The sequence below is a fragment of the Rhodococcus sp. BUPNP1 genome, from assembly GCF_002215235.1.
GTDB lineage: Bacteria > Actinomycetota > Actinomycetes > Mycobacteriales > Mycobacteriaceae > Rhodococcus.
Genome location: NZ_NERM01000004.1, coordinates 230686 through 288356 on the forward strand (window position 1 = coordinate 230686; position 57671 = coordinate 288356).

The window sequence follows — 57671 nt, forward strand, 5'->3', positions numbered from 1 at the left end:
CGTCGACGTCGAAACCTGCGTCGTCCACCGGAGACAGGCAACGCGAGTCGCCGATGGTGTGGTCGACATCCGAGATCGCGGCGCAGGACCGGCAGACGAGGTGGTGATGGCTGTCGCCGACACGCACCTCGTACCGCGCGTGGAAACCTGCGGGCTGGATTCGTCGGAGCAGACCGTGTGCCGAGAGAGCGTGGAGGATGTCGTACACGGTGTGCCGGCCGATGCCGGGAACGACGGCGCCGACCGCTTCGAAGATGCGATCGGCATCGGCGTGCGGGTGCTCGTGCGCCGCATCGAGCACCGCCAGACGCTGTCGGGTCACGCGAAGACCGGCTGCGCGTAACCCCTCGGAGAAATCCCGCGTCGTGGGCACGTGCCCACTATGGACCACTTTTCTGGAATCGGTCGTGATTTCGCCGGATTCGATGACGAACGAACGCATCTCGCGCGCCGAACCGGGGCTTGCTACTGCTGCAGCAGCGGCGAACCCCGTTTCGGCGCGCGAGGATGCCGGAACGGAAAGGGTGCGGACAAGGCGAGAGGCCGCCCGTCCCGGAAGGGACGGACGGCCTCTCGAAGAGTGCTTACCGGACTCGACTCAGCAGTCGAAGTACAGCTGGAACTCGTAGGGGTGCGGACGCAGGTTGACCGGAGCGATCTCCTGCTCGCGCTTGAGCGAGATCCAGGTCTCGATGAGGTCGGTGGTGAAGACGCCGCCCTCGGTGAGGTACTCGTGGTCGCGCTCGAGGTTGTCGATCACGGCCGACAGGCTGGTGGGAGCCTGCGGGATGTTCTTGGCCTCCTCCGGCGGGAGCTCGTAGAGGTCCTTGTCGACCGGAGCGAGCGGCTCGATCTTGTTCTTGATGCCGTCGAGGCCGGCCATCATCTGCGCCGCGAAGTTCAGGTAGGGGTTACCCGAAGAGTCGGGAGCGCGGAACTCGAGGCGCTTGGCCTTCGGGTTGTTGCCCGTGATCGGGATACGCACGGCGGCCGAACGGTTGCGCTGGCTGTACACGAGGTTGATCGGAGCCTCGTAGCCCGGCACCAGGCGGTGGTACGAGTTGATCGTCGGGTTCGTGAAGGCGAGCAGCGACGGCGCGTGGTGCAGGATGCCGCCGATGTACCAGCGGGCGAGGTCGGACAGACCCGCGTAGCCGGACTCGTCGTGGAACAGCGGCTTGCCGTCCTTCCACAGCGACTGGTGCACGTGCATGCCCGAGCCGTTGTCGCCGAAGAGCGGCTTCGGCATGAAGGTGGCGGTCTTGCCGGCCTTCCACGCCGTGTTCTTGACGATGTACTTGAACAGCTGCAGGTCGTCGGCCGCGGAGAGCAGCGTGTTGAACTTGTAGTTGATCTCGGCCTGGCCGCCGGTGCCCACCTCGTGGTGGCCGCGCTCGAGCTCGAAGCCGGCGAGCTGCAGGTTGGTGGAGATCTCGTCGCGCAGGTCGACGTAGTGGTCGTACGGAGCGACGGGGAAGTAGCCACCCTTCGGGCGGACCTTGTAACCACGGTTCGGGGTGCCGTCGGCGTTGTACTCGGCGCCGGTGTTCCACGAGCCGGAGATCGAGTCGAGCTCGTAGAACGCGCCGTTCATCTTCGAGTCGTAGGAGACGGAGTCGAAGATGTAGAACTCGGCCTCGGCACCGAAGAAGGCGGTGTCGGCGATGCCGGTGCTGACCAGGTACTCCTCGGCCTTACGCGCGACGTTGCGGGGGTCGCGGCTGTAGGACTCGCGGGTGAACGGATCGTGGACGAAGAAGCTGACGTTCAGGGTCTTGGCGGCACGGAAGGGGTCGATGCGGGCGGTCGTCACATCGGGGAGCAGGAGCATGTCCGACTCGTGGATGGACTGGAAACCCCGCACGGAGGATCCGTCGAATGCCAGGCCGTCCTCGAAGACGTCCTCGTTGAACGCCTTCGCCGGGATCGAGAAGTGCTGTTCGATGCCGGGCAGGTCCGTGAAGCGGATATCGACGTACTCGACGTTCTCTTCCGCGATGTACTTGATGACCTCTTCGGCCGTGGTGAACGCCACGCTTGTGCTCCTTCAGTCGGTGCGCGCCATGGGTGCTGGGCGCCTGCGTCGGATCAGACGTTATGGATCTGGTGTTGCCCGTCCATCAAGCCTATGTTTCGCGGGTGTTACACATGCTTTCGTCCTGCTGTGAGGTCGAAAAGGTGGTATAAGTCACCACTGCCAACACGGGTCGACGCCGGTCCGCCCATAAGAGCTTATCCTGGTGCCATGGCACGCATGACGGGCAGTTGGCTTTCCGGGCCTGCTGCGGCGCTTCCCAAAGGTCTCCAGCAGGAGCAGGACTATCCCGGGCAGCTGCTCGGCCTCCCCGAACACGGCCCCGGCTCCATGGTGCCCACCGTCCGCCGGGTCCTCGCCCTCGCGGTCGACTGGTTCATGTCCATGGCGATCGCCGCCGGCCTCGTCGGCGGCAACCCGCTCGAGAGTCCGTTGCTGTCGTCGTACACCCTCATCATCTGGTTCGTGGTGGGCGTGGGATGCGTGAGCCTGTTCTCGTTCACCCCCGGCCAGTTCGTCGCCGGGCTGCAGGTCGTGCGGGTGGACGCCCCCGTGCGGGTCGGCATCGTGCGCGCGCTCGCACGTCAGGTGCTGCTGGTGTTCATCGCGCCGGCGCTCGTCACCGACATCGACGGTCGCGGTCTCCAGGATCGCGCCACGGGCACCGCGGTAGTTCGTTCGCGCTGATCGCGCGGGCGTCCGTTCGAACCGACCCTCCGGAAACTCTCCGCATACACCGAAGGCCGCCTTCGTCCCCGGGACGAGAGGCGGCCTTCGGTGTAGTTCGGCAGATCAGCGGCGACGCATGGTGCGCTGCACGCTGCGCATCTTCGCGCCGGCGGGAAGCGGGCCCTTGGGCATGGCCGGCCCGGACTTCTTCGTGCTCAGCGCCGACAGACGACCCTCGATGGTGTCCATCCGCTTGGTGTCGATGTTGCGGGGCAGCTTGTTCAGACGCTTCTGCAGCTGGGAGAGCTGGATCTGGCCCTCCTCGTTGCCGACGACGAACTCGTAGATCGGGGTGTCGCCGACGAGACGCGCGACCCGCTTCTTCTCCTGGGCCATCAGGCCCTTCACGCGACCGGGATTGCCCTCACCGACGAGGATGATGCCGGGACGTCCGATGACGCGGTGCACGGCGTCGAGCTGGGTGGTGCCCGCGACAGCCTGACTCACGCGCCACGCGCCCTGCAGGTTGTCGAGCGCCCACGCGGCCGCACCGGCCTGGCCGTCGGCCTTCGCATACACGCTCTTCTGCACGCGGCGTCCGAAGATGATGAAGGCCAGCAGGACGCCGACGAGGATGCCGACCGGCAGCAGGAACCACTGGATACCGAAGATCAGACCGACGAGGAAGAACACCACGATCGAACCGACGAGGGCACCGATCATCCACGGCAGGAGTGCCTTGTCCTCCTTGCGCTGGATCTGGAACGCCTGCCACAGCTGGGTTCGACGCTCCTTCGACGCCTGCTTGCGTGCGGCCTTCGCCGCAGCCTTCGCTTCCTTGTCGGTCTTGCTGCCCTTCGCCATGTACTCAAGGATACGGCCCCGGTGATGGCACGTTTACCACCACCGGTGCCGCCTGAGGACCTGCCGCGACGCGCGGCGCGAGGTCAGTTGCCGAAGCGTGCGAGAACGGCACCGGCTTCCTGGGACGCCGTGCCCTCCTCGGCGAGATGCGCCTGGTCGGCGGGAAGTTCGCGGCCGTGATGGGCCATCGCCTGCGCGTACAGGCGACCGGCGCGGTACGACGAACGCACCAGCGGCCCGGCCATCACACCGGCGAACCCGATCTCGCGGGCGGTCTCGGAGTGATCGACGAACTCCTGCGGCTTGACCCAGCGCTCGACCGGATGGTGGAGCGGGGAGGGCCGCAGGTACTGGGTGATCGTGATGATGTCGCAGCCGGCGTCGTGCAGGTCGTGCAGCGCTTCGGTGACCTCCTCGGGGGTCTCGCCCATGCCGAGGATGAGGTTGGACTTGGTGACCAGTCCGAAATCGCGGGCCTGCCGGATCACGTCGAGCGACCGTTCGTAGCGGAAGGCCGGACGGATGCGCTTGAAGATCCGCGGCACGGTCTCGACGTTGTGCGCGAGCACCTCGGGGCGCGACTCGAAGACCTCCTGCAGCAGATCGGGCTTGCCGTTGAAGTCGGGGATCAGGTTCTCGACGCCGGTGCCCGGGTTGAGCGCATGGATCTGCTTCACCGTCTCGGCGTACAGCCACGCACCGCCGTCGGGCAGATCGTCGCGGGCGACGCCGGTGATCGTGGAGTAACGCAGACCCATCGAGCGGACCGACTCGGCGACACGGCGCGGCTCGTCGCGATCGAGCGCCGTGGGCTTACCGGTGTCGATCTGGCAGAAGTCGCAGCGACGGGTGCACTGCTCGCCGCCGATGAGGAATGTCGCCTCGCGGTCTTCCCAGCACTCGTAGATGTTGGGACAACCGGCTTCCTCGCAGACCGTGTGCAGACCTTCGCGTCGCACCAGGCCTTTGAGGTCGGTGTACTCCGGGCCCATCTTCGCCCGGGTCTTGATCCAGTTGGGTTTGCGTTCGATCGGCGTCTGCGCGTTTCGGGTCTCGATCCGCAGCAGCTTGCGTCCTTCTGGGGCCACAGTCACGCACTCGATCGTACGCCGCCGGTCCCGCCCGGACCCGGCGGGTGCGACCGCCCCTCAGAACCGGTGCGTCGTGAATTCCGGGGTGGTGGTGGGAATTCCGGACGTGCCGACCGCCTGCTCGAAGGTGACACGCTCGATGTCGCACTCGGTCACGGGGATTCGACCGTCGAGAGCAGCGATGACGGCCTCGGTGACGGCCGGGATCACATCGTCGACGGTGACCTCCCGGCCGAGTTCGCCGGTGAGCGACGCGACTCCGGCGTCGCGGATGCCGCACGGGACGATCGAGTCGAAGGCGTCGAGAGCCGAATTGCAGTTGAGTGCGAAGCCGTGCATGGCGACACCTCGCTGCACCCGGATGCCGATGGCGGCGATCTTGCGTTCGGGGAGCCAATGCCCGTCGCGTAGCTCGGCGGGGAGCCAGACGCCGGAGCGTCCCTCCACCCGGCCGCAGGTCAGGCCCATGTCCGTGCAGACGCGGATCAGACCCTGTTCGATGCGACGCACGTAGCCGACCACGTCGATCGGCTCGGCGAGCTTGACGATGGGGTAGCCCACGAGCTGTCCGGGGCCGTGCCAGGTGATCTTGCCGCCGCGGTCGACGTCGATGACGGGCGTGCCGTCGGTGGGGCGGTCGCCGTCCTCGGTGCGGCGCCCGGCCGTGTAGACCGGCGGGTGTTCGAGCAACAGCAGGGTGTCGGCGCCGATGCCGTCGGCGCGCTCGTTGGCGAGTTCGCGCTGTCTCTCCCAGGCCTCGAGATAACCGATGGTTCCGAGACGTGCGACGGCGACGGGAGCCGAATCGGAACGGGCGGAAGACGAGGGATCACTCATGTTCCTGAACTCTACGCCGCACCGCAGGGGGAGGGCACCCGCTGTGGCGCGGACGCCGACGGGGGCATCACCGCAGTGGTGATGCCCCCGTCGGAGGTCGTCCGGACGGACAGTCCGGATCCGGAAACCTACAGTCCCAGATCGGCCTCGAACGCGCCCTCCTCGAGACGATGCTTGATCGTCTTGAGGAAGCGGCCCGCGTCGGCACCGTCGATCAGCCGGTGATCGTAGGTGAGCGGCAGGTAGCACATCGAGCGGACGCCGATGGACTCGTTGCCGGTCTCGTCGATCACCACGACCGGACGCTTGACGATCGCGCCGGTTCCGAGCATCGCGGCCTGCGGCGGCACGAGGATCGGGGTGTCGAACAACGCGCCCTGGCTACCGATGTTGGTGATGGTGAAGGTGCCACCTGCCAGCTCGTCGGGCTTGAGACCACCCTTGCGGGCACGCTCGGCGATGTCGGCGATCGCGCGGGCGAGCTCGGCCAGCGACAGGTCGCCGGCGTTGTGGATCACCGGGGAGAGCAGGCCCTGCTCGGTGTCCACCGCGATGCCGAGGTGCTCGGCCGCGTGGTAGGTGATCTCCTTCTTGCCGTCGTCGAAGGAGGCGTTGACGTTCGGGTGCGCGCGCAGCGCCTCGACGACGGCCTTCGCGAAGAACGGCAGGAAGGTGAGGTTGACGCCCTCGCGCTCGGAGAACGTCTTCTTCGCCTGGGCCCGCAGCTGGGCGATCTTGGTGACGTCGACCTCGAAGGTCTGGGTGAGCTGCGCGGTGGTCTGCAGCGACTCGAGGGTCTTCTTCGCCGTGATCTGGCGGATGCGGTTGACCTTCTGGGTCGTTCCGCGCAGCTTGGCGAGCTCGGGACGCACACCCGGAGCCGGACCGGCCGGAGCGGCGGGCTTCTGCTGCTCGCCACCGGCGGCCTTGCCACCCTCGGCGGCAGCGAGGACGTCCTGCTTGCGGATGCGGCCACCGACACCGGTGCCCTTCACCGTCGACAGGTCGACACCGTGCTGCGAGGCGAGCTTGCGCACGAGCGGGGTGACGTACGGGGTCGCACCGCTCGGGGTGGACTCCTCCTGAGGCGCGGGCTTCGGCGTCGTCGCCGCGGTCCCGACCGGCTTCGGTGCGGGAGCCGGGGTGGCCTGCTCCACCTTCGGGGCCTGCTGCTGGGCGGCGGGCTTCTGCGCCGGAGCCTCCTGCTTGGGAGCTTCCTGCTTCGGAGCCTCCTGCTTCGGCGCGGGCTTCTCCTCGGCCGGAGCGGACTGCTGGGCCGGGGCCTCGCTGCCGATGACGGCGAGCTGTCCGCCGACCTCGACGGTCTCGTCCTCCTGCGCGGAGATCTCGGTGAGGATGCCGGCGACGGGGGATGGGATCTCGGTGTCGACCTTGTCGGTGGAGACCTCGAGGAGCGGCTCGTCCACGGCGACCTCGTCACCGACGGCCTTGAGCCACCGGGTGACGGTGCCTTCGGTGACCGACTCGCCCAGTGCCGGCATGGTGACCGGGGTGCCCTCGCCGCTACCACCCGAGGATGCGGGCTGTGCGGGCTCGGACGGCGCCGGAGCGGCCTCCTCGGACGGCTCGGTGGTGGGCTCGGTTGCCGGCGCCTCTTCGGCGGGCGCGGACTGCTCGGCGGGGGCGCCACCGCCGATGACGGCGAGCTGTCCGCCGACCTCGACGGTCTCGTCCTCCTGCGCGGAGATCTCGGTGAGGATGCCGGCGACCGGGGAGGGGATCTCGGTGTCGACCTTGTCGGTGGAGACCTCGAGGAGCGGCTCGTCCACGGCGACCTCGTCGCCGACGGCCTTGAGCCAGCGGGTGACGGTGCCTTCGGTGACCGACTCGCCCAGTGCCGGCATGGTGACCGGGGTGCCTTCGCCGCTGCCACCCGAGGATGCGGGCTGCGCGGGAGCGGACTCCGCTGCGGGCTCCTCCGCGGGAGCCTCCTCGGCCGGCGCCTCTTCGGCGGCGGGTGCGGAATCTCCGCCGGCTTCCTCACCGGCGTCACCGATCACGGCCAGTTCGCCACCGATCTCGACCGTGTCGTCCTCCTGGGCGACGATCTTGACCAGCACGCCGGCTGCAGGCGACGGGATCTCGGTGTCGACCTTGTCCGTGGAGACTTCGAGCAGGGGCTCGTCGACTTCGACCGTGTCTCCTTCCTGCTTGAGCCATCGCGTGACAGTTCCCTCGGTGACGCTCTCACCAAGCGCTGGCATCTGGACGGAGAAGGCCATGTCTGTTGACTCCTCGACGGTTGTGTTCGTGTGTGTTGAGTTGTACCGACTCGTGGTCGCCGACCATTGTGTGGTCGTTGACCATTGTGCGCGGGGCGGGAACCCCGTGCCTGCTGGTTCACGTGTTCGGTCGGGCCGATACCGGCGGGGCATGGCCCCTCCCATCCTTGCACCTATCTTTCGGTGATGTTCGGGGAGGGGCGGATCACCTCACACCGTGGGTTCCGCTGTTGCCGATCACACCGGTCCTCTCCCTTGCCCGGGCGGGCCCGTAGGCGAGAGGACCGGTGCGGGAGATCATCCGTTGGCGGCGACGTCCTCGATCACGGCGAGCATCGTGCGCACGGGCACGCCGGTGCCGCCCTTGCCGACGTAACCGAACGGTCCGCCGGTGTTGAAGGCCGGGCCGGCGACGTCGATGTGCGCCCACTGCACACCCTCGGCGACGAACTCCTTCAGGAAGATGCCGGCCGTGAGCATGCCGCCCCACCGGTGCGGGGAGACGTTCGCGAGGTCGGCGACGCGGGACTCGAGATCACCGCGCAGTTCCTTCGGGAAGGGCATCGCCCAGCCGTTCTCGCCGACCTCCTGGGACAGCGCGGCCACGCGGTCGCGGAACTCGTCGTGACCCATGACGCCCGGCGTCCGGGTGCCGAGGGCGACCATCTGCGCGCCGGTGAGGGTCGCGGTGTCGATGAGGTAGTCGGGATCGTCCTCGCACGCACGCACGATGGCGTCGGCGAGGATCAGGCGACCCTCGGCGTCGGTGTTGATGACCTCGACGGTGGTGCCGCCGTACTGGGTCAGCACGTCGCCCGGACGCTGCGCGGTCGACGACGGCATGTTCTCGGCCATCGGCACGGTCGCGGTGACGTCGGCGGCGACACCGAGCTTCGCGGCGAGCACGACGGTCGCGACGACCGCGGCGGCGCCGGCCATGTCGGAGGTCATCGCCTCCATGCCGGCGGCGGGCTTGATGGAGATGCCGCCGGTGTCGAAGGTGATGCCCTTGCCCACGAGCGCGACCTTCGGGGCCTTGCGCTTCTTCGACGAGTAGGACAGACGGACGAGGCGCGGGGGACGCGACGAGCCCTTGCCGACGCCGACGATGCCGCCGAAGCCCTTCTTCTCGAGCGCCTTCTCGTCGAGGATCTCGACCTTCAGGCCGGCGGCCTCACCGAGTGCCTTCGCGCGCTCGGCGAACTCGGCCGGGAACAGGTGGCTCGGCGGGGTGTTCACGAACTCGCGGGCCGTCGCGACGGCCTCGGCGATCGCGACGGAGCGGGTGAGCGCCGCTTTCGCCGCGCGGTCGCGGGTCGACGGCACGAGCAGCTCCACCCGCGCGACCGGCCGTGCGTCCTCCTTGGGGGCGGACTTCTCCGACCGGAACTCGGTGTAGGTGTAGGCGCCGAGCGCGAAGCCCTCCGCCGCGGCCCCGAGGTCGACGGCGGACAGTGTGGTCGCGACCGTCTCCACACCCGTCAGTGTGCGTGCCGCGGTCCCGGCGGAGCGGCGGACCTGCTCGGCGTCGATCTTGTCGGCGTCGCCGAGACCGACGGCGAGCACGCTCGCCACGGGCAGGGAGGCAGGGGCCGGCACGCGGGTGAGTTCCTCGCCGCGGCCCTTCGCGCCCACGGCGACCAGGGAGTCGAGCAGTTCGCCGAGTACCGCCTCGTCGATCGGGGCGTCGCCCGCGAGGATCTCCGGGGTGCCGTCGGACGAGGTCACGCCGATCACCAGGACATCGGCTCGTTTGGAAACCGAACCGGCGAGAACGAGTTCGGGAAGATCGGGAGTGGGTGCACTCACAGGGCATCTCCTTGGAGCTTGGTCGGGAACGAGCGAGTCGTTCTCTTGCGGCGTCGTTCGGTGCGAGGGGAATCGCCTCGATGCCATCGACCCTAATGACAACGACGCCCGGCGTCGCTGTCGGACACGGTGGCGGTGGGATAGCGTCGTACGCCATGAGCGACGAGGAACTGAAGCAGGGCCCCATCCACACCGTGCACGTCGAACTCGGTGCGACCTTCGCTCCGTTCGGCGGCTGGGAGATGCCGGTCTCCTACGCCGGGACGGTCGCCGAGCACACGGCCGTGCGCGAGAACGTGGGACTGTTCGACGTCAGCCACCTGGGCAAGGCGCTCGTCGCCGGACCGGGTGCGGCCGAGTTCCTCGACACCACGCTCAGCAACGACCTCACCCGTATCGGTCCCGGCAAGGCGCAGTACACGCTGTGCTGCACCGAGAACGGCGGTGTCGTCGACGACCTGATCGTCTACCACGTCTCCGACGACGAACTCTTCCTCGTTCCGAACGCGGCCAACACCGCGGCGGTCGTCGAGGCGCTGTCCGCCGCGGCGCCGGCGGACGTCACAGTGACGAACCAGCATCGCGACCACGCGGTGTTCGCCGTCCAGGGTCCGAAGTCCGTCGAGGTCCTCGAGGCGCTCGGCCTGCCCACCGACATCGCCTACATGGGCTTCGCCGACGCCGAGTACGAGGGTGCTCCGGTGCGCGTGTGCCGTAGCGGGTACACCGGTGAACGCGGCTACGAGGTGCTGCCGCGCTGGGACGACGCCGAACGCGTCTTCCGTGCCCTGCTCGACGCCGTCCGCGCCCAGGGTGGTCAGGCCGCCGGTCTCGGCGCCCGCGACACCCTGCGCACCGAGATGGGCTACGCGCTGCACGGGCACGAGCTCTCGGTCGACATCTCCCCGCTCGAGGCGCGGGTCGGCTGGGCCGTGGGCTGGAAGAAGCCGCAGTTCTGGGGTCGCGACGCCCTGCTCCGCGAGAAGGAGACGGGCCCGGCGCGGAAACTGTGGGGCCTGCGGGCACTCGACCGCGGCGTCCTGCGTCAGGATCTGACCGTGCGTCGCGACGGCGACGAGGTCGGGCGGACCACCTCGGGCACCTTCTCTCCGACCCTCAAGATCGGTATCGCCCTCGCGCTGCTCGACACCTCCGCCGGACTCGAACCGGGCGACGAAGTGACCGTGGATGTGCGCGGACGATCGCTGCGTGCCGAAGTGGTGGCTCCGCCGTTCGTCGAGGACCACACCAGATAATGGTTTTGCGGGCGGTTGTACCATTGTCCTCCATGACAGGTGTCCTCGAATTCGCCCGCGTCCAGCATCCTTCACCGAGCTCTGCGGAGCGGCGACAGGAGATTCTGTCGAATCCCGGATTCGGGCAGCACTTCACCGATCACATGGTGTCGATCACCTACACCGACGGAATCGGCTGGCACGACGCGAAAGTCGAGCCGTACGCGCCGATCCCGCTCGACCCGGCCGCGATGGTCCTGCACTACGGGCAGGCGATCTTCGAGGGTCTCAAGGCCTACCGCCAGGCCGACGGCAGCATCGCGTCGTTCCGCGTGAACGCCAATGCCGCGCGCATGAACCGGTCCGCGGAGCGGCTCGCGATGCCGTACCTGCCGCCGGAGCTGTTCGTGAAGGCGATCACCGAGTTGGTCGAGGTCGACGACGAGTGGGTTCCCGCCGCCGGCGGTGAGGATTCTCTCTACCTGCGTCCGTTCGCGTTCGCGACCGAGCCGGCTCTCGGCGTGCGGCCCGCGAAGGAGTACAAGTTCCTCGTCATCGCGTCCCCGGCGGGTGCCTACTTCCCGCGCGGCGTGAAGCCCGTCAACGTGTGGCTCTCCCGCGAGTACGTGCGCGCCTCCCCGGGCGGCACCGGTGCCGCGAAGTTCGCCGGCAACTACGCGGCCTCGCTCGTCGCGCAGGCGCACGCTGCCGAGCAGGGCTGCGATCAGGTGGTCTGGCTCGACGCGATCGAGCGCAAGTACGTCGAGGAGATGGGCGGCATGAACCTGTACTTCGTGTACGGGTCCGGTGCCGATGCGCGCCTCGTCACGCCGGAACTGTCCGGCTCGCTGCTCCCCGGCATCACCCGCGACTCGCTGCTCACCCTCGCCAAGGACTCCGGTCTCGCGGTCGAGGAGCGTCGCATCAGCACCGACGAGTGGCGTGAGAAGGCCGGCAGCGGTGAGATCACCGAGGTGTTCGCGTGCGGTACCGCCGCGGTCATCACGCCGGTCGGCAGCGTCAAGGACAAGGACGGCGAGTTCACCATCGCCGACGGCGAGCCCGGCCCCATCACGATGGCCCTGCGCGACACCCTGACGGGCATCCAGCGCGGTACCTTCGCCGACACCCACGGATGGATGACGACGCTGCGCAAGTGACGTAGCCACGAACGACGCGAGGGGTGCTGCCGGATTCCGGCGGCACCCCTCGTCGTTTCGGGGGGAGCGCGATCTATTCGGGGGGAGCGCGATCTAGAGGAGGCTCGCCGCTGCGACTGCGACGGCGGCGACCGTGCCCTCGGTGACCGCGCCGAGCACGTCGCCGTTCGTGCCGCCGAACCGCGCGGCGCAGTGACGGGCGAAGAGCACCGCGACGACCAGCACCACCGTGACGACGAGCGGTCCCGCCCAGAGCGGACCGGGCAGGCACACGAGCGACAGTGCCACCGCGGCCACCGTCCACACCGCGATCGGCACGACGCCCTGTGTGCCTGCCACGAGCGAGCCGAAGCCGCTGCCGGGCGCGGCCGGGACACCGCGCCGGCACGCGAGGACCACGGCCACACGTCCCGAGAAGACTGCGAACGCGACCGCCCACCACGCGTCGGTGTCGGCGAGCGCGCCGAACGAGGCGGCCTGCAGACCGAGGACGACGACGAGCGCCGCGACACCGAAGGGACCGGCGCCGCCGCTGTGCATCACCTCGCGCGCCCGCTCGGGCGGGCCGTAGCAACCGAGACCGTCGGCGGTGTCGCTCAGCCCGTCGACGTGCATTCCCCGGGTGCCGACCGCCAACACCCCGACACACACCAGGCCCGTCACCAGTGGTGGCGTCTCGACGGCGGAACCGACCAGGCAGACGGCCGTGGCCGCGGCGGCGAGTACGGCACCGGCGATCGGCGCCGCGGAGATCGCACGTCCGGCGACCGTCCGGTCGATCTCCGACGGGCCTCGCGCGGGCAGCACCGTCAACCATGACAGGGCCAGCGCGACCCCGCCGAGCCAGGCGCGGATCATCAGTCGGCGGTCGCCGGGGTGCTCTCGTCGCGGGTGCTCACGCCCGCTTCGGAGAAGGTGGCCATCTGCGCGAGGATCGCGACCGCACCCTGCAGCACCGGCAGCGCCGTCACGGCTCCCGAGCCTTCGCCGAGGCGCATACCGAGGTCGACGATCGGCTCGAGCCGGAGGTGGCGCAACGCGATGGTGTGGGCGGGTTCGGCCGACCGGTGACCGGATATCCACCAGCGGGCCGCGCCGGGTGCGAGTTCCTCGGCGACCATCGCGGCGGCGGTGACGACGACCCCGTCGAGGATCACCGGCGTCCGGCGGACCGCGGCCTGTGCGAGGAAGCCCGCCATCGCCGCGAAGTCCGCGCCACCGGCGGTGCGCAGCAACGCGACGGGATTGCGCACGTGGGGCCGTGCCCGCCACATGGCGTCGCGGATCGCGGTGACCTTGCGCATCCACCCCGCGTCGTCGACGCCGGTGCCGCGGCCGACCGCGGCCACGGGTTCGGTGGAGGTGAGGGTGGCGATGAGAACGGTTGCAGGAGTGGTGTTCCCGATCCCCATATCGCCCGCGACGAGCAGATCCACGCCTTCGTCGACCTCGCGGTCGGCGAGCGCACGGCCGGCCGCGATCGCGCGGACCGTCTCGTCGTGCGTCAGTGCGTCCTCGCGGTCGATGCTGCCGCTCGAACGCCGGATCTTGAACTCGGACACCTCGGGGGAGGTGTCGCTCTCGACGGCCATGTCGACGACTCGCACGCTCGCTCCCGCGGCGGCGGCGAGCACGTTCACGGCGGCGCCTCCCGCGGACAGGTTCGCGACCATCTGCGCGGTGACCTCCGGCGGGTAGGCCGAGACCCCGTTGCGCGCGACGCCGTGATCGCCTGCGAAGACCACGACCCGCGGCCGGCGGAAGGCATGGGGTGGGACCTCGCCCTGGCAGGCGGCGACCCAGCACCCGAGTTCCTCGAGCCGTCCGAGTGAACCGGCGGGCTTCGTCAGATCCCGCTGGCGTTCCTCGGCGGCGACGCGTGCTTCGAGATCGGGTAGGTCGACGCGCGGGAACTCGACGTCGGCGGGGGAATCGGAACCGCTGGTCACAGGTCACCTCTCGGACGGATCTTCACGCGAGAACGCTATCAATCGCCCGGTCTGGCAGAAATCCGACGTTGTGCGTCATTGCTGCCACTGTCGGGCAAACGAGTTCGGTCGGAGGATCGAAGCATGATCGAACTCACAGTCACCGTCGTGGTTCTGTCCACCCTGGTCGTCGGTCTCGAGGTGCTCCGCCGGCGGACCGCTCCCGCGCCGGCCTGGGTCCGGCGCGCACCCTGGCGGTTCCACTGGGAACGCCCCGCACGGACGACTCGGCCGCGGCACCGCATGTCGCAGGACATGCAGGCCGCGGCCGAGATCCGGCGGCTACCGCCGGTCGTGTGCGGTGCGCCTCACAACTGAGGTCGCTGGAAGGTCAGACGGCGTCGCCCGGGCCGACCCGGGGGAGCGGGGCACGCAGCTTCTTGATCTGGGAGGCGCGCACGAAGGCGTACCAGCCGAGCCCGAAGCCGCCGTCCGTCGAATCCGGGAAGCGCTCACGCGCCTTCTTGTTGACCATGCGCCCGAGGTAGATGCCCTCGATGATCATCAGGAACATCATCACGAACATCGCGAGCGTGACGTACTGCTGCACCACCGGTCCGAGGAACATCGACATGATGAGCACGAGCGCGAGCGGCATGAACAGACCGACGAGATTGCGCCGGCTGTCGACGATGTCGCGCACATAGGCGCGCACCGGGCCGCGGTCGCGGGGGAGCAGGTACTTCTCCTCACCCGCGAGCATCCGGTTGCGGCGCTCGGACGCGTCGGCGCGACGCTGCGCGGCGGCCGCCTTGCGTTCCTCCTTGCTCTGCGACTTGCGCGCGGCCTTGCGGCGCTCGCGTGCTTCCTTCGCAGTCAGGGGAGCAGGAGCGACGGGACCGCGACGACGGTTCTCGGCGTCGCGCCGCTTCGGCGTCGGACGCCCCTTACCGGTCGTCGTCTTCGCGGACGCGGAATCGTCGGGAGTCGCGGCCGGGGAGTCCTCGGTCGCAGGAACCTGGTGATCGGCGGAGTCGTCGGAACCACCGCGGCGTAGCAACTTCACACCACCAGGCTATGGGATAGTGGAGAGAAGCGGGAAATTCCGCACGCCATACCACGCTCGGCGCAACTCGTCCACGAGGAATAGATTCCGGCGCGGTACCGTTGAACCATCGGGTTTCGACACGAACGACAGGGAGCGCCCATGACTGTGCAGCAAGAGACCGATACTCACGGCGTCATCCTGACCGAGGCCGCCGCTGCGAAGGCGAAGGCACTGCTCGATCAGGAGGGCCGTGACGACCTCGCACTGCGTATCGCCGTGCAGCCCGGAGGCTGTGCCGGTCTGCGGTACCAGCTGTTCTTCGACGACCGCACGCTGGACGGAGACCTCACGAAGGAATTCGCCGGTGTGACGCTCGCCGTCGACCGGATGAGCGCGCCGTACGTCGAGGGTGCGTCGATCGACTTCGTCGACACCATCGAGAAGCAGGGCTTCACCATCGACAACCCGAATGCCACGGGGTCGTGCGCCTGCGGCGACTCGTTCAACTGAGCTGAGGACGCACTTCGGAACCCCGGCGCTTCACGGCGCCGGGGTTCCGTCGTTTCCGCGGTAGTACCGTGGGACCGCTACGGCTCTCCGTGTGAGCAGCCACACCATCGACATCCGCGGAAAGGCTCAGCCACGTGACCATCGCCGTGACCGGCTCCATCGCCACCGACCACCTCATGCGCTTCCCCGGCCGGTTCGCCGAGCAGCTGCTCGCCGACCAGCTCGCGCACATCTCCTTGAGCTTCCTCGTCGACGACCTCGTCGTCCGGCGCGGCGGAGTGGGCGGCAACATCGCCTTCGCGATGGGTGTCCTGGGCGGAACGCCGGTACTCGTCGGCGCCGTCGGTGCCGACTTCACCGAGTACCGCACGTGGCTCGAGGACCACGGCGTCGACTGCTCGTCGGTGCGGATCTCCCAGACCGCCCACACCGCCCGCTTCGTGTGCACCACCGACCTGGACATGGCGCAGATCGCCTCGTTCTACCCCGGTGCGATGTCCGAGGCCCGCGAGATCTCCATCGGCGACGTGGTGAACAAGCACGGCGTCGACCTCGTGCTCGTGGGCGCCAACGACCCCGACGCGATGATCCGGCACACCGAGGAGTGCCGCCGGCTCGGCGTCCCGTTCGTCGCCGATCCGTCCCAGCAGCTCGCCCGCCTGGACGGACAGCAGACCGAGCAGCTCATCGACGGCGCCGAATACCTGTTCACCAACGAGTACGAGTGGGGTCTGCTGCTGCAGAAGACCGGTCTCAGCGAGGACGAGGTGCAGGCGAAGGTCGGCATGCGCATCACCACCCTCGGCGGCGACGGCGCGAAGATCGTCGACCGCGACGGCAACCAGGTGCAGGTCGGTGTGGTTCCCGAGCGCGCCAAGGTCGACCCCACCGGTGTGGGCGACGCCTTCCGCGCCGGCTTCCTGCTCGGCCACCGCTCCGGTCTGAGCATCGAACGGGCCGCGCAGCTGGGCTCGCTGGTCGCGGTGCACGTCCTCGAGACCACCGGCACCCAGGAATGGACCTTCGACCGCACCGATGCCCTCAAGCGTCTCGCCGACGCCTACGGCACCGCGGCAGCCGACGAGATCGGCGCGGTCCTCGGCGCCTGATCGCCGGCCCCGGAACGACGAACGGCCGCCAGCACCCGGTAGGGGAGCTCGCGGCCGTGTCTCGTCGTGACCGTCAGATCTCGACCGGGTAGGCCGGCTCCTGGATCTGCGGCACGATGCGCTTCTCCACGAAGATGCCGTGCCAGATCATGAAGCACAGCACCGTCCACAAGCGGCGGCTGTGATCGATCGGGCCGGTGCGGTGCTCGTCGAGCATCTTCGCCACCGCGGCCTTGTCGAGCAGGTGGTCGGTCTGCGACTCGGCGATCACCTCGTGCGCCCAGTCGAACAGCTCCGTGCCGGCCAGCCAGTGCCGCAACGGCACCGGGAAGCCCAGCTTCGCGCGGTGCAGCACGTGCGGCGGGACGATGCCCTCCAACGCCTGCCGCAGCGCGTACTTGGTCGTCTGTTTGGTGATCTTCTGCTCCAGCGGAACCTGCGACGCCACCCGGAACACCTCGGAGTCCAGGAACGGCACGCGCAGCTCGAGCGAGTTCGCCATCGTCATCTTGTCGGCCTTGACGAGGATGTCGCCGCGCAGCCACGTGAACAGGTCGAGATGTTGCATCCGCGCCACCGGATCCCAGCCCGCCGACTGCGCGTAGATCGGCGCGGTGACGTCCTGATGCGTCCACTCCGGACGGAAGTCGCGCAGCACCGAGCGCAGCTGCGCGTCGTTGAAGCTGCGGGCGTTGCCGTAGTAGCGCTCCTCGAGCGTCATCGAGCCACGGTGCAGCAGGCTCTTGCCGCGCGTGCCCTCCGGGATCCGCTCCGACAGCTTTCCGGCGGCCCGCCGCAGCGCCGGCGGCAGGAACTCGAACGGACGCAGCGACAGCGGCTCGCGGTAGATCGTGTAACCGCCGAACAGCTCGTCGGCACCCTCACCGGACAGCACGACCTTGACGTGCTTGCGCGCCTCGCGGGCGATGAACCACAGCGGCACGAGCGCCGGATCGGCCACCGGATCGTCGAGATACCAGATGATCTCCGGGATGGCCGCGGCGAACTCACTGGGGGAGACCACCCGCACCACGTGCCGGGCGCCGATCGCGGCGGCCGACTCCGCGGCGACGTCGACCTCGGAGTAGCCCTCCCGCTCGAAACCGGCGGTGAAGGTGATGAGCTTCGGGTTGTGGCGCATCGCCAGCGCGGCGATGGCCGTGGAGTCGATGCCACCCGAGAGGAACGACCCGACGGTCACGTCGGCGCGCATGTGCTTGGCCACCGAGTCCTCGAGGGCCTCGGCGATCTCGCGGTAACGATCCTGCTCGCGGCCGGCCGCGAACGGCCGGACCGGGAAGGTGGGGTGGAAGTAGCGCGTGATCTCGGGCTCGGCGCCGGGCGTGATGCGCGCGTAGCAGCCCGATTCGAGGCGGCGGATCCGCCGGTGCAGCGTCTCGGGCTCGGGAACGTACTGCAGCACCGTGTAGTGCTCGATCGCACGGGGATCGAGCTCGGTGTCGATGCCGATCACGTCGGCGAGCTCGAGCAGGCTCTTCTTCTCGCTGCCGAAGGCCGTACCGCCGGTACCGGTCGCGAGGAACAGCGGCTTGATGCCGAACGGGTCGCGGGCGACGAACAGCTCGCGGGTGTGCGTGTCCCAGATCGCGAAGGCGAACATGCCCCGCAGGCGCTGGACGGCGCGCACGCCCCAGTGGTGGTAGGCCGCGACGATCGCCTCGCTGTCGCCCTCGGTCGCGAAGGAGGTGCCGAAGGTCTCGGCGAGTTCCTTGCGCAGTTCGAGATAGTTGTAGATCTCACCGTTGAAGGTCAGCGCGTAGCGGTCGGGCTGCTCCGGCGGACCCCAGCGCAGCGGCTGATGCGAGTGCGCGATGTCGATGATCGACAACCGGTTGAATCCGAAGACGAGGTCGGCGTCGTGCCAGGTGCCGTGCTCGTCGGGGCCGCGATGGCGCAGGCAGTGCATCGCGGAGTCCACCTTCGCGACGGCGTCGTCGCTGGTGCCGTCAGTGGTCAGAAACCCGAGCAATCCGCACACGCGTGGGTTACCTCATTCCGGTCGGGGGTGTCGCGAAGAACCCCGGTGGGTGCCCAGCGCGGGACACCGCACCGCGCATGACACCGGGAACTACCACTCGGGGTCCGGCGTTGGTTCTACCGAAGTATGCCGCAGACGGTCGACACCGGGCAGCCGCGCCCGGGCGCCACCGATGATCACTCGTCCGACAGGAGAAAACCGACGTCACGAGCCGGGTCTTCCGGTCGAAACGCCCAGTCCGACACTTTCTTCGTGCCCCGGCGATGGATAGCGCCCGGGTTTGGTCTACGCTGCGTAGTAATTGGGCCGGCCCTCCGGGTGTGCCCTAGTGGAATTGCGGCGATCAGGAAGGCGTGAACGTGGCGCAAGGTCGGATCCTTCGGCGGTTCGGGCTCGCAGCATCACTCGGCATTGCAGCCTTGGTGCTGACCGGGTGCTCGAGCGAAGAAATCCTTCGTTTCGGCTGGCCGGAGGGCATCACTCCTCAGGCCGAGCGTATGCGTGAACTGTGGACGTGGTCGGTTGTCGCCGCCCTCGTCATGGGAATTCTCGTGTGGGGACTCACCTTCTGGGTGATCATCGCCTACCGGCGTCGGAAGGACGATCCGGAGTTCCCGCGTCAGACGGCGTACAACGTGCCGCTCGAGCTGGCTTACACCGCGGCGCCGTTCGTCGCCGTCTGTGTTCTCTTCTACTTCACGGTCGTGGTCCAGAACTACGTCCTGGAGAAGGAGGACAACCCGAACGTCGTCGTCGACGTGACGGCATTCCAGTGGAACTGGAAGTTCGGTTACCGGACCATCGATCTGCAGGACGGCACCGCGCGGTACGACGGCACCGACGAGGTCGCCCAGGACGCGGTCGCACTGCAGCCGTACGAGCCGGGCACCGACGGCGAGCACTCGAACGACGAGGGCGGACATGGTGAGGCTCCGGGCCCCATCCACGGCAAGCCCACGGAGGACCTGTCCTACCTCCACTACGACAAGATCGAGACGATCGGCACCAGCGAAGAGATTCCGGTGCTCGTGCTGCCCACCGGTAAGCGCATCGAGTTCCAGCTCGCGTCGTCCGACGTCATCCACGCCTTCTGGGTGCCGGAGTTCCTGTTCAAGCGTGACGTGAACCCGAACCCGTACGAGAACAACTCCGATCCGGTCTTCCAGATCTCCGAGATCGAGCGTGAGGGCGCGTTCGTCGGCCGCTGCGCCGAGATGTGCGGCACCTACCACGCGATGATGAACTTCGAGGTCCGCGCGGTCAGCCCGGAGGACTTCGCCCGGTACATCGAGCTCCGCAAGCCGGTCGAGGACGGCGGCGAAGGCCTGTCGAACGCTCGTGCGCTCGAAGCCATCGGCCAGAGCCCGATCGCGACCTCGACGACTCCGTTCAAGACCGACCGCACGGACCGGGCGGCGACCGTCGCCGCCGGCGAGTGACGGCCACCCCCTCCGACAAGGACAAGTGCTGATATGAAGATCGAAGCCAAGCTCTTCGAGGTCGTGACGGTGTTCTTCGTGCTCGTCGCCATCGTGTACGGCGTGTTCACCGGGCTCTCGGACAAGGGCATCGAATGGGCCGGCCTCACGGCCATCGTCCTCTCCGCCGGGCTGACCCTGATCGTCGGAACGTACTTCCGCTTCGTCGCTCGTCGTCTCGACACCCGTCCCGAGGACTACGAGGACGCCGAGGTCAGCGACGGCGCGGGCGATCTCGGTTTCTTCAGTGCGGGTAGCTACTGGCCGATCCTGCTCGCCGGTGCAGCCGCTTTCGCCGCCATCGCGCTGGCGTTCTACCAGCCCTGGATGATCGTCCTCGCGGTCGCACTCATCCTGGCTGCAGCCGCCGGCCTCGTGTTCGAGTACCACATCGGACCCGAGAAGCACTGAGCCGACACTCTCGACGCACACGGGCGCCGCACCTTCAGGTGCGGCGCCCGTGTCGTTTCCGGTGTCGTCCTCAGGGTGTCGTTCTCGGGGTTTCGTTCTTCAGGGAGCCCGGCGGGTGGTGAGGACGACCCTCGCGGTCGCCGCGACCGTGCGATCCGGGTCGTCGCTCAGCGCCGCGAGAGCGTCGTCGGCGGCCGGTCCGGGGATCTCCGCGAGGGCCTGCGTGAGACGCAGCCGGACACCGGCATCGCCCGCGCCGCCGAGTGCGAGCTGCAGCGACCGCACGATCTTCACGGACGACAGCGGCCGATCCGCGAGCACGCCCAGAACCTCGGCGGCCTCGACGTCCGACCGGCCCTCCACGATCATCTCCATGAGCACGGGTACCGCGGCGTCCACCCCGCGCGCCCCGAGCGTCAGAGCCGCCGTGGAGCGCGCCTTGGCATCGGCGTCGCCGAGAGCCTCCTCCAGGAGCGTCGTCGATTCGGGCACACGGAGTTCCGCGAGCGTCGTGATCGCCCGTCGCCGCACCGGCACCTCGTCGGAACGCAGGCCCTCCGCGAGTGCCGGCAGCGCAGCGTCGACCGCACCCACCGATCGGGCGAGCGACCAACGCAGAGCGCCGGCGACGAACGGATCCTCCTCCGACAGCGCCGCCCGGACCAGCGCTGCGACCGGCAGCGTCGTGTCCTCGTCCTGGGACAGGATCGCCTGCTGGCGCCGCGAGCCGGAATCGGATTCGAACGCGCGCAGCAAGGCGACGAGGCGCAGGACGTCGTCCCAATCCGTGGGTGAGGCCGAGTCGACGCCCTCCAGGCGAGCGAGGAGCTCGGTCTCGGCGGCGATCCGTTCGCGCGTGTGCGCGATCAGCTCCTGCACCAGCTCCGCCGGCGCGAAATCCGGCTCCCGCAACGCTCGTCCGACCTCGTCGAGAGACAGACCGAGACTCCGGAGACTCTCCACGTGGAAGAGCCTCCGGAGGTCGTCCGCGGTGTACTCGCGGTAGCCGCCCGAGGTGCGGCCCGTCGGCGTCACGAGCCCCAGGCGGTCGTAGTGCCGCAGCATGCGGGTGCTGACACCGGACCGCCGCGAGATCTCACCGATCAGCATCGGCTCACTCCCGGACCGCGTCCGCGCCGAGTGCGGCGACGCGTTTCGCCGACTCCACCGAGAGGACGAACGCGCTGTCGGGGTCGACGCGGATCCGTTCGGTGGCCTCCGCGTGGGCGCGGACGCGCGGATCGGGACTGCTCGTCGCCGCGCGCAGGACCGGCACCGCGGCCTCGTCGAGCGCCGCGAGAGCGTGACCGAGGCTCAGTTGCAGGTCGTGGTCGCCGCGACCCAGTTCGGCGCCCAGAGCGGCAGCGAGGCCGCTTTCCGAGCCCGGTGGCACGAGAGCGATCGCCGCGCGCCACGCGCTGCGTGCCACCTCGTCGTGCTCGTCGTGGAGCATCGCCGCGACCTTCGGCCACGCGACGGGATCGCCGATCTTCGACAACGTGTGCAGGGCCTGGCTGCGTGCCTGCGCGACGTCCGAGGCGAGTTCGGCGAGCAGACGCGGCACGGTCGTCTCGGCCGGTAGGCGGCACAGTGCCCAGGTCAGCATGTCGCGGACGAAGAAGTCCGGCTCCACCGCGCACCGGTCGACGAGAGCGGTCACCGTTCCGGGATCGGCTGCGGTACCCGACTCGAGTGCGGCGCGCAGACGCACGGAGGCGTCGGCGGCGGAGAGGGCCTCGACGAGGCGGGTGGACGGGTCGTGATGTGTGCGCATGGAAGGCACCTCCTTCACGACCCATTCGAGCGCTTGTCACAGTGTCAAGGTCAAGACGTACGCCCCGGACGATATCCGGTGGGGGAGGGGACGACCCCCGAACGACGAACGGGGCCCCGGACCGTGATGGTCCGGGGCCCCGTTACGAGCCGCTGGTGCGGATCAGTGCTGCGACTTGTCGGGCAGCTGGGCTGCGCCGTCTCCGTTGCCGTGGACGCGCTCCTGGTACTCGCGGAGCGTGTTCCGCAGCTCGAGCTGGGCCTCGTGGTGGGCGGCCTCGAGCGCGGCGGCCTCGTCGGCCGGGTCCGGGCTCCACCAGCTGCCGGAGCCGGGCTTGCCGGCGGTGCCGAGCTTGTTCATCCGCTTCGGAACCGGGGCGGCCTGGTACTCCAGCGGGATCGGATGGCCGTGCTCGTCCACCGGGCCGAGCGGCTGGTGGATCTCGATGTACTCGCCGGTCGGCAGGCGACGGACGATGCCCGTCTCGATGCCGTGCTCGAGCACCTGGCGGTCGCTGCGCTGCAGACCCAGGCAGAACCGGTACGCGATGTAGTAGGCGAGCGGCGGGAGCAGGACGAGACCGATGCGGCCCATCCAGGTCGTCGCGTTGATCGAGATGTCGAACTTGTACGCGATGATGTCGTTGACACACATGATCGTGGCGACGGCGTAGAACGCCAGGGCCATGAACCCGAGACCGGTGCGGACCGGCACGTCGCGCGGACGCTGCAGCAGGTTGTGGTGCGCGTCGTCCTTGGTGAACTTCTTCTCGATCCACGGGTAGACCGTGAGCACGACGAACACCAGGCCCATGATCAGCGCGATCCAGAACGGCTGCGGGATCGTGTACCGGCCGAACGGGTACAGCTCCCAGGCCGGCCAGATACGGGCCATGCCGTCCGTCCACATCATGTAGATGTCGGGCTGCGAGCCGGCGGACACCTGAGACGGGTTGTACGGACCGATGTTCCAGACCGGGTTGATCTGCAGCAGACCGGACATCAGGGCGAGCACCGCGAAGGTCATCGCGAAGAACGCACCGGACTTGACGGCGAAGACCGGGAGGATACGAACGCCGACGACGTTCTGCTCCGTGCGGCCGGGGCCGGGGAACTGCGTGTGCTTCTGGTACCAGACCAGCGCGAGGTGCGCGGCGATCAGGGCCAGGATGATGCCCGGGACGAGCAGCACGTGCAGCACGTAGAAGCGCGGGATGATCAGGTCACCCGGGAAGTCGCCACCGAAGATCGCCCAGTGCATCCACGAACCGATGATCGGGATCGAGAGGGTGATGCCCGAGAACGCGGCGCGGAGGCCGGTGCCCGAGAGCAGATCGTCGGGGAGCGAGTAACCGAAGAAGCCTTCGAACATCGCCAGGATGAGCAGCAGCGAGCCGATCACCCAGTTGGCCTCGCGCGGACGCCGGAACGCACCGGTGAAGAACACGCGCAGCAGGTGGACGACGATCGACGCGGCGAACATCAGTGCTGCCCAGTGGTGGATCTGTCGCACGAACAGACCACCGCGGACCTCGAAGGAGAGGTTCAGGGTCGTCTCGTAGGCGCGGGACATACCCACGCCGCGCAGCGGCGTGTAGACGCCGTCGTAGACGACGTGCGCCATCGACGGATCGAAGAACAGGGTGAGGAAGACACCCGAGATCAACAGGATGACGAAGCTGTAGAGCGCGATCTCACCCAGGAGGAAGGACCAGTGGGTGGGGAACACCTTGTTGATCTGGCGACGGATACCGGCGGACAGGTGGTAGCGAGAATCGAGGTTCTCGCCGATCTGTGCGGCGCGGGTTGGGGTTGCAGTACTCACGATCGACGCTCCCAGAATGCCGGGCCGAGTGCCTCGATGAAGTCACCGTTGGCGACCAGGAAGCCCTCTTCGTTCACTGTAATCGGAAGCTGCGGCAGTGCGCGAGCAGCGGGACCGAAAATCGGCTTGCCGTACTCCAGTGCATCGAACTGCGACTGGTGGCACGGGCACAGGATGCGGTGCGTCTGCTGCTCGTAGAGCGAGGTCGGGCAGCCGAGGTGCGTGCAGATCTTCGAGTACGCGAAGTAGTCGCCGTAGTTGAAGCTCTCCTGGCCCTTGCGCTTGACGACACGCTCGGTGTCCTCGGTGCGCAGACGGATGAGCATGACGGCGTTACGGATGCCGCGCAGGCTGTCGAGCAGAGCGTGCTCGTCGCCGCGATCGGACTCGCGGAAGGGGAACACCGTCTCCATACCGCCGGCGTCGAGGTCCTCCGGGCGGACCAGGACGATGTCCTGGGGACGGCCGGTGTCGCGACGCAGGTAGATGGTCTCGCCGGGGTAGCGCGGGGTCCAGCCCGACACCCACAGCGACGACTCGTCACCCTCGGCCCACGGGTTCTTGATCAGGCCACCGAGCGGCATGATCAGACCCAGGCCGAGCGCGCCACCACCGAAGATCGCGGTGCGCTTGATCAGTTTGCGACGCGGCAGGGTCGACGTCTCGAGCGAGTCGGACAACTCGGCCACGATCGTCTTGCGATCGACCTCGGACGATCCGCCGTCGTGCCGATCCTGGATCGACACCTCTTCGGGGATGAACTTCTTGGTGAACTGCACCGCGCCCACACCGATGCCGAGGATCGACAAACCCAGCGTCAGGCCGAGCATCGGGGTGTAGAGGCTGTACCAGCCGTAGTTCTCCTCGCCCATGCCCTGGTACTCCCACGGCCAGAACAGGTAGATCGCGATGAACGCGATTCCCGCGATACCCGCGAGGGCGAACCAGAAGGCGACGTTGCGCTCGGCCCGCTTCTCGGCCCGCGTGCCCTCGACGGGCCAGCGGTCCTTGCGGAACGCGACGTCGACACCGTCGAGGTTCGTGCCGAGCGTGACGAGGTCGTCCCGGCTCATCCGGTCGAGATCTTCGACCGTGTGCTTGTTCGGCGTTTCGCCGCCACTCATGACCTTGCTCCGATCCACAGTGCAGCGCCGACGACGGCGACGATGCCGACGACCCACATGGTCGGCCCTTCGGCGCCGGGGCCGAAGCCGCCGAGCCCGTAGCCACCCGGGTCCCTCGTCTCACTGGCGGACTTGATGTACGCGATGATGTCCTGCTTCTCCTCGACCGTCAGCTGACGATCGGAGAACTTCGGCATGTTCTGGGGGCCGGTGAGCATCGCGGTGTAGATCTGCTGCTCGCTGGCCGGATCCAGGTTCGGTGCGAACTTGCCGGACGAGAGCGCGCCGCCGCGTCCGGTGAAGTTGTGGCACGACGCGCAGTTCTGGCGGAAGAGCTCCGAACCGCGTCCGATGTCGTTGCCGCGCAGCGACGACTGGGCGATCTCGCCGTTCTCGTCGCGGATGACCGTCGGGCCTCCACCGTTGGCCTGGATGTACGCGCCGAGGGCGTCGACCTGCGCACCGTCGAACTTCGGGTCCTTGCGGAGCGCCTGGGCCTCGTTGCGCATCATCGGCATGCGGCCCGAGGAGACCTGGAAGTAGACGGCGGCCTCGCCGACACCGATCAGGCTGGGGCCACGGTCCTGGACGCCCTGGAGGTTGACACCGTGACAGGTCACGCAGGAGGTCTCGTAGAGCTGCTGACCCTCGCGGATCAGAGCGCTCTGGTCGTCCTGCGCGGTGGCCACCTGCGGGGCAGGCGTCAGCGCGGAGGCGATGAAGCCTGCGCTGAGGAGACCGAGCGCGAGGACCAACGCTCCGGTGACGCGCCGGCGCATCTTGCGCTGGCGGCGGGACTTCGCAGCGTCTGCTGCAGAGGATCGACCGGGCATGTCACCCTCGGAGGCGAGAGGTGGGGATGAACTCATCTGTATCCCTTTTTTTATGTCGGGACGGACTGGACGTCAGGGGGCTGCCTGGGCGTTCAGCTGGCTAACGGATGAAATAAATCGTGGCAAACAGCGCGATCCAAACGATGTCGACGAAGTGCCAGTAATACGAAACGACGATGGCTGCAGTGGCCTGCGCAGGCGTGAACTTGCTGACCTTCGTGCGGAACAGCAGGAACACGAATGCGATGAGGCCGCCGATGACGTGCAGGCCGTGGAAGCCGGTGGTCATGTAGAACACCGAGCCGTAGACGCTGCCCGGGATGGTCGTGCCGTGCTCCACCAGGTGGATGTACTCGTAGCCCTGGCCGAGCACGAAGAAGGTGCCCATGGCGAGGGTGACGATGTACCACCGTCGCAGTCCGAACACGTCGCCGCGCTCGGCAGCGAACACGCCCAGCTGGCAGGTGAAGGAGGACGCGATCAGCACCATGGTCACCGGCACGGCGAGCCACAGGTTCAGCTCGGTCGGAGGCGGAGGCCACATGCCCTCCGGGGCCTGTGCCCGTGCCACGAAGTACATGGCGAAGAGCCCTGCGAAAAACATGAGCTCACTGGACAACCACACGATGGTGCCGACGCTGACCAGGTTGGGCCGGTTCAACGAGTGCACGCGCTGTGTGATTGCAGATCCTGAAGTCCCTACTGCGCTCGTCACGCTGGCTAGTATGACCCGTCGTAGTACGTCTTGGGCAATCGGGGCCGAAATCGGCGCGTCCGTGCAGGTCCCGGACCTGTATTTCTCCAGGTGGGCACTCGGTGGCGGGTGCTCGGAGGGGTGTCACACGGGACATTTCGGAGGGTCGCGGAGGTCACGTGCGATCGTGGTGACATGAGTACCGGAAAGGGTCTTCGGGGGTGGCTGCGGTCCCTGGTCGGCCGGCGCAGTGAACCGCTCGACGCGAACCGGGCCGACCTGGTCGTGGTCGTCTCGTCCTTCGACGACGCGGAGGCGTGTTCGACGGCACTCGAGCGTGCCGCCGAGGCGACGCCTGCGTGGCGGGCCGAGGACGAGGCGGTTCTGCGGCACCACCTGGCCCTGCCCGCCGACACGGTGGACCGGGCGGCGGAACTGGCCGGGCAGGACGGTTACGTCGTGGCCGGAACCGACGACGGGAACGTTCCACCCGCTGCCGTCGTCGGTGGTGCTTCCGTGATCCTGCAACGCGTCCAGATCCTCGATGCGCTGCACTGTGCACAGGAGAAGTCGCGGATGGCCTCGCTCGCCCAGCGGCTCGGCGGAACGGCCCTGGGATGGGACGCTCTGCAACCGCAGGATTCCGCTGGCTAAGCTGACCGGTCGGAGGGCACGCCGGTGCCCGGTGAGGAGCGAGATGCGGCGAGGGCAGGTGCGATGAACGCGACGCGAGACGCGGACGAGGTGACGCAGAACTGGCCCTCCGTCCTGGGTGTACTCACCGCCGGGCAGGACCTGTCCGCCGCCGAGGCGCGATGGGCGATGAGCGAGATCTTCTCCGACAACGCCACCCCCGCCCAGATCGCGGCCTTCGGTGTCGCTCTGAAGATGAAGGGCGAGACACCCGAGGAGGTGCGGGCACTCGCCGACACGATGCTCGACTACGCCCGGCTGGTCCCGGTCGACGGTGATGTCGTCGACGTCGTGGGCACCGGTGGCGATCGGGCGAACACCGTCAACATCTCCACGATGGCCTCGCTGGTCGTCGCTGCAGCCGGTATCCGCGTGGTCAAGCACGGCAACCGCGCCGCCTCGTCCAAGAGCGGCGGCGCCGACGTGCTCGAAGCGCTCGGGGTGCACATCGACCTCGGGCCCGACGAGGTGGCCCACTCGGTCGCCGAGGCAGGGATCGGATTCTGTTTCGCGCCGGTCTACCACCCGGCACTGCGCTTCGCGGCCGCACCGCGCAAGCAGATCGGTATCCCGACGGTCTTCAACGTCCTCGGCCCGCTCACCAATCCGGCCCGTCCGAGCGCCGGCCTGATCGGATGCGCCTTCGAACCGCTCGTCCCGACCGTCGCGGGCGTGCTCGCGCAGCGCGGCAACTCGGCGCTCGTCGTGCGCGGCGACGACGGTCTCGACGAACTGACCACCTCCACGACCTCGAGCGTGCACATCGTCCACGGTGGCGAGGTTCGGGTCGTGACGCTCGATCCGCGCGACCTGGGTATCGAACGGGTTCCGCTCGAGGCGCTCCGCGGGGGCGACGCCACGGAGAACGCGGCGGTCGCGAGGGCCGTCCTGGCGGGGGAGAAGGGACCGGTGCGCGACGCCGTGCTCCTCAACGCGGCCGGGGCGATCGCAGCCTTCCGAGGCGTCGACGGCGTTCTCGAGGATGCCCTCGCGGCCGGACTCGGGACGGCGGCGGAGGCGATCGACAGCGGCCGGGCCACGGCCGTCCTGGAGCGGTGGGCCGAGGTCACCACGCGGCTGGGTGCCGGTTCCGGACAGAAGTGACCGGAGAACAGTAAGGACACACGAACGGGCCCGCACTGCACAGGTGCGGGCCCGTCGGTCGTCGGTGATGCTGCCGGTGTCAGTTCCCGATCGAGAAGCCGGCCTCGACGTCGGCGCTCGAGTACGACTGGAACGCGATGTGGGTGACGGTCTTCGTCACGCCGTCGATCTTGTTGATGCCCCGGGTGACGACGTCGGCGATTTTCTCGTGATCGCGGACCCGGACGACGGCCACGAGGTCGACGTCGCCCGCGCAGGAGTACACCGTGTCGACGCCGTCGAGGTCGGCCACCGCTTGCGCGGTCTCGGGGATACGGTTCGCCTCGGCATCGATCAGGACGATCGCGTTGATCATGGGGTCTCCTTCAACCTTCCTCGGGGATTGCATCAGCCTAAGCGGTGCGGCTCGTCGGCGGAGAGGAGCCTGCGGACAGCACGGGCGTCGCGTGCGAGCTCGGCCCACGCGCTCCACCGGCCCGCACCCCGCGTCGGTTCGCACCAGCCGTCGCTGGCCCGGACGATGCGGATGCCCTCGCCGTCGAGCCATCGCGCCACCAGACCGATCTCCTCCGGGGACGCGCCGCGGAGCGGGCCGGGTGACGGCCGCACCGTCTCGGCCGCGGCGACGATCGCCTCGACGACGGGCATCGGGCGCACACCGCGCGGTGCCACTCCGGCGGACGCGAGACGACCGGCGCGGACGACGGCGAACTCCCACCCGCCCTCGGCCCGCGGTCGCGCGGCGACGAGTTCGTCGACGGCCGCCAGTGCCGCGAGGCGTTGCGTGCGCCGCAGTGCGACGAGAGCGGCGGCGAGGCGGTCGCGCAGGTGGGCGGCGTTCTCGAACAGTTGGTCGCGTACGAGGGCATCGAGGCGCTCCTGCGCCGTCTCGACGGCATCGTCGGCGGTCCCGCGGACGACTGCGCGCGCACGCTCGACCTGGGCCCCATAGGCGGAAGCGTCCTGGACTCCGAAGGAGGCGGCGGCACAGCCTCCGACGGCGACGGGCGGGCAGCGGTCGCCGTGGCGGGCCGTACGGCCGATCCTGCGCGTGCATGTGCGCAGACCGCACATCTCCGCGAGCAGTGCCGCGATGTCCGCGGCGTCGGCGCGCACCGAGAACGGGCCGACCGAGTCGGGTCCGGGGGTGCGGCTCACGGCCAGGCGCGGGAACGCCTCGTCGGTGAGGATGATCCACCAACCGCGCATCGGATACTTCGATCTGCGGTTGTAGGGAGGTGTGTGGGCCGCGATCAAGCGGAGTTCGCGGACACCTGCCTCGAGCCCGTGGGCGCATTCGACGTGATCGATGCGTGTGGTGAGCGCGACCATCTCGCGCAACCGCGGTCGTGTCTCGGAGCCGGTGAAATAGGTACGGACACGCCGGTGCAGATCGACCGCTGTGCCGACGTACAGCACCTCGTCGGACGGTCCCCGGAACATGTAGACGCCGGGTCTGCGCGGAAGGTGCGCGGCGAGCGCGCGTTTGGCCCTCTGCTCGGCGGTGACCACCGGCATGTAGTCGCGCAGTTCGGTGAGGCTGTGGACGCCCTGGTTGCCGACCCGCTCGATGAGGGCGTGCAGGACGTCCACGGTGGCGCGCGCGTCGTCCAGGGCGCGGTGAGTGGGCACGGTGGAGACCCGGAACAGTTCGGCCAATGCGGACAGCTTCACCGACGGCGCTTCGTCGCGTCCGAGGACGCGGCGGGCCAGCTTGACGGTGCACAGCACCTGGAAGCGGGGCCACGCGAGTTCGCACTTCGCGGTGGCGGCCTTGAGGAAGCCGACATCGAATCCGGCGTTGTGTGCGACGAGCACCGCTCCGGACGCGAATTCCAGGAAGGCGGGCAGCACCTCCTCGATCTTGGGCGCCGCATAGACCATCGCTGTGGTGATGCCGGTGAGCTGCACGATGTACGGGGGAATGGGTCGTCCCGGATCGACGAGGGTCGCGAACTCGCCGAGCACCTCGCCCCCGCGGATCTTCACCGCGCCGATCTCGGTGATGGCGTCCTCGGCAGCCTTCCCGCCCGTCGTCTCGAGGTCGACGACGACGAAGGTGGTCTCGCGCAGGGGAGTGTCGAGCTCGTCGAAACCGAGTTGCACGCCGAGGGCGGATGGTTGCGGCGAGGTCATGCGGCAGAGCCTAGGAAGCGTCACCGACACACCGCCGAGCGGGCTTCGGAGTGGCCGCCGGAGGTGGTGGAGACGAGGATCACATCGCGCTTTTCTCGGCCCGATAGGGGGTAGACGAAAGCCGGAAAACAGACCGATCGGCCTCCGAGGACGACAAACCGGCGAATCGGGCGCATCGCCTCGTGAACAGCCGGTAGGTCCGGACGTTCTGACCTGGTTCTTCCGGAAAGGACTCGGGTGAAACGGGCGCCGGGCCTCCCTCGGGTGGAGGTGTGCCGAACAGAGGCTGTTACCGCGCCGTTATCGGACCGTTGCTCCGCGACGGCATTCCCCCAGGAGCGGGCCGAAACGGTCGGCTCGAACGGCGAGGCGGTCGACTTCACCGATGCCGTTTCGTAATCTTTTCGAGACCGAGCGGAGAGTTTTCCGCCCCACCCCCGGGTCGGAGCCGCACGGTTACCGCCTAATCGCTTCTCCCGTCCTCGGGGGCGGCGAGCCGGGGACCCACACGTAGTACTCGGGGTGAATCCCCTCCGCCGCTCGCGGGGAGGGGTAGGGCTGATCTTCCGGCCCGAACCCGTCAGCTAACTCGGTCGGCGGGTGAACGGAAGAAACGGAGAACGTCCCCTCGTGGTTTCGAACAACAGCAAGCGCACCGTCCGGCGCGCACTCGTCGCCGGTGCCATTGCTCTCGGAGCAGTCACCGTCTCGGCCGGCCCGGCGATGGCCGAGCCGATCAACATTCCCGGTGTCGGAACGTTCGACCTCCCGGCCGGTGTGACCGTGCCGCCGGAGATCGCCAACATCGTTCCGCCGGCCCCCGAGGCCGCCCCCGCGCCTCAGGCCGGTTCCTTCACCGCCCCCTTCAGCTCCGTCGGCCAGCGTGCTGCCGACGCCGCACAGTCGAAGATCGGTGCCCCCTACGTCTACGGCGCTGCGGGCCCGAGCTCCTTCGACTGCTCGGGTCTCGTGCAGTGGGCCTACAAGCAGGCCGGTCTGAGCGTCCCGCGCACCAGCTACGAGCAGGCCTCCGCCGGCGCTCCGGTCGACGTCGCGGCTCTGCAGCCCGGTGACGTCGTGTCCTTCTACGGCGGCAGCCACACCGGCATCTACATCGGCGGCGGCAACATCGTGCACGCCTCCACCTCGAGCCAGCCGGTCAAGATCGCACCGCTGAACTCGATGCCTGTCGACGGCGCCCGTCGCTTCTGATCGGTCGGCGCACGTCGCTTCTGATCGGCCGGAGCTCCCCCCCCCGCTCCAGCGCCGACGCACTTCGCGAGGAGGGTGGGTCCGGTACGTACCGGACCCACCCTCCTCGTGTGTCTGCCCGTCCTTCCCGATGCAGGAACTGCTTGCACAAACGGCCGCGGCGCGGGAGGGCTACTCGCAGGTAGACACAAACCTATGCAATTCCGTAACCTGATCGAGACCTTTGGGAAAGGATGCGAGCCCACGTGGTTTCCGACAGGACGAAACACCTCGTACGAGTGCCGGACAGGCGACGGACCGGCCGTCCGGCGCTCGTCGTCGCCCTCGTGATGATGGTCCTCGGTTTCACTCTGGCGCCGGCCACGGCGCAACCTGCAGGTGAGAGTCCGGCCGCACGCCTGGAGCACCTCGCGGATCTGTCGCGTCGCAGCGAACAGGCCACCGAGGCACTGCACGCCGCCGGTGCGGATCTCGAAGCGAAGGTCGCGGCGCAGCACGAGGCCGAGGTGCGTGCAGGCCAGGCCGACGAGGCCCTCGGCGCCGCTCGCGCCGAGATCGCCCGCTTCAAGCCCACCGTCGACAAGCTCGCGCGGGCCAACTACCGCGGTGCGCGCACCAACCGGTTGTTCGCCGTGATGGTGAGCGACTCGCCCCAGCAGATGCTCGACCAGATGGTCCTGCTCGACGTCCTGGGTGAGCAGACCTCGCGTGAGGTCGAAGGCTTCCGGGCGGCCACCGCTGCTGCGGCCGAGGCGGCCGTGGCCGCACAGCACGCCGCCGACGAGGCACGTGCCGCCGCCGAGCAGGCCCAGACCCTCCGCGACGAACTCCAGCGGCGACAGGCCGAACTCGAGGAGCAGATCGAAGGGGTCCTGAACGCCTTCGAGGCGCTGAGCGACGCCGAGAAGGCCGAACTCGCCGGCACTCCCTTCCCTCCGGGCCTCGACGCCGAGAAGATCCTCCAGCACCTCGTCCCCGGCAGCAACGGCGCCGCGCTCCGCGCCGCGCTGTCGCGCATCGGCTCGCCGTACGTGTGGGGCGCTACCGGCCCCGACCAGTTCGACTGCTCCGGTCTGATGGTGTGGGCGTACCAGCAGGTCGGCAAGTCGCTGCCCCGGTCGAGTCAGGCCCAGGCGCAGGGCGGCATCCCCGTCTCCCGCGACAATCTGCAGCCCGGCGACCTCGTGATCTTCTACGACGACGCCTCCCACGTCGGCATGTACGTCGGCGATGGCAACATGGTGCACGCCTCGACCTTCGGCGTGCCGGTGAAGGTCCAGTCGATCGATCGCTTCCCGTTCCACAGCGCCCGGCGGTACTGACCGGGTAGAGGCGGGATCGCCGCCGGTGGGCGAGGGCGTACGGGACCACCCTCGGACACCGACCTAGACTGACGCGGTGCCCGCGCGATCGTCCTTCACCGCCGGTACCCGCGAGTGGGAACGTCTCGGCCTGGCCGGACTCGTGGTCGCCCTGGTCACGGCAGGACTGCTGCTGGCCGTCGACCCCGTGGACACCGACGACGCCGACAGCCGGGTACGGGCCGAACTGCAGGTCGTGCTCGACGACTGGGCGCACGCCGTCCGGACCGGCGACGACGGATCCCTCGCGGAGCTGATCGACGACGCGTCCCCGGAACTCCTCGACGCCGAGCGGGAGCGGATCGCGGCGATCTCCGCCGTCCCCCTCGCCGATCTCGGTTACGAACTCACCTCCGAACCCGCGCTGCCCCTGCCGCCCGGGACGGTCGCCCGGTTCGCAGCCGACGAGGTACGGGCGCACCGCGTCCACCTGCGGTACGCCGTGGACGGTGTCGACGACGTACCCACCCGGCGACCGGTCACCGTGCTGTTCGTCCACCGGCCGCAGGGCTGGCGGATCGCCGACGACGCACCCGACCTCGCGGGGGCACAGACCGTGACCTGGCGAGGGCCGTGGGACCACGGCCGCCTGCATCTCGCGACCGCGCAGACCGAGGGTGGTCGCTCACTCGTGATCGGACACCCGGACAACGCCGCCTTCGTGGACGACCTGGCCGAGGACCTGCCGTCGGTGGTCGAGGCCGTCGACGACCTGTGGGGCGATTCCTGGCCGCGACGCGCACTGGTGGTCGTGACGTCCTCACGCGAGGAGTTCTCGCACCTCGTCGGTCCGCGGCACGACGGCGACGACATCGCGGCCGTCGCGGTTTCCGACGATGTCGACCACGAGCGCGGGATCGCCACCGGTCAGCGCATCGTCTTCAATCCGGCTGCGAGCGAGCGGCTCGACGACACCTCCCGACGGATCGTGCTCGCGCACGAGACGGTGCACGTCGCCGCGCGGGCCGGCACGGTGGACGGCTCACCGATGTGGGTCCTCGAGGGCTTCGCCGACTACGTCGGCCACCGCACGACCGCGGAGGGTCTCGGCACAGGGCCGGTCGACGTGCAGCGGATCGCGCCGACGCTGACCCGGCAGATGCGGGCGTCGGGTGCACCGACGTCGCTGCCCGCCGATGGCGACTTCACCGGCGACCGGTCGGCGCTCGCCTACGAGAGCTCGTGGTCGATCGCCGCGTACACCGCGGACGAGTTCGGACACGACAGCCTCGTCTCCCTGTACCGCGCCCTCGCCGCGGGTCCCGTCACCGACGAGCGGCTCGACGACGTGCTCGTCGACCTGCTCGGCGTCGACACCGCCGAGTTCGTGGACGGCTGGGGTCGCTGGCTCGGGGAGCGTATCCGCGACATCCGCTGACGGGGCACCGTCCGGAACCTGCGACCGCCGCCACCGCCCGGGACCCGTCGACGCCTTCCCGTCGCGCTGCTTCTACGGTGGTCCCATGTCGCGGACCCTGCTGGTGACGAACGATTTCCCGCCCCGACCCGGGGGCATCCAGTCCTATCTGCACGCCTTCGCGAACCAGCTTCCGTCCGACGACCTGGTCGTCTACGCGCCGCGGTGGCGCGGCGACAGCCACGTGAAGTTCGACGCGCGGGTCCCCTTCGAGGTCGTCCGTCATCCCACCACCCTGATGCTGCCGACCCCCGACGTCGCGCGACGGGCCACGCGGCTGCTCACCGAACACGACTGCGACACCGTCTGGTTCGGAGCGGCCGCGCCGCTGGCGCTGCTGGCCCCCGTGCTGCGCCGCGCCGGCGCCCGTCGCATCGTCGCCAGCACGCACGGCCACGAGGTGGGATGGTCGATGTTGCCCGCCGCCCGGCAGGCGCTGCGGCAGATCGGCGAGCACACCGACACCGTCACCTACGTCAGTCGCTACACGAGGGGGCGGTTCGCCTCCGCCTTCGGCCCCGAAGCAGGTCTCGAACATCTGCCGTCCGGGGTGGACACCGACGTCTTCCGGCCCGATCCGGCGGCGCGCGCCGAACTGCGGGCACGCTACGGCCTCGGCGACCGGCCGACGGTGCTGTGCCTGTCGCGCCTCGTGCCGCGCAAGGGGCAGGACGTGCTCATCCGCGCGCTGCCCGCGATCCGGAAGCGGATCGACGGTGCCGTCCTCGTGATCGTCGGCGGCGGACCGTACGAGTCGCGCCTGCGGGAGCTCGCCCGCCGCACGGATGTCGAGGAGCACGTCGTGTTCACCGGTACCGTGCCGTCGGCCGAGCTCGCCGCGCACCACACCATCGCCGACGTGTTCGCGATGCCGTGCCGGACCCGCGGCGGCGGTCTCGACGTCGAGGGCCTGGGCATCGTGTACCTCGAGGCGTCCGCGACCGGCGTGCCCGTCGTGGCCGGCCGGTCGGGCGGTGCCCCGGAGACGGTGCGCGACGGGCGCACCGGCTACGTCGTCGACGGCACCTCCGTCACGGCCGTGGCGACCGCGGTGTCCGGTGTCCTGGCCGATCCCGATCGGGCCGCCACGATGGGGGCAGCCGGTCGTGAGTGGGTCTCCACCGATTGGAGATGGGACGTCCTGGGCGCCAGATTGCGCGGTTACCTCGACGCCTCGGCGCCCCCGAACGAGACCGTGGCGCCGTCGGCGGGGTGACCGGACGGGCCGCCGGGACGATATGTGAAGCTGTCCTGCGTGAGCAGCATTCAGGTGGCGGATCAGACCTTCGTAGCGGCGCCCCCGGAGCGCATCGCCGAGGAGGTCGCGGCCCTCGATCGGTGGCGTGCGTGGTGGCCCGATCTCGCACTGACCGTGCGGGAGGACCGGGCCGAGAAGGGCATCCGGTGGGCGGTGTCGGGTCCGCTCGAAGGGACGATGGAGGTGTGGATCGAGCCGGTCCTCGACGGCGCGGTGATCCACTACTTCCTGCACTGCGAGCCGGTGGGTGTCGCGCCCGAGCGCGTCGCGGGTCTCGACCTCGCGGGAATGAACCGCACGCGTCGGGTCCAGGGGAAGGTGATGACCTTCGAGGTCAAGCAGCGTCTCGAGGCCGGTCGTCCGGCCGGTGAGCCGCCGCGACACTGAAGCCACCGAAGGAGCGTCGTCCCGATACCGTTGTTCCCACGTGTGTGATAGACCCTCGGGGCGGGACTGATCGGTGTACACCCGAGGGACCGAGAAAGGGAGCCGTCACCACATGGCCGAGAAGACGAAGAGGTCGATCACCATCGACGCGCCGGCCGAGCGTGTCATGGAGGTCATCGCAGATTTCGATGCCTATCCGACGTGGGTGTCGGCGGCGAAGACCGTGGAGGTCGTGGAGCATCGTCCCGACGGCCGGGCCGAGCGCGTGCGCTTCGTCCTCGACGCCGGCATCGTCAAGGACACCTACGTCCTGCGGTACAAGTGGGCGTCCGACAACCGTGCCGTGAGCTGGGAACTCGAGAGCGGTGAGATCCAGAAGGCCCAGTCCGGCTCGTACGTGCTGACCGAGACCCCCGACGGCACCACGGTCGTCGACTACCAGCTCACCGTGGATCTCACGATCCCGATGATCGGTCTGTTCAAGCGCAAGGCGGAGAAGGTCATCACCGACACCGCGCTGAAGGAACTCAAGAAGCAGGTGGAGGGCTGAACGTCCGGCACGCCCCGGCCCGCGTGCGATGGTTCCTCGGCAAGGGCGGCGCCGGGAAGACGACCCTGGCCGCGGCCGAGGCGCTCGCGACCGCCCGTGCGGGAGAGCCCGTGCTAGTCGTGTCCATCGACCGGGCGCACTCCCTCGGCGACGTGCTCGACCTGCCTCCGGCCACGAACCGGGACGCCGGCGCGACGGACATCCGCACCGTCGAGGACAACCTCGACATGGTCGAGATCGACTCGTTGCAGCTGCTCCGCTCGCGCTACGCGGTCCTCGCGTCGATGGCGGCGCTCGCCGGGACGCACGAGCACGCCGATCGGTTCGACCTGCCCGAGCCCGACGAACTGACTGGACTTCCCGGCGTCGAGGAACTGCTGGTGCTCGCGGAGGTCGCGCGACTCGCGGACAGCGGGAGGTGGGCTCTCGTCGTCGTCGACGCCCCGGCCTCCGGCGACGCCCTGCGCACCCTCACCGCGCCGCGTACCGTCGCCGACTCCCTCGAACGGATCTGGCCCCAGCACAGCCGGGTGGCGGCGGCCACCGGTCCGGACCCCCGCACGGGTGTCTTCGTCGCCCTGTTCGATCGGTTGCTGTCGGGGATCGCCGCGGTACGCGACCTGCTCGACGATCGCGGACGCAGCGCCGCGGTGATCGTGGCGACGCCCGACCGCGCCGGTCGTGCCGGGCTCGTTCGGGTGCGGTCGTGGCTCGCCCTGTCCGGTCTCCGTGTCGACGCGGTCGTCGTCAACGGCATCGTCCCTGCGATCGGCGGTTCGGGTGCGGCCGCGCGGCTGCTCGCCGACCAGCGGGCCGCGCACGAGGCGATCGTCGCCGAGATCGGGGCGACCGTCACCGACGTCCCGGTGATCGTGTGCGAGCGCCGTGCCGCGGAGCCGGTAGGGTTGGCAGCTCTGGAGGAGCTCGCCACGGCGCTCCGCCGCGACGCACCCGTTCCCTCGTCGGAGGCCGACGAGCCGGTCCGGGTGCTGCACGAATCGGGAACGGGGGTGGAGTCGGTGTACGCGATGCGCATGTACCTGCCGCTCGCCGACCCCGCGTCCCTGACACTCGGGCGGATCGGCGACGATCTCGTCGTCGGCGCCGACGGCATGCGCCGCCGGGTGCGACTCGCGTCGGGGCTGCGCCGGTGCACCGTCTCCGATGCCGAGTTCGACGGAACCGATCTGGTGGTGCGATTCGTACCGGATCCGGCGGTGTGGCCGCTGTGAGGGACGATCACGAAGCCCTGATCTCCGAGTTGTTGCTGCTCGCCGACGCCGTGCTCGACCGTGTCGAGGGCACGGTGCAGCAGTTCGTCGCTGCGACCGGCGAAGCAGCTCCGCATCCCGCCGCCGATGCCGCGACCGGTTCGGCGGCGCCGGGTGATACCGCGACGTCCCCGAGCGGCTGCGCGTGGTGCCCGCTCTGCGCCGCCGCGGCCCTCGTTCGCGGCGAGAACCACGAACTGGTCAGCAGGCTGGCGTCGAAACTGGCGGCGTTGATCGCGCTGCTGCGGGAGTTCCTCGCACAGTTCCTGCCCTCGACCGGCGGCGTCCCGCCGGAGCCGACACCCGATCCGCCGACGCGGGATCGTCCGGCCTTCGAGCCGATCTCCGTCAACCTCCGCACGTGAACACGCACGATCCCCGCCTCACCGTCGGGATCGACATCGGGGGCACGAGCATCCGGGCGGCGGCCGTCGACCGGGACGGCGACGTCGTCGACAGTGTGCGTACGCAGACGCCGTCCTCCGCGGTCGCCCTCGAGAACGCGCTGCACCGACTCGTCGAGCATCTGCGCGACCGCAACGACATCGCGGCGGTCGGGCTGGGGGTCGCGGGTTTCCTCACCGAGGACCGCACCACCGTGCGGTTCGCGCCGCATCTGCCCTGGCGCGACACGCCGCTCGCCGAGACTCTCACCGACCGTTTCGGACTGCCGGTCGTCCTCGAGCACGACGCCAACGCAGCCGCCTGGGCCGAGTACCGCTTCGGCGCCGCCGCGGGTAGCACGATCGCGGTGATGGTCGCGCTCGGAACGGGCATCGGCGCCGCGCTGCTGCTCGACGGCAGGATCTATCGCGGTGCCTACGGTGTGGCGCCCGAACTCGGTCACCTGCAGGTCGTGCCCGACGGTCGACCCTGCCCGTGCGGCAAGCAGGGGTGTTGGGAAAGGTATTGCAGCGGAACGGGTCTCGTGGACACGACCGTCGAGATGCTCGCGGCCGAACCCGGGCGGTCCGTTCTCGCGGGCGAGATCGCCTCGGATCCCGGATCGCTCACCGGCCGGCGGATCGCCGGCGCGGCCCACGACGGCGACCCCGTCGCGCTCGCGGCCTTCGACGATTTCGCCCGCAGGCTCGGGCTCGGACTGGCGCTCGTCGCCGACGTCTACGACCCCGAGCTCGTCGTCATCGGGGGAGGGGTCTCCGGTTCCGCGCCGCTGTTCCTCGACGCCGCGCGCGAGCACTACGCGGCCGTGACCACCGGCGCCGGCCATCGTCCCCTCGCACGCGTCCGGGTCGCGCAGCTCGGCGACGCCGCCGGGCTCATCGGTGCCGCCGATCTCGCCCGATCCGCGATCGACACCTCACGACCGCCGCTGTAGGTGAGATTATCGTCACGTCGACGGTGAAAGGGTGGGGTCGGGCACTGAGGCGATGTGCGAGTGGTAGTCGCGTCGTCGTAGAGTCGACCGGCGGGCGGTGCTGCACCGATCCGCGTGGGGGATGATCGGATTCGGGAAGGATGCCATGTGGTACTGGCTGTTCAAGTACGTCCTCCTGGGACCGCTGCTGTGGCTCATAGGACGTCCGAAGTTCGAAGGCGGCGAGAACATTCCGGCCCACGGACCGGCGATCCTGGCCAGTAACCACCGGGCCGTCCTCGATTCGTTCTACCTTCCCCTCCTCGTGCGCCGGCGGATCACCTTCCTGGCCAAGAGCGAGTACTTCACCGGTACCGGACTCAAGGGCGCCTTCCAGCGCTGGTTCTTCTCCTCGGTCGGGCAGGTCCCCATCGACCGCACCGGCGCCGACGCCGCGCAGGACGCGCTCAACGCCGGGGTTCGGGTGCTCGGCCAGGGCAAGCTGCTCGGCATCTACCCCGAGGGCACCCGCTCGCCCGACGGCCGTCTCTACAAGGGCAAGACCGGCCTGGCGCGACTGGCGCTGGAGACCGGCGTCCCGGTGATCCCCGTCGCCATGATCGGCACCGACCGGATGAACCCGATCGGGTCGAAGATGTGGCGACCGGCGAAGATCACCGTGCGGATCGGCGAGCCCATCGACTTCTCCCGGTTCGAGGGCATGGGCGGCAACCGCTTCGTCGAGCGCACCGTCACCGATGAGGTCATGTATTCGCTCATGCAGTTGTCGGGCCAGGAGTACGTCGACATCTACGCCGCCTCCCTCAAGAACAAGAGTTCGGCGGACGAGTCGGGCACGGCCGGGAACACGGACGCGTCGACGAACGGCAGTGCCGCGACTGCGCCGCAGGACGGTTCCGTCGCGGACCGTGTTCCCGACACGCGTGCCGGGTGAGCAGGTGCGCTACTTCTACGACTGCGAGTTCATCGAGGACGGACGCACGATCGAACTCGTCTCGATCGGTGTCGCCTGCGAGGACGGCCGCGAGTTCTACGCGGTGTCGACCGAGTTCGACCCGACCCGGGCCGGTGCCTGGGTGCGTCGCAACGTCCTCCCGAAGCTCCCGCCCCCGGCGCACCCCGCCTGGAAGTCGCGATCGAGGATCCGCGACGACCTGCTGAAGTTCCTCGTGCCCCGACCGGGCATCCGGCCCGAACTGTGGGCGTGGATCGGGGCCTACGACCACGTCGTGCTCGTTCAGCTCTGGGGGACCATGCCCGAACTCCCGGACGTCCTGCCCCGCTTCACCCGTGAGCTCCGGCAGTATTGGGAGGACTCGGGCTCCCCGCCCCTGCCCCCGGCGCCGGACGACAACCACGACGCGCTCGCCGACGCCCGCCACAACCTCGCGAAGTTCGAGGCGATCGAGGCTGCTCGCCGATCGCGGTGACGCGGGTAACGGGGTGCTGCGCCGCTTTCGGCCGTCACGCCATATCCTGGACGGGTGAACTGGACTGTCGACGTGCCGATCGACCGCTTGCCCGAACTTCCCCCGTTGCCCGAGGAGCTGCGTGCCGACCTCGACGCGGCGCTCGCAAAGCCGGCGCTGCAGCAGCCCAGCTGGCCCGAGGAACAGGCCGCGGCGATGCGCACCGTGCTCGAGAGCGTGCCCCCCATCACCGTGCCCCGCGAGGTCGAGGAGCTGCAGACCCAGCTCGCCGCCGTCGCTCGCGGTGAGGCCTTCCTCCTCCAGGGTGGCGACTGCGCCGAGACGTTCGCGGACAACACCGAGCCGCACATCAAGGGCAACATCCGCACGTTGCTGCAGATGGCGGTGGTGCTGACCTACGGTGCGTCGACGCCGGTCGTGAAGGTCGCGCGGATCGCCGGCCAGTACGCCAAACCGCGCTCGTCCGACACCGACGCGCTCGGTCTGCCGTCCTACCGCGGCGACATGGTCAACTCGCTGGTCGCCGATGCCGAGGTGCGCAGGCACGATCCGTCGCGCCTCGTGCGCGCCTACGCGAACGCGAGCGCCGCGATGAACCTCGTGCGTGCCGTCACCGCCGCCGGTGAGGCCGACCTGCACCGCGTGCACGACTGGAACCGGGCGTTCGTCTCGGCCTCGCCCGCCGGTGCCCGGTACGAGGCGCTCGCCTCCGAGATCGACCGCGGCCTGCGGTTCATGGACGCCTGCGGTGTCGTCGACCCGAACCTGCGCGCGGCGACGATCTACGCCAGCCACGAGGCTCTCGTCCTCGACTACGAGCGCGCGATGCTGCGCCTCGACAACTCGGGCGACAAGCCGCGCCTGTACGACCTGTCGGCCCACTTCCTGTGGATCGGCGACCGCACCCGTCAGCTCGACGGCGCGCACATCGCGTTCGCGGAGCTGCTGTCGAACCCGATCGGTCTGAAGATCGGTCCGTCGACCACCCCGGAGATGGCCGTCGAGTACGTCGAGCGCCTGGATCCGCACAACACGCCGGGCCGGCTGACCCTGATCTCCCGGATGGGTCATTCGAAGGTCCGCGACCTGCTGCCCGGCATCATCGAGCGGGTCGAGGCCTCCGGTCACAAGGTGATCTGGCAGTGCGACCCGATGCACGGCAACACCCACGAGGCGTCCACCGGCTACAAGACCCGTCACTTCGACCGCATCGTCGACGAGGTGCAGGGCTTCTTCGAGGTGCATCGCGCGCTCGGCACGCATCCCGGTGGCATCCACGTCGAGCTCACCGGCGAGGACGTCACCGAGTGCCTCGGCGGTGCGCAGGACATCTCGGATCTCGACCTGCACGGTCGCTACGAGACGGCGTGCGATCCGCGGCTGAACACGCAGCAGTCGATCGAACTCGCGTTCCTCGTGGCGGAGATGCTCCGCGGTTGATCACAGGGGAGATGCTCCGCGGTTGATGACAGCGAAGATGCCCCGCGGGTAGGGGACAGGCGGTCGGATCAGGGCAGTGCGGTCAGCGTGACCGTGCTGCCCTGTTCTGCTCTCCGGCCCGCCCCGGGATTCTGGCCGATCACGACCGAGCGGTCGGAGTCGCCGAGCTGCCGCACCTCGACCTCGAATCCGAGGCGGGTGAGCTCGTCGCGGGCCGAGCCCACCGAGCGTCCCAACATCGACGGCACCTTCACTGCATTGGATACAAGGAGGGTGACGGTTCCGCCGGCACCGACGTCTTCGCCCTCCTCCGGGTCGGTGCCGACGACCCGTCCCTCGTCGACGTCGGCGTCGAAGACCTCACGGATCTCGCCGACGGTCAGACCCGCTTCGTCGAGGATGCGACGCGCCTCGTCGACGGGGCGTCCGGTGAGGTCGGGCAGGGTCACCGGGGGTGATCCCTTGCTGATCACGAGCGCGACCTCCGCGCCCACGGGCAGGACGGTTCCGGGGGCGGGGTCGAGCGCGGCCACTCCACCCTCGGGCACCGTGGTGCTGAACGCGGTGCCGCCCTCGACCGGTTCGAAGGTGCGGCTCCGCAGTTCGTCCTCGACGACGGACCTCTCGCCGGCGCCGGGAATGGACGGGACGGTGGGCCTGCCGAGCGACACGAGCAACGCGATCGTGTCGCCGTCGGGGACACGTGAGCCCGCGGTGGGGTCGGTGCCCAGGACGGTGTCGACGGGAACGTCGTCGGAGTACTCGCCCCGGATCTCGCTGGACAACCCGGCCGTCTCGATCGCGGACACGGCCGCCGCCCGGTCGAGTCCCAGGACGGTCGGGACGTCGGTGAGGCGGCCGGCGCCGAGCCACCACCCGGCGATCCCCATGAACAACGCGAGCACGATGATCGCGGCGATCCAGCCTGCGGCGGACCGGCGTTGACGGCGACGGTCGGCGGCGTAGTCGGGCCGGGGTGCCACCGGTTCGGTGTCGGGACGCGGATGGGTGCGGGTCGCGACCCGGGTCGGATGCGGACGTGTGGCCGGAGCATGCGGGCCGGGCGTGGCCGTTGCATTCGGGTCGGACGTGGCCGGCACGGCGGTCTGCACGGTCGTCGGAGCGTGCGAGTTCGCGGCGGCCGAGCCGGGAAGGACCGTCGTCGCCGGAGCAGGATCGGCATGCCCGGCAGCGGCGCCGTCGACGGTGCGGGTCGGTGCCGCGGCGTCGGAGTCCACCACGGGAGGCGTCCGCACCGCGGATCGTCTCGGAGCCGGAACCCGGTAGCGGGGGAGATCGAGCGTGTCGCAGATCTCGCCGAGCGCGTCGGCCATCACCTGCGCGTCGGCGTAGCGTTCCGACGGTTCGCGTTCGGTGGCCCGGCGGACGAAGGTGTCCAGTTCGGGCGGGACCCCGTCGATGGCCGAACTCGGATCCGGCACGTCCTTCTCCACGCGCTGGTATGCCACCGACAGGGACGTGTCGCCGGTGAAGGGGGTGCGGCCGGTGAGCATCTCGTAGACGAGCACACCGGCGGAGTAGACGTCGCTGCGCGCGTCGGCGCTCCCGACGGTCACCTGCTCCGGGGACAGGTACGCCGCGGTGCCGAGAATCACACTGCGCGAGGTGGTGGTCGCGGCGGCGACCGCCCGGACGAGCCCGAAGTCGGCGATCTTCACTTCACCGTTGCCGGAGATGAGGATGTTCTCGGGCTTGATGTCGCGGTGCACGAGACCCGCCCGGTGGGCGACCGCGAGGGCTCCGAGGACCGGCGCGGCCACGGCAGCTGCGGCGTGCGGCGGCATCGGCCCGCGTTCGCGCAGCAGTTCGCGCAGGGTGCCGCCCTCGACGAGCTCCATCACGAGGAAGACGTGATCGCCGTCCTGGCCCTGGTCGTAGACCGCGACGAGCCCGGGATGCGTCAGTCGTGCGACAGACCTGGCCTCGAACTCGAACCGTGCCAGGAACTGGGGATCGGCCGCGAACTGCGGATCCATGATCTTCACGGCGACGGGACGGTCGAGACGCAGGTCGGTGCCGCGATAGACGGTCGACATGCCGCCCCGCGCGATCTGCGATTCGATGCGATAACGCCGGTCGAGCACGACGCCGACCAGTCGGTCGCCTCCAGCGGTCACCCGGTGTACCCCCGTGTCTCGTGCGTGATGGTGGGACGCCGGTACCCGGGCCTTCGAGGTATCGACGTGACGAAGCTCCGGCTCCGCGTCGGCGGAGCGATTTCGTCCCCGTCGATCGTAGCCAGCTCCCGTGGACGGTAGCCGCGTAGCTGCCCGCGAGGCCGCAGCGATAACGTGGTGGGGTGAGTGCAATCCCTTACTGCGACGACGTTCTCGACCGCTCCGTCCCCGTGGTGCAGCTCGTCGACGTGGCCAAGAGCCTCGGCGTCGCCACCTCCCGCGTGCAGCAGATGGTGCGCGACCGGCAGCTGCTGGCGTTCAAGCGCGACCGCGTGCCGGTCCTGCCCGAGGCCTTCCTCGACGACGAGGGGAACGTTCTCAAGGGTCTTCCCGGCCTGATCGCGGTGCTGCACGACGGCGGTTACGAGGACGACGAGATCCTGCGATGGCTCTTCACCGAGGACGATTCCCTTCCCGGTGGATGCCCGGTGGCCGCGATGCACACGCAGTCCGCGCGCGAGGTCATGCGTCGGGCGCAGGCGCTCGCCTTCTGAGCCTCCGGGCCTTCTGAGTCTCCGCGCCTTCTGAGTCTCCGGGGCGCCGTTACCGCTGCCGGAGCAGTGAGCCGGCGACGTACTCGGTGAGCATGACCGCGGCACGCGTGCGGCGCGGAACCGTCGCGCGCCGGTCGAGCACCCGGAACCCGCTGCGTTCGACCTCGTCGAGGATCCGCCCATAGAGTGTGAAGGCCGCGCGGATACCGGGCCGGATCCGGTCGGGGAGTACCGCCAGCCCGGGTTCGGCCCTGCGATACTCGGCGCGGGTCAGCGCGACCGCGTGGGCGAGCGCCCGCCGGACCCTCGGATCGACCGCGCCGGTGCGCCGGCACTCCTGCAGCAGGTCGATGTCGACCCCGAACGCCGACCACAGGTCGAGCGGGATGTAGACGCGTCCGCGTTCGAGGTCCTCGCCCACGTCGCGGATGAAGTTGGTGAGCTGGAACGCCTCCCCGAGCGCGGCTGCGGCCGGCGGGGCGGCGGGATCGTCGACGTCGAGGATCGGCAGCAGTTCGAGACCGATCACCGCCGCCGAGCCGTACATGTACTCGCGCAGTTCCGCCATGGTCCGGTAGTGGGGCCGGAACCCGGGTGTGCCGGGCACGTCCATGCGCATGGAGCGGATGAAGGCGTCGAAGTACTCGATCGGGATGCGGTACTGCCGGATCGTGTCGGCGAGCGCGCGGACCACGAGACCCGTGTCGTCGAGTGGGCCGGGATCACCCGCGAGTGCGGCGTGCAGGCGGGTGTGCGCGTCGTCGACACCGCGGATCGCGGCCTCGGGGTCGTCCACGGCAGTGACGTCGACGATGTCGTCGACATGTCTGGCGAAGCCGTAGAGCGCGTGCACGGCGTGTCGTCGCGGCGCCGGCAGCAACCGGGTCGCGAGGTTGTAGGTGCGTCCGTGTTCGGCGGTGAGCTCGGCGCAGTAGGCGTAGGCCCGGGTGAGATCGTCGGCCGCGATCCCCGTGGGGCGGTCAGGCACGGTCGTCCCGGGCGGCGCCGGCGGGCGATGCCGCACGTGGCCGCAACCGCAGACGCAGCGGGTCGTAGGTGACCAGCGACCGGGCCGCGACGATCGAGGCGAACACCGCGAGTGCGACGTGCGCGATGTTGTACATCCCGATCGACCCGTCGGGGTTGAAGATCAGCATCAACCAGGTCGACAACGCGACGAGCACCATGAGCACCCGGGGGGACATCGCGAAGGCGGCGGCGACGGCGAGCGGCCAGGAGTAGTACCAGGGCAGCGCGGCGGGCGAGAGCAGGGTCACCGCGGTCAGTGCCACCACGATCCCGAAGATCGCGTCGCGTTCGGTGCGGCGGAAGCGCCACCACGCCCACACGAGGATCACCACCAGCGCGATCGCGCAGAGCATGCGCGTGATGTCGAGGACCGATCCGAGCCGCCACGGGGTGACCCAGGTGACGGCGTGCGCCATCATCGTCGGCAGCGACAGCCAGTTGATGATCTTCGACGAGCCGGACAGGGCGGTGAGCCACCCGATGCCCACACCGGCGAGCAGCGAGGTGCCGCCGAAGACCGCGGCGAAGACGACCAGTCCCAGACCGGCGGCCTTGGCGAACAGCCGGACGGGCGCTGCCGGCTCGCGTCCCTCGGCGCGCGCACGATCGCGTTCGTGGATCATCCACACCCACACCAGGAAGGGCAGCGCCAATCCTGCGGTGGCCTTGATCGCGGCGCCGAGCGAGACCAGGGCGATGCCACTGATGTGCCGGCCCTCGAGCACGAGCACGATGCCGGCGATCATGAGACCGACCATCAGCAGTTCGTTGTGCACACCGCCGACGAGGTGGATCAGCACGAGCGGGTTCAGGACCGCGAGCCACAGGGCGATCGCGGGATTCCCACCCATGCGACGGGCGAGTTTCGGCACGGCCCACGCCATGAGCGCCAGGCCGGGAAGCATGGTCAGGCGCCACAACCAGGTGCCCGTCACCACGTTGTCGTCGGTGATGGACGTGATGCCCGCACCGAGCAGGAGGTGGACGGGCCCGTACGGCGTGGTGGTCGTCGTCCACACATTGCTGACGTTGTCGAGCAGGACGCCCGGATTGACGACCGGGCCCACCTCGTACGGATCGAAGCCGCCGCGCAGCAGTGCGCCCTGCGCGAGGTAGGAGTAGGCGTCGCGGCTGAACATCGGGGTCGCGACCAGCAGGGGAGCGGTCCATGCGGGCAGCACCGTCCACAGATCGCGCACCGTGACGTGGCCGGCGAGGGTCGCCCGGCCGACGCGCACCCACGCCGCGATCATGACGAGCACACCGACCCACAGGATGATCCGCGAGAGCAGCTGGCCGTGGCCGAAGCGCAGCCACGACAGGTAGATGTCCTCGAGCAGCGGGTCGACGCGGCGGACACTGCCCGACCCGAAACTGCCGAAGGTCATGAGTACCGCGCCCCACGCGCCGAGCAGCGCGGCGTGGCCGGCGGGACTCCTCAGGAATGCCTGCTTCGGACGCTCACCCGTCGGCGCCACCGTCCCCTCCGGCGCGGTCGAGGTCTGCGGCTCGGCGTCGGGCGAGGCAGGGGACGACATCGGTACGGTTCCTCCCCCGTGGACGTGTGGATGCGCGGCGCGCAGATAGCTGGCGAACGAGGACAGTTTAGTGGAGACGCGGAGCACGGTGCGCCCGGTGTCACCGCCTTCGCGGAACACCGAGACGTTCGGCGGCGAGCCTTCCGGACAACAGCACGGTGGGGACACCGACGCCCGGCACCGTCGCCGACCCCGCGAGCACCACACCGGGGACCGCCGGATCGAGGTTGCGGCGCCGGAACGGCCCCGTCTGCCGGAAGACATGAGCGCTCGAGAACGGGCTGCCCGCCTGCATGCCGCGAGCGTGCCAGGTGGCGGGTGTGTCGATGTGGTCGACGCGGAAACCGTCCGTGATCCCGCCGTATCCGCGGCGGTCGAGGACGTCGAGCAGCTCGTTGCGATACGGGACCGCGAGCTCGGCCCAGGCGAGCGGAGCGCTGTCGAGGTTCGGGCACGGCGCCAGCACCGACAACGGTTCGTGCTCGACCCCCTCCCGGGCGAACCGCAGGCCGGGATCGGACAGGGCCGGTCGCGTGATGAGCAGCGAGGGATCCGACATCGGCCGGCCGCGTCCGCGGCTGCGGGTGATCTCCGCGAAGGTGCGGTCCCACTCACCGCCGAAGTCGATCACGTGGTGGTGTTGCGCCGCCCAACCGCGGGTCACGCCGGTGGGGATCGACCCGTGCAGCACCACGGCCGATGGGGCGGCCAGCGTGCGGCGGCGCCGACGGCGTGGCAGCAACCCGTCGACCACCGGAGTGTCGGGGGTCAGGACGGCCGCGTCGCACGGGAAACGCTCCCCGTCGCGGGTGCGGACACCGTCGACCTGTCCGCCGGACAGATCGAGCGAGGTCACCTCCCGGCCGAGTTCGAGCCGTCCACCGGCCTCGACGAACGCCGCGGCCATCGCGCGGGCGACCGACCGCATACCGCCGTCCACCGCGTACACGCCCAGCGAGGTGTCCATGTGCGCGATCGCCCCGTAGACGGCGAGGGCCCGCGCCGGAGCAACCCCCGCGTACAGCGCCTGGAACGTGAAGACGCGGCGCAGGCGCGGGTCGGTGATCCTGCGGTTCACCTGAGCGCCGAGCCTGCCGAATCCGCCCAGCCGGAGCAGACGCGCCAGGTCGCGTAGCGCCGCCGGGGACGAGACCAGGTCGAGCGGCGAGTCGAAACTCGCGTCCATGAAGCGGTCGAACTCGGCGTCGAAGATGTCGGCGAGCCACGCGCGCAACCGCAGATAGCGGCGTGCCTCCTCCGGTCCGCACACCCGCGAGATCTCCGCGACCATGGCGTCGGGATCGGAGTGCACGTCGATCGAGGTGTCGTCGGCGAACCGTGCGTGATAGGCGGGGGACAGTCGCCGGGTGCGCAGGGCCGGCCGGACGGAGTTCCGGTCGGCGCCCACCGCAGCGAGCGCGTCGTCGATCAGCTCGGGCATCGTCAGCACGGTCGCGCCGTTGTCGATCTCGTAGCCCGGGCCTCGATAGCTGCCGACCCGGCCACCGACCTCGTCGACGCGTTCGAGCACCGTCACGTCCCTACCGGCACCGCGCAGGTACAGGGCCGCCGACAGACCGGCGAGACCGGCACCGACCACGACGACCCGGTCGGCGCCGGGAACCGTCCGCACCGTCCTCACGCCACCCGTCGGGTCGCGGCGACCGCCGACTCGCGCAGGAGGGCCTTGCCCTCCTCGGTGGCGCCGGACGACTCGAGCGCCTCGAACGCGCTGTCGGTCAGTGCCGTGATGCGGTCCTCGATCCGGGCGACCGCGCCGAGATCGACGAGCAGCGAGCGGAGCTGCTCGACCTGCCCGTCGGACAGATCGGTCCCGATGGAGGTGCGCAGCAGCTCGGCCGCGGCAGGATCGGACGCGTCGGCCGTCTCGAGCGCCAGCGCGTACAGGACGGTCCTCTTGCCCGAGCGCAGGTCGTCGCCCGAGGGCTTGCCGGTGACCTCGGGGTCGCCGAAGACACCGAGCAGGTCGTCGCGCAGCTGGAACGCCAGGCCGATGTCGGTGCCGAAGCGGCGGTAGGCGGCGATGAGGTCGTCGTCGGCGCCGGCGAGGGCAGCGCCGATGTGCAGCGGGCGTTCGATCGTGTACGCCGCGGTCTTGAACCGGTTGACCCGAGTGGCGGCCTCCACCGATTCGTCCGCCGCCACCTCGTTGGCGATGTCGAGGTACTGCCCGCCGAGCACCTCGGTGCGCATCGCGGCCCAGGCCGGGACCACGCGCGCGACGGTCGCGGGGTCGAGCCCGGCCGAGTGCAGCATGTCGTCCGCCCACACGAGGGCGAGGTCGCCGAGCAGGATCGCGACCGACTCGCCGAACTGCTCCGACCTGCCGTGCCAGCCGGCCTTCCGGTGTTGCTCGGTGAACTCGACGTGCACGGTGGGGAATCCGCGACGCGTGGTGGAGGCGTCGATGATGTCGTCGTGGACGAGCGCCGCGGCCTGCACGAGCTCGAGGGCGGAGCACGCCTGCAGGACGGCCTCGGCGTCCGGCCCGGTCGGGTCACCGCCGGCGCCCAGCCAGCCCGTCCAGGCGAAACGCGGACGGACCCGCTTGCCCCCGCGCAGCACGAACGCCTCGAGCGTGTCGACGGCCTGCCGGTATCCACCGCCCACCGAGTCGACCAGGTCGGAGCGTGAGGTGAAGAACTGCCGGAGGGAGTCCTCCACCCGATGGGGGAGCTGCTCGGCAGACAAGTGATCGGCGCCGGTAGACAGGACGAAACCTCCAGGTCGATGGGTGACGGCGCCTCGGAGGCGGGTGAGCCGGAGGTGCCGCGACCAGCCTATCCGCACAGTCGGGTCGTCGCCGGTAGCGACCGCCCCGGGGGCGCCACCTATGCTGGACCGGTGACAAGCGACTTCGTCAGGGCAACCGAGGACGGCGGGATTTCTCGGACCCCGTCGATCGTGGACCGTCTCGGGTCCGCGCGTTCGGGCCGCATTCCGTTCTCCGTCGAGTTCTCCCCGCCTCGCGACGCCGAGGCCGAGGGACGACTGTGGCGTGCCGTGCGGACGTTCGAACGTCTCGGTCCGGCCTTCGTATCGATGACCTACGGCGCCGGGGGATCCACCCGCGACCGTACGGTCCGGGTCACCGGACGTCTCGCCGAGGAGACCACCCTCCTGCCGGTCGCGCACCTCACGGCCGTCGGGCACAGCATCGACGAACTGCGCGCGATGGTCGGCGCCTACGCCGATCGCGGCATCACCAACATCCTCGCCCTGCGCGGCGACCCGCCGGGCAACCCGCTCGGCGAGTGGGAGAAGCACCCGGAGGGTCTCGAATACGCCGACGAACTCGTGCGGCTGGTGCGCGATCTCGGGGACTTCCACGTGGGCGTCGCGTCGTTCCCCGAAGGACACCATCGGTCCCCGGACCTCGACCACGACACCCGCTATCTCGTGCAGAAGCTGCGTGCGGGCGCCGAGTACTCGATCACCCAGATGTTCTTCGACGTCGAGCACTACCTGCGTCTGCGCGACCGGGTCGTGGCCTGCGACGCCGAGCAGGGACTCAAGCCGATCATCCCCGAGATCATGCCCATCACGTCGCTGCGCTCGGCGCGGCGCAGCCTCGAACTGTCGGGTTCGCATCTGCCGCCCGTACTCGAGGAGCGGCTGCGGCGCGCGGCGGGCGACGGTCCGGAGGAGAACCGGGCCGCGGTGCGCGAGGTGGGCATCGAGGTGGCGACGGAGATGTGCGAGCGGCTGATCTCCGAGGGTGCGCCGTGCCTGCACTTCATCACGCTCAACTTCGCCCGCGCGACCGGCGAGGTGCTCGACCGTCTCGGCTACGAACTCGAAGCTCCCGCCGTGGTGCAGCCGGCCTGACATCCGTCCCGCCCCGGCTGGGGGTCAGGGCAGGACGCGGGCCTTCCACGCCGCGCGTCCGCTGCGCCGGGCTCGGATCGACGACGCCGTGAGCGCACCGAAGGCCAGGACCGATGCGGGGTGTGCCGCGGCGTCCAGCAGGTCGTCGACGGGACGGTCCGGAGCGTGCGGGTGCCGGCGTCCTCCCCGTTCGGTGGCGCGCGCAAGGAGCCGTGACGCCATGCCCGCGGCGGTACCGGCCACGCCCCAGCGCCGCGTCCGCCCCTCGCCGAGCAGCACTGCGGCCGGGGGCACGAGATAGGCGAGGAGATACAGCGCGACCACCGCCGCCGCGCCGGTGGGGGAGCCGAACGCCGACCACAACCAGCGGGTGTAACCGCCGATCAGCGGGCGGGGCCCGTCGTACATCCGGCACGACGCCAGCCCGCCCGCGGCCGCGACCGTCGTACGCAGTCCGGCGCGACGCAGTGCCCGGGCCAGGTCCAGATCCTCCGTGGGACTCGCCGCGACCGCAGCGTGGCCGCCGATCGCCGCGTAGGCACGCGCGTCGAAGACGAGGAGCTGCCCGCACGCGACCGCCATCGACGGCCGATGGGTGCGGTGCGAGACGGCGACGGGCAGCACCGAGAACCACGACCAGAACAGCAGCGGCTGCACGAGCCGTTCGAGCACCGACCCGGCGAGCTGGTACGGGAACGGCGAGACGAGCGCGGCATCCTGGCGGCGCAGCAGAGCGACGGCGGCGGCGAGCGCGTCGGGTGCGAGCCGGACGTCCGCGTCGACGAACACGATGACGCCGCTGTCGGCTGCCGTTCCGGCGTGGGCGACGGCTGCGGCACACGCGGCCGCCTTCCCGGTCCATCCCTCGGGAGGCGGCTGTGTCGACCGGACGACGGTGATGCGCTCGTCGCCCTCGGCGGCGGCCCCGGCCACATCGACGGTGCCATCGGATGAGTCGTCGTCGAGGATCACCACGCGCAGCGCGCGCAGTCCTGTCTGTGCCCGCAGGTCGGAGACGATCGCGCCGATGCGGGGAGCCTCGTCGCGGGCGGGGACGACGACGGTGACCTGCTCGTCGACCACCGGTCCCGGCACGAGACGGGGGAGCGAGACGCGGTTCGCGACGGCAACGGCCGCGCCGTAGGAGGCGAGGAGAGCGCCACCGGCGACGAGTCGCGTGAGACCGGGGGACGGGTCGCGCGGAAGGCGGGTCAGGACCGCGTCCCGTTCGCCGACGACCACTGCGGCGCGGGATTGCGGGTGAACCAGGCCGCGCCGGCGATGATCAGCGTGACACCGAAGGCGCCGCCGGCCATGATTCCGGCCCAGCCCGCGAAACCGCGCGTGTTGGGATCGGCGTAGCGCACCTCCGCGCGGAGGGTGCTCACCTCGCCGGCCGGAAGCTTCCAGGTCACGACCGAATCCGACTCGCGGGTGCCGTTGGTGGTCGCCACCCGGGCGGGGAACGCGATGGTGAACTGCACGTCGGTGCCCTGGGTGGGAGCGGACTCGAGATCCACGCGTCCGTTCAGGGCCACCAGATCGCCGGAGCGCTGCAGGTTGAGCTGGAACATGCCGGCGCTCTGATCGGACATCGTGGCGAGCTGCTGGACGTCGCCGAAGGTGAGGTCGTTGAAGAAGACCTGGCTCCCGACGTAGCCGTCCTGCGAGTACTCCTGCACCCGCACCTTCCCGGCCAGGGCCGAGGGAGCGGTGAGCTCGGGACCGGGATCGTTCTCGTCGGCGGGGATGGTCGCGGCGACGATCTGCCCCGACACACGGTCGTCGGAGGAGATCCCCATCGTCGCCTGCACGCGCAGGCAGCCGGTGAGGAGCGGGAGGCCGAGGAGGACGAGCCCCACGACCGCGACGACACGACGGCGGACGGACAGGTTGGACGACTGCACGGAGAACATGGTGCCAGGCACGGTCATCCTCGTCGGTTCTTCGGGTCGCTCGCGGCGAGTCGTGCCTCGTCGGCTCCGGGACCGGACGCGCTTCCGCGCCACGACCGGACGAGCGAGACCAGCAGGGGAACACCCAGGACCCCCATGACGAGCAACCCGTACACCGCGGAGTAGCGGAGTTCGGGAGCGTCGAGGAAGACGCTGTGGGCGAGGGCCGAACCGAGCCACGTCCACAGGAACAGCGCGATGGGCACGGCATCGTGCCGGGGCGTGTCGGCACGGTCCGAACGGGAGTCGACGAGCACGAGCACGGTGGCCATGATCGCGGCGACGAGGAGCCAGCCCACGTAGTTGGTGAGCGGGATGTGCTCGATGCCGGGCAGGCCGCCGGCGTTGCACCACGACCAGTGCCCGTCCGCCACCATCTGGGGGTCGAGATAGAGATCCCAGCCGAGCATGCCGACGGTGACCGCCGCGACCCGGCCGGGACCGTTGCGGACGAGGCGGGAGGCCACGCACCAGACGGGGTACAGACCCGCCGACCACGCCAGCGGCACCACCAGCGGGACGTCGAGTGCGGCCGGGCCGAGCCGGTCGGTGACATAGCTGTAGCAACCGTAGGGATAGCCGGTCATCGTGCCGACCACCTCGGACAGATATCCGATGCCCGCCGAGCTGACGAACAGGACGACGGCGAAGGTGAGGCCGCGGTTCGACGCGGCGTGGACGAGGCAGGCGGCGGTGAGCAGCGTGACGACCGCGACGGTCGCGGCGTCCCGGGCGCCGCCCTCGGTGAGGGGATAGGCGATCTGGGCGAGGACCGCGGCGACGGCCGGGACGATCGGAAGGATCGTCCGCCACCGGGCCGGTCGGGGCGGTGCGGGGACGCGGGTGTCGGTCACCGCGACACCCAGCCCTTCACGCGGTCCACGAGACTGCCCTTGGCGTCGGCGAGGGCGACCCGGGCGGCGTTGCGGCCGCTCGCACCGGAGACACCACCACCGGGATGGGTCGAGGCGCCGGTGAGATAGAGGCCGGGCGCGTCGGGCACCCGATAGCCGGACAGCTCCGGAAGCGGCCGCCACAGGAACATCTGGTCCAGCGACATCTCCACGTGCATGACGTTGCCGCCGAGCAGGCCGAGTTCGCTCTCGATGTCCGCGGGGGTCTGCACGTGGCGGTGCTCCACGCTTGCGGTGAATCCGGGAGAGCGCGTCTCCATCTCGGCAAGGATGCGGTCGGTCTCGGCGCCGGCGATGTCCGCCCAGCGACGTCCGCCGCGCAGCGAGTACGGATGCCACTGGGACCACAGCGTGATCTGGTGCTTGCCGTCGGGTGCGATCGTCGGGTCGAGGGCGGAGAAGCTCATCGCGAGGACGGCCGGTCGCGGCGGCAGGTCTCCCGCCGTCGCGGCACCGTGCGCGGCGCGCAGATCGGCGCGGTCGTCGACGAGCAGTTGCAGACCGGAGGTCGTCAGTTCGGGTTCGTCGCAGCCGCGGTAGCGGGGCAGCGAGTCGGTGCCGAGCCGCAGGACCATGCCGATGCCCGGGCCGACCCGCATGCTGCGACGCCAGCCCTCGAGCCGGTCGCGGTCGTATCCGCCGCGGTCGAGCAGATCCAGCGTGGTCAGCACGTGGCATCCGGCGACGACCGTGCGGGTCCGCACCGAGCGTCCCGATTCGGTGCGCACGGTCCACACATCGCCGGTCCGGCGGATCTCGGTGGCGGCGTCGCCGCAGGTCACCGTGCCGCCGTCGGACCGCAGCCGCGACAGCAGGGCCTGGGTGAGCGCGCCGCTCCCACCGATGGCGCGACCCGGAGGCAGGGTGTGCATGAGGGCGGCGAAGCCCACCATCGCCGCGGTGCCGGGCTCGGACATGGGCGGCCCGGACTGCGCGCCGAACCAGGCGAGGGCCGCCTTGAGGGGCTCGTCGTCGAAGTACTCGTCGAGCAGGCTGTCGCCGGTGGTGAGGAACCGGCGGGACAGGGCGCTGCCGCCCTCACCGGCGTCGAGTCCCCAGAACGACGACAGCAGGTGCCGGCCGGTCGGGGGACGGGTGAACGACTTCATCACCGCCGCGCTGCGCGGGCCCCAGTCCTGCACGAAGCGGCGGTACGCGTCGGCCTCGCGACGTCCGCAGGCGGCCTCGACGGAGGCGCAGGTCCGGTCGAGATCGCGGTGGAAGACGATGCCGGGACGATCGGAGTCCGCCGGCGGCGGCGCGTACGCCCACGGGTCGCAGTCGATGTAGCGCAGGCCGTGGGCGGCGAGATCGAGTTCCTCGACGATCCCCGAATGGCGCACCATGATGTGCGCCGAGGAACCCCGGTCGACGGCATATCCGGGGAAACGTTCGACGGTGGAGACGGCGCCGCCCGGCACGGTGTCACGTTCGAGGACCTCCACCGACCATCCGTCGCGGGCGAGATAACACGCGGAGACCAGGGCGTTGTGGCCCGAGCCGACGACGACGACGTCGAGTGTGGAGTTCATGGGGTACCGCTTCCGTCCGGATCGTCGATCGTGTGGTGGTGGTGCGGAACGAGGTCCGGCTCGAGGGGCAGGCTCCTGCCGAGGACCGCGAACGGGCGGGCGTCGCCGGTGAAGACGAACCGGCGGACGACATCCTGGAATCCGAACCGACGGTACAGCCGCCACGCCCGGTTGTCCTCGCCCGGCACCTCGGGGGTCGACAGCAGTACGGCCGCTTCGGTGCGTTCCCGCAGCAGCGCCGACAGGAGCAGTTCACCGATGCGACGACCCTGCATGTCGGGTCGGACGTGCAGTTCGGTGAGCTCGAAGTAGTCGGAGAGGACGCGATCGATCTCCTCGGGGGACCGTCCCGAATGGCGCATGCCGGCGCGCACCTGCTGGTTCCACCACTGGCGGGTGTCGCCCCGATAGCCGTACGCGATTCCGACGACGGTGTCCAGATCCTCGGGGAGACTCGCGGCGAACGCCTGCCATCCCGCGCGGGCCGAATGCTCGGACCACATCGGCGCGCGGTGGTACTCCGTGCCGCGGGGATACCGCATCGCCGCGACGTAGACGGCCAGCAGCTGGGGCAGGCGCGCACGGAAGTCCGCGGGGGAGAGTTCGGTGAGGATCGGGGCGTCGTGGCGGGGGTCGGTGGTCATGCGTGACTCGTTCGGGTGGCTCGCGCTGCGTCGGAGGTGCTCGGGTCTCGCTGATCGTTCGGGATGACGTGGCCGCTTTCTCTTGACGGGTTGTCGGTGGGTCCAGCTATATTGAATACGTCGAACGCATGTTCGACACCGGTGATCCGGGGATGTTCGAGGGAAGCGAACATCCCCGGATCACCCTGGGGTCTCCCGCTCGGCGTCCGTGTCGGGCCTCACTCGAGGACAGTGATCTCCGTTCCTCGGCGTTTCGGCGGGAATGCCACCGGATACCGCTCGTTGTAACGAGTGGTGAGACCACGCCGAGGAGGTGCGTGAACATGGCCAACGGTCAGGTCGCGAGTCGAGGCCCGCGTCGGACGTCTCCCACGCTCGGACCGTCCGCATGCATCGACCATGCCACCTCGGCGCGCGCGGCGACGCTGTTGCGCAAGGCCGACGATCTGCTCTCGGGTGCCGCCGGTGCCGGCGATCCGGGCGAGCGGTTCCGCCTCGCCTATCTGGCAGCGCTGCGCGGTGCCGGTGCGGTGGTCGCCGCCGCGGAGCTGCGCTCCGGGATACGGCCCCGCCGCCCCGCCACGCGCAACGCATGGGCACTCATGGCGCGCGCCGACGAGTCCTTCGCCGTCTGGGCCGACTACTTCGCCGATCGTTCCGCCACCCGCACTGCGGTCGAGGCGGGGGTCGCGCAGGCGGTGGGAGCCGACGAATCCGGTGCGTTCTACGACGAGGTGGGGCACTTCCTGCACGACGTGGAGGGTTATCTCGACGCCGAAGCAGAGCCGGAGGTCGGTGTCGGTGGGTGACTTTCGCCCCCTCACGAGGGCCTTCGCCGAAGAGGGGATCGAACTCACGTGTGGAGTTTGTGGTCCACAGCGACATCTGCTCGTATTATTGACTCAGGCGGCCGTACGGACGGCCCCCCGCCGGATTCGCCCCACGGATCCGGTGGCCACCGTTTAGTGCCGGGGGAGGTACCGTGCCACTCTCCGAGCACGAGCAGCGCATGCTCGACCAGATCGAGAGCGCGCTCTATGCTGAGGATCCCAAGTTCGCCTCGACCGTGCGTGGCAGCCGGTTGGGGATGGCGTCGAACCGGCGGCGGCTGCAGGCCGGCGCCTTGTTCGTGTTGGGCCTGACGCTGTTGATCGCCGGCGTTGCCCTGCCGCTCAAGCCGGGCGGCTTCCCGATCATCAGTCTGCTCGGGTTCCTCGTGATGTTCGCCGCCGGAGTCCTGTTGCT

Annotated in this window: 55 protein-coding genes and 1 riboswitch (2 of these 56 only partly in view); of the genes, 26 read left to right on the forward strand and 29 right to left on the reverse strand. The window is 69.7% G+C overall.

What is annotated here, in order from left to right; genetic code table 11:
* Together B9C99_RS06030 and glnA are read right to left on the reverse strand one after the other, a co-directional pair.
* On the reverse strand, positions 1-373 hold the 5' portion of the coding sequence (locus B9C99_RS06030) for a Fur family transcriptional regulator (protein WP_186455104.1). Its footprint begins 68 nt before the window's first position; 373 of the gene's 441 nt are visible here — the first part of the coding sequence; it begins with the start codon at positions 371-373; the stop codon falls past the left edge of the window.
* 225 nt (positions 374-598) lie between these two features.
* Positions 599-2035: a type I glutamate--ammonia ligase gene (gene glnA / locus B9C99_RS06035; protein ID WP_016694971.1), complete on the reverse strand. Its 1437-nt coding sequence runs from the start codon at positions 2033-2035 to the stop codon at positions 599-601.
* 210 nt (positions 2036-2245) lie between these two features.
* On the opposite strand from glnA, the gene B9C99_RS06040 reads away from it, so the two are divergent.
* Positions 2246-2722: an RDD family protein gene (locus B9C99_RS06040; RefSeq protein WP_016694972.1), complete on the forward strand. Its 477-nt coding sequence runs from the start codon at positions 2246-2248 to the stop codon at positions 2720-2722.
* Positions 2723-2827: 105 nt separating this feature from the next.
* On the opposite strand, the gene B9C99_RS06045 is transcribed toward B9C99_RS06040, so the two are convergent.
* The 5 genes from B9C99_RS06045 to B9C99_RS06065 form a co-directional block, all read right to left on the reverse strand.
* A complete protein-coding gene (locus B9C99_RS06045) occupies positions 2828-3568 on the reverse strand; it encodes a DUF4191 domain-containing protein (protein WP_016694973.1) in 741 nt (246 codons plus the stop codon).
* A gap of 83 nt (positions 3569-3651) precedes the next feature.
* Positions 3652-4662, reverse strand: a complete 1011-nt coding sequence (gene lipA, locus B9C99_RS06050; RefSeq protein WP_026061742.1) for a lipoyl synthase — start codon at positions 4660-4662, stop codon at positions 3652-3654.
* Positions 4663-4716: 54 nt separating this feature from the next.
* The gene (gene lipB, locus B9C99_RS06055) at positions 4717-5496 is read right to left on the reverse strand and encodes a lipoyl(octanoyl) transferase LipB (RefSeq protein ID WP_016694975.1); all 780 of its coding nucleotides are present in this window, start codon (positions 5494-5496) and stop codon (positions 4717-4719) included.
* A 128-nt stretch (positions 5497-5624) separates the two neighbouring features.
* On the reverse strand, positions 5625-7739 hold the full coding sequence (gene sucB, locus B9C99_RS06060) for a 2-oxoglutarate dehydrogenase, E2 component, dihydrolipoamide succinyltransferase (protein WP_088897260.1): 2115 nt from the start codon (positions 7737-7739) through the stop codon (positions 5625-5627).
* A 297-nt stretch (positions 7740-8036) separates the two neighbouring features.
* Positions 8037-9548: a leucyl aminopeptidase gene (locus B9C99_RS06065; protein ID WP_088897261.1), complete on the reverse strand. Its 1512-nt coding sequence runs from the start codon at positions 9546-9548 to the stop codon at positions 8037-8039.
* Between the two features lie 155 nt (positions 9549-9703).
* Between B9C99_RS06065 and gcvT the strand changes: the two genes are divergently transcribed.
* Entirely contained in the window at positions 9704-10804 is a 1101-nt protein-coding gene (gcvT, locus tag B9C99_RS06070) for a glycine cleavage system aminomethyltransferase GcvT (protein WP_088897262.1), read from the forward strand.
* Positions 10805-10836: 32 nt separating this feature from the next.
* Positions 10837-11943 carry a branched-chain amino acid aminotransferase gene (locus tag B9C99_RS06075; protein ID WP_088897263.1) on the forward strand — a complete coding sequence of 369 codons (1107 nt, stop codon included), beginning with the start codon at positions 10837-10839 and terminating at the stop codon, positions 11941-11943.
* A gap of 93 nt (positions 11944-12036) precedes the next feature.
* Here the strand turns inward: B9C99_RS06075 and B9C99_RS06080 are convergent, their stop codons facing one another.
* On the reverse strand, positions 12037-12801 hold the full coding sequence (locus B9C99_RS06080; protein ID WP_088897264.1) for an adenosylcobinamide-GDP ribazoletransferase: 765 nt from the start codon (positions 12799-12801) through the stop codon (positions 12037-12039).
* Positions 12801-13892, reverse strand: a complete 1092-nt coding sequence (gene cobT / locus B9C99_RS06085) for a nicotinate-nucleotide--dimethylbenzimidazole phosphoribosyltransferase (protein ID WP_088897265.1) — start codon at positions 13890-13892, stop codon at positions 12801-12803. Before cobT ends, B9C99_RS06080 begins: the two co-directional genes overlap by 1 nt.
* 123 nt (positions 13893-14015) lie before the next feature.
* Here cobT and B9C99_RS06090 point away from each other — a divergent pair, with 123 nt between their 5' ends.
* The gene (locus B9C99_RS06090; protein WP_016693857.1) at positions 14016-14249 is read left to right on the forward strand and encodes a hypothetical protein; all 234 of its coding nucleotides are present in this window, start codon (positions 14016-14018) and stop codon (positions 14247-14249) included.
* A gap of 13 nt (positions 14250-14262) precedes the next feature.
* Here B9C99_RS06090 and B9C99_RS06095 read toward each other — a convergent pair whose 3' ends face one another.
* Positions 14263-14937 carry a DUF3043 domain-containing protein gene (locus B9C99_RS06095; protein WP_088897266.1) on the reverse strand — a complete coding sequence of 225 codons (675 nt, stop codon included), beginning with the start codon at positions 14935-14937 and terminating at the stop codon, positions 14263-14265.
* A 141-nt stretch (positions 14938-15078) separates the two neighbouring features.
* On the opposite strand from B9C99_RS06095, the gene B9C99_RS06100 reads away from it, so the two are divergent.
* Positions 15079-15429: an iron-sulfur cluster assembly accessory protein gene (locus B9C99_RS06100; protein WP_006554400.1), complete on the forward strand. Its 351-nt coding sequence runs from the start codon at positions 15079-15081 to the stop codon at positions 15427-15429.
* A gap of 134 nt (positions 15430-15563) precedes the next feature.
* On the forward strand, positions 15564-16538 hold the full coding sequence (locus B9C99_RS06105; RefSeq protein WP_088897267.1) for a carbohydrate kinase family protein: 975 nt from the start codon (positions 15564-15566) through the stop codon (positions 16536-16538).
* 73 nt (positions 16539-16611) lie between these two features.
* Here B9C99_RS06105 and asnB read toward each other — a convergent pair whose 3' ends face one another.
* Positions 16612-18537: an asparagine synthase (glutamine-hydrolyzing) gene (gene asnB / locus B9C99_RS06110; RefSeq protein ID WP_016693853.1), complete on the reverse strand. Its 1926-nt coding sequence runs from the start codon at positions 18535-18537 to the stop codon at positions 16612-16614.
* A gap of 353 nt (positions 18538-18890) precedes the next feature.
* On the opposite strand from asnB, the gene B9C99_RS06115 reads away from it, so the two are divergent.
* Together B9C99_RS06115 and B9C99_RS06120 are read left to right on the forward strand one after the other, a co-directional pair.
* Positions 18891-19976: a cytochrome c oxidase subunit II gene (locus B9C99_RS06115; RefSeq protein WP_080597719.1), complete on the forward strand. Its 1086-nt coding sequence runs from the start codon at positions 18891-18893 to the stop codon at positions 19974-19976.
* Positions 19977-20009: 33 nt separating this feature from the next.
* A complete protein-coding gene (locus B9C99_RS06120) occupies positions 20010-20426 on the forward strand; it encodes a cytochrome c oxidase subunit 4 (RefSeq protein ID WP_016693851.1) in 417 nt (138 codons plus the stop codon).
* A 99-nt stretch (positions 20427-20525) separates the two neighbouring features.
* Here the strand turns inward: B9C99_RS06120 and B9C99_RS06125 are convergent, their stop codons facing one another.
* From B9C99_RS06125 to B9C99_RS06150, 6 genes are all read right to left on the reverse strand, one after another.
* Entirely contained in the window at positions 20526-21536 is a 1011-nt protein-coding gene (locus B9C99_RS06125; protein ID WP_088897268.1) for a MerR family transcriptional regulator, read from the reverse strand.
* 4 nt (positions 21537-21540) lie between these two features.
* Positions 21541-22200 (reverse strand): HEAT repeat domain-containing protein, encoded by a 660-nt coding sequence (locus B9C99_RS06130; RefSeq protein WP_088897269.1) that lies wholly within the window; start codon positions 22198-22200, stop codon positions 21541-21543.
* A 162-nt stretch (positions 22201-22362) separates the two neighbouring features.
* Positions 22363-24024 (reverse strand): cytochrome bc complex cytochrome b subunit, encoded by a 1662-nt coding sequence (locus tag B9C99_RS06135; RefSeq protein ID WP_016693848.1) that lies wholly within the window; start codon positions 24022-24024, stop codon positions 22363-22365.
* Positions 24021-25148 carry a ubiquinol-cytochrome c reductase iron-sulfur subunit gene (locus B9C99_RS06140; protein WP_016693847.1) on the reverse strand — a complete coding sequence of 376 codons (1128 nt, stop codon included), beginning with the start codon at positions 25146-25148 and terminating at the stop codon, positions 24021-24023. Before B9C99_RS06140 ends, B9C99_RS06135 begins: the two co-directional genes overlap by 4 nt.
* A complete protein-coding gene (locus B9C99_RS06145; RefSeq protein WP_085989386.1) occupies positions 25145-25981 on the reverse strand; it encodes a c-type cytochrome in 837 nt (278 codons plus the stop codon). Before B9C99_RS06145 ends, B9C99_RS06140 begins: the two co-directional genes overlap by 4 nt.
* 100 nt (positions 25982-26081) lie before the next feature.
* Positions 26082-26696 carry a heme-copper oxidase subunit III gene (locus B9C99_RS06150; protein ID WP_026061499.1) on the reverse strand — a complete coding sequence of 205 codons (615 nt, stop codon included), beginning with the start codon at positions 26694-26696 and terminating at the stop codon, positions 26082-26084.
* A 174-nt stretch (positions 26697-26870) separates the two neighbouring features.
* On the opposite strand from B9C99_RS06150, the gene B9C99_RS06155 reads away from it, so the two are divergent.
* Positions 26871-27329: a hypothetical protein gene (locus B9C99_RS06155; RefSeq protein WP_088897270.1), complete on the forward strand. Its 459-nt coding sequence runs from the start codon at positions 26871-26873 to the stop codon at positions 27327-27329.
* Between the two features lie 63 nt (positions 27330-27392).
* Positions 27393-28472, forward strand: a complete 1080-nt coding sequence (trpD, locus tag B9C99_RS06160) for an anthranilate phosphoribosyltransferase (RefSeq protein ID WP_016693843.1) — start codon at positions 27393-27395, stop codon at positions 28470-28472.
* Positions 28473-28551: 79 nt separating this feature from the next.
* Here the strand turns inward: trpD and B9C99_RS06165 are convergent, their stop codons facing one another.
* Together B9C99_RS06165 and B9C99_RS06170 are read right to left on the reverse strand one after the other, a co-directional pair.
* The gene (locus tag B9C99_RS06165; RefSeq protein ID WP_016693842.1) at positions 28552-28827 is read right to left on the reverse strand and encodes an Lrp/AsnC family transcriptional regulator; all 276 of its coding nucleotides are present in this window, start codon (positions 28825-28827) and stop codon (positions 28552-28554) included.
* A 32-nt stretch (positions 28828-28859) separates the two neighbouring features.
* Entirely contained in the window at positions 28860-30608 is a 1749-nt protein-coding gene (locus B9C99_RS06170) for a DEDD exonuclease domain-containing protein (protein ID WP_088897271.1), read from the reverse strand.
* Positions 30609-31058: 450 nt separating this feature from the next.
* Positions 31059-31223: riboswitch (cyclic di-AMP (ydaO/yuaA leader) on the forward strand.
* A 15-nt stretch (positions 31224-31238) separates the two neighbouring features.
* Here B9C99_RS06170 and B9C99_RS06175 point away from each other — a divergent pair.
* From B9C99_RS06175 to B9C99_RS06230, 12 genes are all read left to right on the forward strand, one after another.
* On the forward strand, positions 31239-31820 hold the full coding sequence (locus B9C99_RS06175) for a C40 family peptidase (RefSeq protein WP_059380920.1): 582 nt from the start codon (positions 31239-31241) through the stop codon (positions 31818-31820).
* A 278-nt stretch (positions 31821-32098) separates the two neighbouring features.
* The gene (locus B9C99_RS06180) at positions 32099-33142 is read left to right on the forward strand and encodes an NlpC/P60 family protein (protein ID WP_088897272.1); all 1044 of its coding nucleotides are present in this window, start codon (positions 32099-32101) and stop codon (positions 33140-33142) included.
* Between the two features lie 76 nt (positions 33143-33218).
* The gene (locus B9C99_RS06185) at positions 33219-34559 is read left to right on the forward strand and encodes a hypothetical protein (protein WP_088897273.1); all 1341 of its coding nucleotides are present in this window, start codon (positions 33219-33221) and stop codon (positions 34557-34559) included.
* An 85-nt stretch (positions 34560-34644) separates the two neighbouring features.
* Complete coding sequence (locus B9C99_RS06190; RefSeq protein ID WP_088897274.1) at positions 34645-35814, forward strand: glycosyltransferase family 4 protein; 1170 nt, start codon at positions 34645-34647, stop codon at positions 35812-35814.
* A 39-nt stretch (positions 35815-35853) separates the two neighbouring features.
* Positions 35854-36243: a polyketide cyclase / dehydrase and lipid transport gene (locus B9C99_RS06195; RefSeq protein ID WP_186455103.1), complete on the forward strand. Its 390-nt coding sequence runs from the start codon at positions 35854-35856 to the stop codon at positions 36241-36243.
* 112 nt (positions 36244-36355) lie between these two features.
* Complete coding sequence (locus tag B9C99_RS06200; RefSeq protein ID WP_016693835.1) at positions 36356-36793, forward strand: SRPBCC family protein; 438 nt, start codon at positions 36356-36358, stop codon at positions 36791-36793.
* Positions 36794-36816: 23 nt separating this feature from the next.
* Positions 36817-38025: an ArsA family ATPase gene (locus B9C99_RS06205; protein WP_088897276.1), complete on the forward strand. Its 1209-nt coding sequence runs from the start codon at positions 36817-36819 to the stop codon at positions 38023-38025.
* A complete protein-coding gene (locus tag B9C99_RS06210) occupies positions 38013-38429 on the forward strand; it encodes a hypothetical protein (RefSeq protein ID WP_088897277.1) in 417 nt (138 codons plus the stop codon). Before B9C99_RS06205 ends, B9C99_RS06210 begins: the two co-directional genes overlap by 13 nt.
* Positions 38426-39403 (forward strand): ROK family glucokinase, encoded by a 978-nt coding sequence (locus B9C99_RS06215; protein WP_088897278.1) that lies wholly within the window; start codon positions 38426-38428, stop codon positions 39401-39403. Before B9C99_RS06210 ends, B9C99_RS06215 begins: the two co-directional genes overlap by 4 nt.
* Positions 39404-39548: 145 nt before the next feature.
* Positions 39549-40337, forward strand: coding sequence for a 1-acyl-sn-glycerol-3-phosphate acyltransferase (locus B9C99_RS06220; RefSeq protein WP_088897298.1), 789 nt, complete (start codon positions 39549-39551; stop codon positions 40335-40337).
* A gap of 4 nt (positions 40338-40341) precedes the next feature.
* The gene (locus B9C99_RS06225) at positions 40342-40833 is read left to right on the forward strand and encodes a polyadenylate-specific 3'-exoribonuclease AS (RefSeq protein ID WP_026061497.1); all 492 of its coding nucleotides are present in this window, start codon (positions 40342-40344) and stop codon (positions 40831-40833) included.
* A 54-nt stretch (positions 40834-40887) separates the two neighbouring features.
* Positions 40888-42273, forward strand: a complete 1386-nt coding sequence (locus tag B9C99_RS06230; protein WP_016693829.1) for a class II 3-deoxy-7-phosphoheptulonate synthase — start codon at positions 40888-40890, stop codon at positions 42271-42273.
* A 68-nt stretch (positions 42274-42341) separates the two neighbouring features.
* On the opposite strand, the gene pknB is transcribed toward B9C99_RS06230, so the two are convergent.
* Positions 42342-44411: a Stk1 family PASTA domain-containing Ser/Thr kinase gene (pknB, locus tag B9C99_RS06235; protein ID WP_088897279.1), complete on the reverse strand. Its 2070-nt coding sequence runs from the start codon at positions 44409-44411 to the stop codon at positions 42342-42344.
* A 182-nt stretch (positions 44412-44593) separates the two neighbouring features.
* On the opposite strand from pknB, the gene B9C99_RS06240 reads away from it, so the two are divergent.
* Complete coding sequence (locus tag B9C99_RS06240) at positions 44594-44965, forward strand: Rv2175c family DNA-binding protein (protein WP_026061496.1); 372 nt, start codon at positions 44594-44596, stop codon at positions 44963-44965.
* A 49-nt stretch (positions 44966-45014) separates the two neighbouring features.
* Here B9C99_RS06240 and B9C99_RS06245 read toward each other — a convergent pair whose 3' ends face one another.
* The 4 genes from B9C99_RS06245 to B9C99_RS06260 all read right to left on the reverse strand — a co-directional run bounded on the left by B9C99_RS06245 (position 45015) and on the right by B9C99_RS06260 (position 50217).
* Entirely contained in the window at positions 45015-45953 is a 939-nt protein-coding gene (locus B9C99_RS06245; protein ID WP_088897300.1) for a phytoene/squalene synthase family protein, read from the reverse strand.
* Positions 45946-47532 (reverse strand): alpha-(1->6)-mannopyranosyltransferase A, encoded by a 1587-nt coding sequence (locus tag B9C99_RS06250; protein WP_172414879.1) that lies wholly within the window; start codon positions 47530-47532, stop codon positions 45946-45948. The genes B9C99_RS06245 and B9C99_RS06250 overlap by 8 nt, the downstream gene beginning before the upstream one ends.
* 100 nt (positions 47533-47632) lie before the next feature.
* Complete coding sequence (crtI, locus tag B9C99_RS06255) at positions 47633-49165, reverse strand: phytoene desaturase family protein (RefSeq protein ID WP_088897299.1); 1533 nt, start codon at positions 49163-49165, stop codon at positions 47633-47635.
* A 5-nt stretch (positions 49166-49170) separates the two neighbouring features.
* Entirely contained in the window at positions 49171-50217 is a 1047-nt protein-coding gene (locus tag B9C99_RS06260; RefSeq protein ID WP_016693823.1) for a polyprenyl synthetase family protein, read from the reverse strand.
* Between the two features lie 219 nt (positions 50218-50436).
* On the opposite strand from B9C99_RS06260, the gene metF reads away from it, so the two are divergent.
* Positions 50437-51381 carry a methylenetetrahydrofolate reductase [NAD(P)H] gene (metF, locus tag B9C99_RS06265; RefSeq protein WP_172414884.1) on the forward strand — a complete coding sequence of 315 codons (945 nt, stop codon included), beginning with the start codon at positions 50437-50439 and terminating at the stop codon, positions 51379-51381.
* 24 nt (positions 51382-51405) lie between these two features.
* Here metF and B9C99_RS06270 read toward each other — a convergent pair whose 3' ends face one another.
* Genes B9C99_RS06270 through B9C99_RS06290 form a run of 5 tightly spaced genes read right to left on the reverse strand, consistent with a single transcriptional unit; the run spans position 51406 to position 56426 of the window.
* Positions 51406-52623: a glycosyltransferase gene (locus B9C99_RS06270; RefSeq protein ID WP_088897280.1), complete on the reverse strand. Its 1218-nt coding sequence runs from the start codon at positions 52621-52623 to the stop codon at positions 51406-51408.
* Positions 52593-53315 carry a DUF3153 domain-containing protein gene (locus B9C99_RS06275; protein WP_016693820.1) on the reverse strand — a complete coding sequence of 241 codons (723 nt, stop codon included), beginning with the start codon at positions 53313-53315 and terminating at the stop codon, positions 52593-52595. The genes B9C99_RS06270 and B9C99_RS06275 overlap by 31 nt, the downstream gene beginning before the upstream one ends.
* Positions 53312-54190, reverse strand: a complete 879-nt coding sequence (locus B9C99_RS06280; protein WP_016693819.1) for a carotenoid biosynthesis protein — start codon at positions 54188-54190, stop codon at positions 53312-53314. Before B9C99_RS06280 ends, B9C99_RS06275 begins: the two co-directional genes overlap by 4 nt.
* Positions 54187-55782: an NAD(P)/FAD-dependent oxidoreductase gene (locus B9C99_RS06285; RefSeq protein ID WP_088897281.1), complete on the reverse strand. Its 1596-nt coding sequence runs from the start codon at positions 55780-55782 to the stop codon at positions 54187-54189. The genes B9C99_RS06280 and B9C99_RS06285 overlap by 4 nt, the downstream gene beginning before the upstream one ends.
* A complete protein-coding gene (locus B9C99_RS06290) occupies positions 55779-56426 on the reverse strand; it encodes a GNAT family N-acetyltransferase (protein WP_088897282.1) in 648 nt (215 codons plus the stop codon). The genes B9C99_RS06285 and B9C99_RS06290 overlap by 4 nt, the downstream gene beginning before the upstream one ends.
* A gap of 323 nt (positions 56427-56749) precedes the next feature.
* Between B9C99_RS06290 and B9C99_RS06295 the strand changes: the two genes are divergently transcribed.
* Together B9C99_RS06295 and B9C99_RS06300 are read left to right on the forward strand one after the other, a co-directional pair.
* Positions 56750-57235, forward strand: coding sequence for an SAV_6107 family HEPN domain-containing protein (locus tag B9C99_RS06295; protein WP_006554150.1), 486 nt, complete (start codon positions 56750-56752; stop codon positions 57233-57235).
* A gap of 173 nt (positions 57236-57408) precedes the next feature.
* On the forward strand, positions 57409-57671 hold the 5' portion of the coding sequence (locus B9C99_RS06300) for a DUF3040 domain-containing protein (protein WP_088897283.1). Its footprint extends 157 nt past the window's final position; only the first 263 of its 420 coding nucleotides appear in the window; its start codon is at positions 57409-57411; the stop codon falls past the right edge of the window.

Coding starts and splice junctions, on each gene's coding strand:
- B9C99_RS06040 (WP_016694972.1), top strand. CDS start 2,246: ATGGCACGCATGACGGGCAGTTGGCTTTCCGGGCCTGCTGCGGCGCTT.
- B9C99_RS06045 (WP_016694973.1), bottom strand. CDS start 3,568: ATGGCGAAGGGCAGCAAGACCGACAAGGAAGCGAAGGCTGCGGCGAAG.
- lipB (WP_016694975.1), bottom strand. CDS start 5,496: ATGAGTGATCCCTCGTCTTCCGCCCGTTCCGATTCGGCTCCCGTCGCC.
- sucB (WP_088897260.1), bottom strand. CDS start 7,739: ATGGCCTTCTCCGTCCAGATGCCAGCGCTTGGTGAGAGCGTCACCGAG.
- gcvT (WP_088897262.1), top strand. CDS start 9,704: ATGAGCGACGAGGAACTGAAGCAGGGCCCCATCCACACCGTGCACGTC.
- B9C99_RS06075 (WP_088897263.1), top strand. CDS start 10,837: ATGACAGGTGTCCTCGAATTCGCCCGCGTCCAGCATCCTTCACCGAGC.
- B9C99_RS06080 (WP_088897264.1), bottom strand. CDS start 12,801: ATGATCCGCGCCTGGCTCGGCGGGGTCGCGCTGGCCCTGTCATGGTTG.
- B9C99_RS06090 (WP_016693857.1), top strand. CDS start 14,016: ATGATCGAACTCACAGTCACCGTCGTGGTTCTGTCCACCCTGGTCGTC.
- B9C99_RS06100 (WP_006554400.1), top strand. CDS start 15,079: ATGACTGTGCAGCAAGAGACCGATACTCACGGCGTCATCCTGACCGAG.
- B9C99_RS06120 (WP_016693851.1), top strand. CDS start 20,010: ATGAAGATCGAAGCCAAGCTCTTCGAGGTCGTGACGGTGTTCTTCGTG.
- B9C99_RS06125 (WP_088897268.1), bottom strand. CDS start 21,536: ATGCTGATCGGTGAGATCTCGCGGCGGTCCGGTGTCAGCACCCGCATG.
- B9C99_RS06130 (WP_088897269.1), bottom strand. CDS start 22,200: ATGCGCACACATCACGACCCGTCCACCCGCCTCGTCGAGGCCCTCTCC.
- B9C99_RS06140 (WP_016693847.1), bottom strand. CDS start 25,148: ATGAGTGGCGGCGAAACGCCGAACAAGCACACGGTCGAAGATCTCGAC.
- B9C99_RS06145 (WP_085989386.1), bottom strand. CDS start 25,981: ATGCCCGGTCGATCCTCTGCAGCAGACGCTGCGAAGTCCCGCCGCCAG.
- B9C99_RS06155 (WP_088897270.1), top strand. CDS start 26,871: ATGAGTACCGGAAAGGGTCTTCGGGGGTGGCTGCGGTCCCTGGTCGGC.
- trpD (WP_016693843.1), top strand. CDS start 27,393: ATGAACGCGACGCGAGACGCGGACGAGGTGACGCAGAACTGGCCCTCC.
- B9C99_RS06165 (WP_016693842.1), bottom strand. CDS start 28,827: ATGATCAACGCGATCGTCCTGATCGATGCCGAGGCGAACCGTATCCCC.
- B9C99_RS06170 (WP_088897271.1), bottom strand. CDS start 30,608: ATGACCTCGCCGCAACCATCCGCCCTCGGCGTGCAACTCGGTTTCGAC.
- B9C99_RS06190 (WP_088897274.1), top strand. CDS start 34,645: ATGTCGCGGACCCTGCTGGTGACGAACGATTTCCCGCCCCGACCCGGG.
- B9C99_RS06200 (WP_016693835.1), top strand. CDS start 36,356: ATGGCCGAGAAGACGAAGAGGTCGATCACCATCGACGCGCCGGCCGAG.
- B9C99_RS06220 (WP_088897298.1), top strand. CDS start 39,549: ATGTGGTACTGGCTGTTCAAGTACGTCCTCCTGGGACCGCTGCTGTGG.
- B9C99_RS06250 (WP_172414879.1), bottom strand. CDS start 47,532: ATGTCGTCCCCTGCCTCGCCCGACGCCGAGCCGCAGACCTCGACCGCG.
- B9C99_RS06275 (WP_016693820.1), bottom strand. CDS start 53,315: ATGACCGTGCCTGGCACCATGTTCTCCGTGCAGTCGTCCAACCTGTCC.
- B9C99_RS06285 (WP_088897281.1), bottom strand. CDS start 55,782: ATGAACTCCACACTCGACGTCGTCGTCGTCGGCTCGGGCCACAACGCC.
- B9C99_RS06290 (WP_088897282.1), bottom strand. CDS start 56,426: ATGACCACCGACCCCCGCCACGACGCCCCGATCCTCACCGAACTCTCC.
- B9C99_RS06295 (WP_006554150.1), top strand. CDS start 56,750: ATGGCCAACGGTCAGGTCGCGAGTCGAGGCCCGCGTCGGACGTCTCCC.